The following is a 42,552-nucleotide window of genomic DNA, read 5'->3' on the forward strand; positions in this document are numbered from 1 at the left end:
GCGCTGCCCGGCCCGCCGGTGCCGCCACCGCGCGGGACCGACAACTCGCGGCGCAACCTCGTGCTCGTCGCCGTGGCCGCGCTGCTCGTGGTGGCCGGCGTGGTGACCGCGATCGTGCTGCGCGGCGGCGAGGAGCCCGGCGAGAGCGTGTCGGAGGGCGGCGTCGACCGGGAGACGACCCAGCCGGCGCAGCCCGACGAGCCCTCGACGGCGCCGCCGTCGAGCGCCGATGCCAACCCGATCCCGGCCAACGGCGACATCGACTTCAGCCAGGCCGGGCAGCTGGTGATCGACTACTACGGCGACGTCCAGAACAACGCCAAGCGGTTCGCGATGCTGTCCACCAACGCGCAGCAGCAGTTCGGCGGCCAGGAGGGCTTCAGCCAGTACTGGGGCCAGTTCACCGAGGTGAGCTCCCAGAACGCGAGCAACGTCACGAAGAACGCGGACGGCTCGGTGAACGTGCCCGTCGACGTCACCTACACCAAGGGCGACAGCCCGTCCACACAGAAGCAGCAGGTCCGGGTGACCCGGGTGAACGGCAAGCTCGTGATCGACTCCGCCGCCCGCTAGAGCGACCGCAGCACCCGGTCCCGGTGCCAGGACTGGGTTCCCCACGCCGACCGCAGCGCGCGCACCTTCGTGAGCCACAGCCCGAGGTCGTACTCGAGCGTGACGCCGACCGCGCCGTGCACCTGCAGCACCGAGCGCGCCGCTCGGTAGGCCGCGTCCGCGGCGGCGACCCGCGCGGCGGAGACGTCCCGCGGCGCCCCGGTGACCGCCGCGCCGTACAGCAGCGGACGGGCGAGCTCGAGCGCCACGTGCACGTTCGCCAGATGATGCTTGACCGCCTGAAACTCGCCGACCGCCCGGCCGAACTGCTTGCGCGCCACCACGTACGCGCACGCCCGCTCCAGCAGCCCGCGGCCGAGCCCGAGCAGCTGGGCCGCGCAGCACAGCACCCCGGCATCGAACGCGGCGGCCGCGGCAGTTGCCACGGCCGGTCCCTCGGCGACCAGGTCGGCGCCGTCCACCGCGCCGAGCCTGCGCGTGGCGTCCACAGAGGACGCGAGGCCGAAGTACGCGGCGTGGCACACCCGGTCGTCCTCGACCACGAACACCGGCGCCGCCACGTCCGCATCGAGCGCGTAGGAGACGTGCGGCGACATCGCCAGCGAGGCCACCAGCTCCCCGGCGGCGAGCCCCGGCAGCCAGCGCTCCGCCACGTCGCCGCCCAGCCCGGTCAACAGCGCCGGCACCGCGGCGAACGACTCGACCAACGGCCCGGGAACGGCGTGGCGGCCCAGTTCCTCGAACGTCACGACGAGCTCCGCCCGGCCGGCTCCCATCCCGTCGTGTCGCTCCGGCACCGCGAGGCCGGCCACGCCGATCTTCGCCAGCCGGCGGATCAGCTCCAGACCCCGCTCGTGCTCGCCGGCGCCCCACGCCCGGATCGCGCCCGGCACGTCGGCGTCGGCCAGCAGCCCGTCGACGCTGGCCGCGAGCTGGCGCTGCTCCTCGTTCGGCGTGAGCCTCACCGGTCACCCCGGGGCAGTCCGAGCAGCCGTTCGGCGACGAGGTCGCGCTGGATCTCGTTGGTGCCGGCGTAGATAGGGCCGCCGAGGGAGAACAGGTAGCCGTGCAGCCAGTCCGACTCCAGCTCGGCGTCCGGTCCGAGCAGCTCCAGCGCCGTCTCGTGCAGCGCGATGTCCAGCTCGGACCAGAAGATCTTGTTGACGCTCGACTCCGCGCCCAGGCTCCCGCCGTCGGCGAGCCGGCCGACTGTGCCCAGCGTGTAGAGCCGGTAGGCCTGCGCGCCCAGCCACGCGTCCACCACCCGGTCCCGCCGGCTGGGGTCCGGCCGCTCGCGCCACAGGTCGACGAGCCGGTCCGCCGCGGCACTGAACCGGCCGGGGCTGCGCAGGCTCAGCCCGCGCTCGTTGCTCGTCGTGCTCATCGCGACCCGCCAGCCGTCGCCCGGCTCGCCGATGACGTCGGCATCGGGCACGAACACCTCGTCGAGGAAGATCTCGGCGAACCCCGGCGTGCCGTCGAGCTGCGGGATCGGCCGCACGGCGACGCCCCGCGCGCGCAGGTCGAACATCAGGTAGGTCAGCCCGCGGTGCCGCTGGGCCGCCGGGTCGCTGCGGAACAGCCCGAACGCCCGGTCGGCGAACGCGGCCCGGGACGACCACGTCTTCTGTCCACTCAGGAGCCAACCGCCGTCCGCGCGGACCGCCCGGCTGCGCACCGAGGCGAGGTCCGAGCCCGCCTCCGGCTCCGACCACGCCTGCGCCCAGATGTCGTCGGCGCGCGTCATCCGCGGCAGGAGCCGCGTCCGCTGCTCGGCCGTGCCGACCGTGAGCAGCGTCGAGCCGAGCAGCGCGATGCCGTTCTGGCTGACCCGGCCGGGCGCGCCCGAGGCGTAGTACTCCTCCTCGAAGACCACCCAGTCCAGCAGCGAGGCGTCCCGGCCGCCGTACTCGCGCGGCCAGGTCACCGCGGTCAGCCCCGCCGTCGCGAGCCGGCGCTCCCACTCGCGGTGGCGCTCGAAGCCATCGGCGGTGTCCATCGGCGGCAACGGGTCGGGCACGTTCGCCGCGAGCCAGTCGCGCACCTCGGCACGGAAGGCGACGGTCTCCGCGGGCAGGTCAAGATCCACTGGCGTCTCTCATCGAGCGGGCGTCCAGGCCGCCGAGGGAGTCGGTCGAGGTCTCGGCGTTGTGCGCGTGCGCGAAGTGGTGCAGGCCGAACACCGAGTCCATGCCCGCCCGCAGGCCCATCTGGTCCTCCGCCTGGTTCACCGCGCGCTTGGTCAGCGCCAGCCCGAACCGCGGCATCCGCGCGATCCGGTCCGCCATCGCGAGCGTCTCCTCCCGCAGCGAGTCGCGGGGTACCACCCGGTTCACCATGCCGAGCTCGAGCGCGCGGCGCGCGTCGAACCGGTCGCCGGTGAACAGCATCTCCTTGGCCGCGCGCGGGCCGAGCACCCACGGGTGCGCGAAGTACTCCACGCCCGGGATTCCCATGCGCACCACGGGATCGGCGAAGAACGCGTCCTCCGCCGCGACGATCAGGTCGCACACCCACGCGAGCATCAGCCCGCCCGCGACGCAGGCGCCGTGCACCATCGCGATCGTCGGCTTGGGCAGCTCCCGCCACCGCCGGCACATGCCGAGGTAGACCTCCATCTCGCGCGCGTAGCGGCCGTCCCCGCCCGGCTTGCCGACGTGATCCCACCACAGCACGGCCTTGCGGTCGAACGACACGTCCACGTCCCGGTCCGGGGTGCCGATGTCGTGGCCGGCGGAGAAGTGCTTGCCCGCGCCGGCCAGCACGATCACCTTGACGGAGTCGTCGTCGACGGCGCGGGTGAACGCCGCGTCCAGGGCGTAGGTCATCGCCGAGTTCTGGGCGTTTCGGTACTCCGGGCGGTTCATCGTCACCGTGGCCACCGGCCCGTCGACCTCGTAGCGAACGACCTCGTCAGTCACGCGAACCCCTCCAAAGCAATTGCTTGGTAGGCTAACACCTCATGACGCTCACGGAGTTCCGCGCGACCGTGCGCGAATGGCTGGCCGACAACCTTTCCGGCGAGTTCGCGGGCCTGCGCGGGCTCGGCGGACCCGGCCGAGAGCACGAGGCGTTCGACGAGCGGCTCGCGTGGGACCGGCACCTGGCGGCGGCCGGCTGGACCTGCCCCGGCTGGCCGGTCGAGCACGGCGGGCAGGGCCTCGACCTGGACCACCGGGTGGCCTTCCACGAGGAGTACGCCGCCTCGGGGGCGCCGGCGCGGGTGAACCACTTCGGCGAGGAGCTGCTCGGTCCGACGCTGATCGCGCTGGGCACGCCCGAGCAGCAGGCACGGTTCCTGCCGAGGATCAAGGCGGTCGAGGAGCTGTGGTGCCAGGGCTACTCCGAGCCGGGCGCGGGCTCGGACCTGGCGTCGGTGTCGACCACGGCGACGCTCGACGACTCGGGAGACGCGGCCCAGTGGGTGCTGTCCGGGCAGAAGGTGTGGACCTCGCTCGCGCACGTGGCGCAGTGGTGCTTCGTGCTGGCCCGCACGGAGCCGGGCTCGCGGCGCCACGCCGGCCTGTCGTACCTGCTGGTGCCGATGGACCAGCCCGGCGTCGAAGTCCGTCCCATTGTGCAACTTACCGGTGGCTCGGAGTTCAACGAGGTTTTCTTCGACGGCGCCCGCACCGCGCGCGACCTCGTGGTCGGCGAGGTCGGCGGCGGCTGGGCGACGGCGATGCGGACGCTGGAGTTCGAGCGCGGCGCGGCGACGCTCGGCCAGCAGGTCGGCTTCCGCCGCGAGCTGGACGCGCTGGTCGAGCTGGCCCGGTCCACCGGGGCGCTCGAGGATCCGCTGCTGCGCGAGCGGCTGGCCCGGGCCCGACTGGGCCTGGAGGTGATGCGCGCGCACGCGCTGCGCACGATCGGCTCGGCTCGGGACGCCTCGGTCACCAAGCTCGTCTGGGCCACCTGGCACCGCTCGCTCGGCGAGCTGGCGATGGCCGTGCGGGGCGCGGCCGGCCTGGTGGCGCCCGGCGACTCCCTGGACGAGTGGCAGCGTTTGTACCTGTTCAGCCGGGCGGACACGATCTACGGCGGGTCCAACGAGATCCAGCGCAACATCATCGCCGAGCGCGTGCTCGGCCTGCCCCGGGAGGCGCGTCCGTGACTCCGTCCGCCCCGGCGGGCCGCGAGCTGCTGGCCGGCAAGGTCGCCGTGGTCACCGCGGCCGCCGGCACCGGCATCGGGTCCGCGGCGGCGCGGCGCTGCCTCGAGGAGGGCGCGCGGGTCGTGGTCAGCGACTGGCACGAGCGCCGGCTCGCCGAGACGGCCGCGGCGCTGACCGCGGACTTCGGCGACGCGGTGCACGCGATCGCGTGCGACGTCACCGACGAGGCCCAGGTGCAGGCCCTGGTCGCGGGCGCGGCCGAGCACTTCGGCCGGCTCGACGTGATGGTCAACAACGCCGGGCTCGGCGGCACCGCGTCGGTCCTGGAGATGACCGACGACGAGTGGGCTCGGGTGCTGGACGTGACGCTGAACGGGACGTTCCGGTGTACCCGGGCGGCGCTGCGCCGGCTGGTCGAGCAGGGTGGCGGCGGCGCGGTGGTCAACAACGCGTCGGTGGTCGGCTGGCGGGCGCAGGAGGGGCAGGCGCACTACGCCGCGGCGAAGGCGGGCGTGATGGCGCTGACCCGCTGCGCGGCCAAGGACGTCGCGGCGCACGGGATCCGGGTCAACGCGGTCGCACCGAGCCTCGCCGCGCACCCGTTCCTGGCCAAGGTCACGTCGGCGGAGCTGCTGTCCGAGCTCACCACGCGGGAGGCGTTCGGCCGGGCCGCGGAGCCGTGGGAGGTGGCGACCGTGATCGCGTTCCTGGCCAGCGACTACGCCTCGTACCTCACGGGTGAGGTGATCGCCGTGAGCAGCCAGCACCCGTGACGCGGGCTAGTCTCACGGCAAGACGCGCGCACGGAGGTTAGGTCTATGGCACTCATGCCCGTTACGGACTCGATGTTCCTCATCGCCGAGTCGCGCGAGCACCCGATGCATGTGGGCGGGCTGCAGCTGTTCGAGCTACCCGACGGCGCCGGGCCGGACTACGTGAGCGACTTCCACCGCGAGCTGCTGGAGCTGGCGGACGTGCGGCCGCTGTTCCGGCGCCGGCCGCGCTTCCCGGTCGGCACGGTCGGCCAGTTCGCCTGGGGCAACGACGACCAGCTCGACATCGAGTACCACGTGCGGCACTCCGGGCTGCCGCGGCCGGGCCGGGTGCGCGAGCTGCTGGAGCTGGTGTCGCGCCTGCACGGCTCGCTGCTCGACCGGCACCGGCCGATGTGGGAGTTCACGGTCATCGAGGGCCTGCAGGGCAACCGGTTCGCCACGTACAGCAAGATCCACCACGCGCTGCTCGACGGCGTGTCCGCGCTGCGGCTGTTGCAGACTTCGCTGTCACCCGACCCGGACGCCCGCGACGTGCGGCCCACCTGGTCCCCTCGGGTGCGGAGCAACGTGTTCGACAAGCCGCGCCGGCGCGAGGAGGTCGACCCGTTCACCGCGGCCGGTCGGCTGGTGAAGGACGTCGCGGGCCTGGGCGGCGCGGCGACGAGGGTTGTCAACGAGGCGTTCCGCGAGCAGGCGGCGACGCTGGCGTTCCAGGCGCCGAGGTCGATGTTCAACGTGCCGATCACCGGGGCGCGCCGGTTCGCCGCGCAGGGCTGGCCGCTGGAGCGCGTGAAGGCCGTGGGCCGGGCCGCGAGCGCGACGATGAACGACGTGATGCTGGCGATGTGCGCCGGCGCGCTGCGGCGATACATGTTGGACCTGGGTGCGCTGCCCGACCGGCCGCTGGTCGCCGCGGTGCCGATGTCGCTGCGAGCCCGCGCGGGCGGCGGGTCGGCGGAGACGTCGCTGGGCGGCAACGCGATCGGCCTGATCCTGTGCAACATGGCGACCGACGAGCCCGACCCGGCCACCCGCCTGGCGACGATCCACGACTCGATGCTGAAGGGCAAGGCGGTCTACCACGGCATGAGCCGCCTGCAGATCACCGCCCTGAGCGCGATTCCCCTGATCCCGCTGGCAATCGGCACGATCCCGGGCCTGACCACGATCACCCCGGCGGCGTTCAACGTGCTCATCTCGAACGTCCCGGGCCCGCGCGACCCGCTGTACTGGAACGGCGCCCGCATGCAGGGCGTGTACCCACTGTCCATCCCGTACGAGGGCCAGGCCCTGAACATCACGGTGACGAGCTACGCGGGCAGCCTGGAGTTCGGCCTGACCGGCTGCCGCCGCACGGTCCCCCACCTGCAGCGGTTGCTCGGCCTACTGGAGGAGTCCTTGCAGGAACTGGAAAAGGCAACCGCTTAGCCCGAGCCCAGCCCGGCGATGATCTCGGTCGCGTCCTTCATGATCGCCTCGATCAGGTCGGCGCACGTGGGTAGGTCGTCGATGGCGCCCACCACCTGGCCCGCGGCCAGGACGCCCGTGTCCGTGCGGCCCTCGACCAGGCCGGCTCGCAGCAGCATCGGGGTGTTCGCCGCCATGATCACCTGCGACCAGGTCAGTGCTCGGCCGCGGCGCATGGTCAGGCCCTCGCGGATCATCGTCGGCCAGGTCAGGCCCGTCAGGCGGCGGAAGCGGGACGCGTTGCGCAGCGCGCGCGCCAGGCCCCGGAGCCGGCCGGCCGACTCCAGCGACGCGACCAGGTCCGTGCGCAGCACCCGGTGTGGCACGCCGTCCACCCGCGTCGTCACCACCGTGCCGTCCAGGCCCTGCGCCAGGTACGCCGCCTTCACCGCGTCCGGCACCGTGCTCTCCGCCGTCAGCAGGAACCTCGTGCCCATCGCGACCCCCGCGGCCCCGTAGGCCAGGGCCGCCACCAGACCGCGTCCGTCGAAGAACCCGCCCGCCGCCACGACCGGGATGTCCACCGCGTCCACGACGGACGGCAGCAACAGCGTCGTCGCCACCGGGCCGGTGTGGCCGCCGCCCTCGCCGCCCTGCACGATCACCGCGTCCGCGCCCCAGCCGGCCACCTTCACCGCGTGCCGCACCGCACCCACCGACGGGATCACCACGACCCCGGCGTCCTTCAGGGTCGAGATCAACTCCGGCGACGGCGCCAGCGCGAACGACGCCACCCGCACGCCCTCGTCGATGATCACCCGCACCCGCGAAGCGGCGTCGTGCGCGTCCGCGCGCAGGTTCACCCCGAACGGCTCCGACGTCCGCGACCGCACCTCCCGCACGGCCGACCGCAGCTCGTCGACCGACATCGTGGCCGACGCCAGGATGCCCAGTCCGCCGGCCGCCGCCACCGCCGACACCAGCCGCGGCCCGGCCACCCAGCCCATCCCGGTCTGCACCACGGGATGCCGCACACCCACGAGCCGGGTGAGCGCGGTGTTCATGCCGGCACCTCGCGCTCCCGCGCCACCGAAGGATCCAAAGTGGACAGCAGGTCGAGTTCGGCCGGAGAAGGCGACCGCGTCGGCTCGACCCCGTCGACGCACAGCGGGAAGGCGGTCTGCTCCTCGACCTCGGCGACCGACACGCCGGGATGCACCGACACCAGCCGCATCGTCCGCAGCGGCCCGCCGAAGTCCAGCACCCCGAGGTTCGTCACCACCCGGTACACGTCGTGGTACGGCCCGCCCACCCGGTCGTACCCGACGCCCGACACGACGTCGACCGCCGGTACGAACACCCGCGGCGAGTGGCGCGGCACCCAGTAGCTCGTCCGGTGGTTGACCGTGTTCCCGGGCGCGCCGCGAAAACCGAGCAGCTGGCGGGTCGGCTGCTTGTGCGAGCCGATGCACGAGATGTTCTGGTTCCCGTACCGGTCCAGCTGGTTCGCGCCCATCACCACGTGCCGCCGGCCGTGCGCGACGACGTCGAACACCGCCCGGTACGGCAGCCACCCCTCGACCTCGCCGGCGGCGGAGAGCAGCGTCGCCTCGCCGTCGGACAGCAGCAGGTCCGGCTCGAACGTCAGCCGCGCCAGCCGCGCACCCAGCGACGGCACCAACCCCATGGGGCTGGCCAGGATCTCACCGGCGCCGCGGAACAGGTCGGCGCACGCGACCGCACAGACGTCCGCCCGCGTCGCGCTCATGTCCGCACCGCCGCCTGGTAGGCCGCCTCGTCGCCGGACAGGAACTGATCCACGAAGGACGACCAGTCCGCGCCGGCGTAGGTCCGCTGGAAGGGCTCGTCTCGCCCGTAGTCCGGCACGCAGCTCGTGAAGTGCGCACCGCCCGGCGTCTCGACGACCCCGTCGACCATCAACCGGTTGAGCAGCAACGACTGCGGCGGGCCGAGCGACCCGAGCTCCGCGGTGTCCACGATGGACTCGCACGACACGTAGCGGCACGCCGCGGCCAGGCAGAACAGGTCGTCGAAGTACGGGTCCGGGCCGAGGTACTGGGCGTTGCCGTGCCGGTCGGCGCGATTGAGGTGGACCAGCGCGACGTCCAGCGGCAGCGGCGGCATCGCGACCACCACCTCGTCCCCGTAGGGCGAGCGGACCGTGCGCAGCGAGGGGTCGTGGGTGAGCACGTCCGAGCCGAGCCCGGCCCGGATCGGCAGGAACGGCAGCCGGTGCGCGGCCGCGCGCAGTCCACACTGGAGCATGCCCTCGTCGAGCTCGCGCACCGCGACTGCCCCGTCCTCGCGGGCACGCCGGAAGTGCGGGTCGTACGCGATGGTGTCCAGCGACACGAACCCGAACACGACCTCGCGCACCTTGCCGGCCGCGCACAGCAGGCCGACGTCCGGCCCGCCGTAGGACACCACGGTCAGGTCCCGCAGTGGCGAGCGCAGGATCGCGCGCACCAGCGCCATCGGCTTGCGCCGCGACCCCCACCCGCCGATGCCGACGGTCATCCCGTCGGACAGCGTGGCGACCACCTCGTCGGCCGTCATCCGCTTGTCGGTCACGAACCACCTGCCAGGAAGCGGCGGCGCGCCTCGTCCGCGACGCCGGTCAGGTTCAGCTCGAACGTGAAGCCCTGCTCGAACCGGTAGCTGCGGTGCACGTCCTGCGGGTCGATCCCGTTGATGGCCGCCTTCGCCGCGCGGACCACCCGGGTGTCCTTCGCCGCGATCTGCCCGGCCACCTCCAGCGCCGCACCGTCCAGTTCGGACACCGGGACGACCCGGTACACCGAGCCGTGGTGGTGCAGGTCGGCCGCGGTGATCGTCGACGCGGTGTAGTACATCGCCCGCATCAGGTGTTGGGGCACCAGCCGCGCCAGGTGGGTGGCCGCGCCCAGCGCGCCGCGGTCCACCTCGGGCAGCCCGAACGTGGCGTCCTCAGCGGCGACCACCACGTCGGCGTTGCCCACGAGCCCGATGCCGCCGCCGAGGCAGAACCCGCGCACCGCGGCCACGACCGGCACCGCGCAGTCGTACACCGCCCCGAACGCCGCGTGGCAGCCCTGGTTCACGCCGACGAGCGCGCCGTGCCCGTCCGCCTGGAGCTCCTTGATGTCCACCCCGGCGCAGAAGCCGCGGCCGACCGCCCGCAGCACGACGACGTGGGTCGACGGGTCCCGCCCGGCAGCCGTCACCGCCTCCGCGAGGTCGAACCAGCCCCGCACCGGCAGCGCGTTGACCGGCGGAAAGTCCATCGTGACCACGGCGACGCCCGGTTCGGGCCGGTTCGTCGACACACCCATGGGACCGCCTAACCTAGCAATTGCTTGGTTACCCTAGCACCTCGCGATGATCGTGCCCGTGGACAGCGCGCCGCCGGCACACATCGCGATCAGCGCGGTCGCGGCGTCGCGGCGCTCCAGCTCGTGCAGCGCGGTCGTGACCAGCCGGGTCCCCGTGCCGCCGACCGGGTGGCCGAGCGCGATCGCGCCCCCGTTGACGTTGACCAGGTCCGGGTCCGGCTCGTGCACCGCCTGCCAGGACAGCACGACCGAGGCGAACGCCTCGTTGACCTCGAACAGGTCCAGGTCGCCGATCTTCATCCCGGTCTTCGCGAGCAGCGTGTCCGTCGCCTGCACCGGCCCGTCGAGATGGAAGTACGGCTCCGCGCCGATCAGACACTGCGCCACGATCCGGGCCCGCGGCGCCAGCTCGAGCGAGCGGGCCCGGTCCGCGGACATCAGCAGCACGGCCGACGCCCCGTCGGAGATCTGCGACGACGTCCCGGCCGTGTGCAACCCGCCCTCGACGACCGGGGACAGCCTGGCCAGCGCCTCGAGCGAGGTGTCCCGCAGGCCCTGGTCCCGCGTGACGCCCGCGACCGGCACGACCTCGCGGGCGAAATGCTCCCGCGCCCACGCGGCCCCGGCCAGGGCCTGCGACCGCGCGCCGAACCGGTCGAGGTCGACCCGGGAAAGTCCACGACGGACCGCGATCCGCTCGGCAGCGACGAACTGGTTGGGCAGGTCGATCGACCACGAGTCCGGCCGCGGCGAGCCGACGTCCACGCCGACGTTGGAGCGCAACGGGACCCGGCTCATCGCCTCGACCCCACACGCCACCCCGACGTCGATGGCGTCGGCCGCGATCAGCCCGGCCACCAGGTGCATCGCCTGCTGCGCCGACCCGCACTGGGAGTCCACGGTCAGACAGCCGGTCCGGTACGGCAGGCCGGCGTGCAGCCACGCGATCCGGGTGACGTTGTTCGACTGCTCCCCCGCCTGGGTGACGCAGCCGCCGACCACCTGCTCGACGAGAACAGGTTCTACTCCGGACCGGGCCAGCAGGGCGGCCTGCGCGGCACCCAGGAGCTCGGCCGCGTGCAGCCCGGCCAGCACGCCGCCGCGCTTGCCGATGGGAGTGCGGACAGCCTCGATGATCACCGGATCTGCCATGAACTCAAAATAGAACTCGTTTCTGGACCGAGCAAGGCGCGGGCGCCCGACCCTTCACTTCACGCCAACCCGTATGTTTGAATCGAGTAGAACGTGTTCCATATGATCGGAGAACGAGGTGGCCGCTCCCCGCATCCCCGACGGCTTCGACTTCACCGACCCCGACCTGTACGCCTCACGGATCCCCGTCGAGGAGTTCGCCGAGCTGCGCCGGACCGCGCCGGTGTGGTGGAACGCCCAGCCGCACAACCTCGCGGGGTTCGGTGACGACGGCTACTGGGTCGTCAGCCGGTACGCGGAGGTCAAGGAGGTGTCGCGGCACAGCGACGTCTACTCCAGCGCCGAGAACACCGCGATCATCCGGTTCAACCCGGACATGACCCGGGACAAGATCGAGGCGCAGCGGCTGATCATGCTGAACATCGACCCGCCGCACCACTCCAAGGTGCGCGGCATCGTCTCGCGCGGCTTCACCCCGAAGGCGATCGCCCGGCTGCGGGACAAGCTCGCCGAGCGCGCCGAGAAGATCGTCACCACGGCGAAGGCGCAGGGCGGCGGCGACTTCGTCACCCAGGTCGCCTGCGAGCTGCCGCTGCAGGCGATCGCCGAACTGCTCGGCATCCCGCAGGACGACCGGCACAAGGTGTTCGACTGGTCGAACCAGATGGTCGCCTACGACGACCCTGAGTACTCGGTCAACCCCGAGGCCGCGTCCGCGGAGCTGCTCGGCTACGCGTGGGCGATGGCCGAGAACCGCAAGAAGTGCCCGATGGACGACATCGTGACGACGCTGGTCAACGCCGACATCGAGGGCACCGCGCTGGGCTCGGACGAGTTCGGCTTCTTCGTGCTGCTGCTCGCCGTGGCGGGCAACGAGACCACCCGCAACGCGATCACCCACGGCATGCACGCGTTCCTCACCCACCCCGACCAGTGGGAGCTGCACAAGGCCGAGCGGCCGGCGACCGCGGCCGACGAGATCGTCCGCTACTCCACGCCGGTGATGTCGTTCCAGCGCACCGCCACGTGCGACACCGAGCTCGGCGGGGCGGCGATCAAGAAGGGCGACCGGGTCGGCATGTTCTACAGCTCGGCCAACTTCGACACCGACGCCTTCACCGACCCGCACCGGTTCGACGTGACCCGCGACCCCAACCCGCACCTGGGGTTCGGCGGCACCGGCGCGCACTACTGCGTGGGCGCCAACCTCGCCAAGGTGGAGATCGACCTGATCTTCAACGCGATCGCGGACCACATGCCGAACATCCACGCCGAGGCCGAGCCGCGCCGGCTGCGGTCGGGCTGGCTCAACGGCATCAAGGAGCTGCGCGTCGACTACACGTAGCGGCGGGCCTAGTCCGCCAGCTCGGCGGCCGCGCGCTCGCCGGCGTCGGAGATCTGGTTGAGGAACCCGACGAGCAGCTCGAGCTGCTCGACGTCGTAGCCCGCGCAGATCTCGTCCATCGCCGCGCGCATCCCGGTGTAGAGCCGGTACAGCTCGACGCCGCGGTCCGGCAGCGTCCGGACCACCACGGCTCGCCGGTCGTCCGGGTCGCGTTCGCGGGCGATCCAGCCGCTTCGCTCCAGCCGGTCGAGGATGCCGGTCATCGTCGCCGGGTGCATGCCGACCCGCTTGGCCAGGGCGCCCGGGCCGATCGGGCCGTACCGAGCGATCTGGTCGAGGCAGCTCAGGTCGACATGACGCAGCGACGCCCGGGCGCCGACCTGGTGGTTGAGCACGGTGAAGTGCCCGTTCACGTCGCGCAGGGCGTTCAGCACCTCGTTCGCGACGCGCCGCCGAGCGCGCTGATCCTCTGGTACGGTGTTCATATAATATGACTTTCGTATTATATGCGTGGGGAGTGCGTGACATGAAGCTAACCGTGTTCGGGGCGACCGGGGGAATCGGTGGGCACGCGGTGCGGCAGGCGCTCGACGCCGGGCACACGGTGACCGCGGTGGTGCGGGACCGTGCACGGCTCGACGTGCCGGACCAGTCGGGCCTGCACGTGGTCACGGTGGCCGGGCTGACCGAGGCCGGTCCGCTGGAGCCGGCGCTGCTCGGCAGCGACGCGGCGCTGTCCGGGGTGGGGCCGCACTCGCTGCGGGACGCGGGCGTGGCGACGGTCGCGACGCGGGCGATCCTCGGCGCGCTCGAGGCGACCGGGGTGCGGCGGTTCGCCGCGGTGAGCGCCGCGCCGGTCGGCCCGATCCCCGACGGCGAGCGGTTCGTGAGCCGGCGGATCGCGTATCCGCTCGTTCGCCGCGTGCTGCGCAAGGTCTACGACGACCTCGAGGCGATGGAGGCCGACATCCGGCGCAGCGGTACCGAGTGGACGGTCGTGCGCCCGCCTCGGCTGACGGACAAGCCGCTGACCGGCCGGTACCGGCTGGCGTTCGGCTCGAACGTGGCCAACGGCGGCTTCGTGTCCCGCGCGGACGTCGCCCACGCGATGCTCGCGCTGTTGGCGGATCCGCGGTCGGTCCGCCTACCGATCGGCATCGCACGCTGACCCTGGTCTGTTCTTCGTGTCCGTCTTGGACCGAATGAACGCGATCTCAGGGGACCGTGACGGCGGCCGGCCACAAGCACCTACGCATCGGCACCATCCGCCGGAACGCGACCAACACATTGAATCCCGGGGAGGCGGTCTAGTCGGCCTCACTCCTTTCGGAGGGTGGCCATCGCCCGCTCGGTCTCCCAGAACGCCCGCATCGAGGCGATCAGGCCGTCCGCGTTCACCTTGTAGACGAACACGCCCTCGGTGTCCACTCTGGACCCGCCGGGCAGGAACGCGGTGATCGTGCCGACGTTGGCCACCTCGTCACCGGCGGCGAACGAGTCGCGGACGTCGAACTCGAGGCGCTCGGCGTTCGCGATCGCCTTGTCCCAGAACTGTCGGATCGCCTCGTGGCCGCGGTGGCCGTCGCCGGCCGGGTCGAACATCGACACCCCGACCGGATCCTCGACGACGCCGTCCTCGGCGAACAGCGCGACCCACTCGTCCTTGGCGCCGCGGCGCACCGCGTCCATCGACCTGCGCGACGCCACCCGCGCCGGATGCGCCGGGTCGGACCCGTCCCATGTCACAGCTTCCCCATGATGTCGTCGGCGAACCGCCGCATGCCGTCCAACTTGGCCTCGAGTGGACCGTCGAGGCCGACGCCGTAGAACACCCACGGCACGACGATCGCATCGGTGACGCCGGCGTCGGCCTGCGCGCGGTAGCCGTCCAGGCCGAAGCGGTCGACGCAGACGGCCTGGATCTCGAACGGGCCGGTTCGGTCGTGCTCCGCGCGCAGCGTGCCGAGCCGGCCGATCACCTCGCGCAGCTCGTCGAACGTGATCATCGCGGACGTCCAGCCGTCGCCGGTGCGGGCGGCCCGGCGCAGGGCCGCGTCGGTGTGCCCGCCGACGTAGACCGGCACCGGCTCGCTCGGCGCGGGGCTCATCGCGAGCTTGTCGAACTCGTAGAACTCCCCGTGGTGGTCGACCATCCCGCCGCCGAGGATGAGCCGGATGACCTCGATCGCCTCGTCGGCGCGCGCCCCGCGGCGGTCGAAGTCGCCGCCGCACCACCGGGTCTCCTCCGGCGACCAGCCGAGCCCGACGCCGAGCCCGAACCGGTTGCCGGTGAGCACCGCGACCGAGCCGACCTGGCGGGCGAGCAGCACCGGGTTGCGCGGGTTCAGCTTGAGCACCTGGGTGTAGAACCGGATCCGGCTCGTCACCGCGCCCATCGACGCGGCGGCGACGAACGGGTCGACCCACGGGGTGTCGGCGTCCCAGAACCGGGAGCCGTCCGGGGTGTAGGGGTACTTCGCGGAGACCTGCTCGGAGAAGAACAGCGAGTCCGGCAGCGCGATCGAGGCGTACCCGCACTCCTCGGCCGTGCGCGCCAGCTCGCCGAGCTGGTCCAGCGGGCTCATCGCGACCCCGACGGTGAACTTCATGGCTTCTCCGATCCGACCACCCACATCGAGAAGTACTGCGACCCGCCGCCGTAGGCGTGGCCGAGCGCGCGCCGGGCACCGTCCACCTGGTGCTCGCCGGCCCGCCCCATCACCTGCATGGCCGCCTCGCCGAAGCGCAGCATCCCCGAGGCGCCGATGGGGTTGGACGACAGCACGCCACCGGACGGGTTGACCGGCAGCCGCCCGCCGAGCTCGGTCTCGCCGGCCTCGGTGAGCTTCCAGCCCTGGCCCTGTTCGGTGAAACCCAGGTTCTCCAACCACATCGGCTCGAACCAGGAGAACGGCACGTAGATCTCGGCGGCGTCGATCTCGGCGAGCGGGTCGGTGATGCCGGCGTCGCGCCACAGCGCCGCCGCCGCGTCCCGGCCGGCCCGCGGGTTGACCTGGTCGCGGCCGGCGAACGTGGTCGGCTCGGTGCGCATGGCGGTGGCGTGGATCCAGGCGACGTCCGCCCCGGCGCTGGACTCGTCGCCCAGGACGATCGCGCAGGCACCGTCGGACGACGGGCAGGTCTCGTCGTAGCGGATCGGATCCCACAGCATCGCGGACGCGCGGACGGTCTCCACCGTGAGGTCGGCCTGCCGCAGGTGCGCGTACGGGTTCTTCGCCCCGTTGCGCCGGTCCTTCACCGCGACGAGCGCGCCGATGTGGTCCGGCGCGTCGGCCCGGCGGATGTAGGAGCGGACGTGCGGCGCGAAGTAGCCGCCCGCGCCCGCGCCGACCGGCATGTGGAACGGCGGCGAGATCGACAGCGCCCACATGGCGTTCGACTCGGACTGCTTCTCGAAGGCCACCGCGAGGACCCGCCGGTGCACGCCGCCGTGCACCAGGCTCGCCGCGACGTTGGCGGTCGACCCGCCGACCGAGCCCGCGGTGTGCACGCGCAGCAACGGTTTCCCGGTCGCGCCGAGGGCGTCGGCGAGGTACAGCTCGGGCATCATGACGCCCTCGAACAGGTCCGGCGCCTTGCCGAGCACGACGGCGTCGATGTCCGTGTGCTCGAGGTTCGCGTCGGCGAGCGCGCGGTCGATCGCCTCACGGCACAGGCCGGCCATCGTCACGTCGGTGCGCTTGCTGCGGTGGTGGGTCTGGCCGACGCCGAGGACGGCGGCTCGCTGCCCTGCCATCAGTCGGCCTCCAGGACGCACACCAGGTTCTGCTGCAGGACGGGGCCGCTGGTCGCGTGGGCCAGGGCCCGCTCGCCGCCGCGCAGGCGGGTCGCGGCCTCGCCGATGCGGGCGAGACCGGCGGCGAACATCGGGTTGCCGGCGAGCGGGCCGCCGGACGGGTTGACCGTCACCTCGTCGCCGAGCCCGAGCGCCTGGCGCAGCAGGATCTCCTGGTGGCTGAACGGCGTGTGCAGCTCGGCGAGGGTCACGCCGTCCGCGCCGGCCGCCTTCGCGGCGGCCACTGTGGACGGTGACGACGTGAGGTCGCGGGCGCCGAGCTGGGACGACTCGACGCGATGCTCGATGCCCCTGATCCAGGCCGGCCGGTCGCAGAGGTCCCGGGCCCGGTCGCCGGCCGCGAGCACGACGACCGCCGCGCCGTCGGTGACCGGTGCGCAGTCGTGCCGGCGCAGCGGGTCGGCCAGGTAGGGCCGGGCCAGCAGCTCGTCGGCGCTCACCCGCTCGTGGATCTGGGCGCGCGGGTCGGCGGCACGGCTGCGCGCGGCGACCTCCGCCATCTCGCGCTCGGTCCACAGGCCCCGGTCGAGGCCCAGCCGCGCCTGCAGCCCGGCGATGCTCACCGCGTCCGGCCACAGTGGAGCGACCGTGTACGGGTCGAGCTGCAGGGCCAACACCCGGCGCAGCTGCCCGGCACTCGACTTGCCGAACCCGTACACCAGCGCGGTGTCGACCTCGCCGGTGCGGATCTTCACCCACGCCTCGTAGAGCGCCCAAGCCGCGTCGGCCTCCACATGGGACTCGTGGATCGGCGGGAAGGCCCCGATCGCGTCGACCGCGGCGATGAACGAGAACGCGCGGCCGGCGAGGTAGTCCGACGAACCGGAGCACCAGAAGCCGATGTCCTCCTTGGCCAGATCGGCCCGCTCGAGCGCCTCGCGGAGAATCGGCACGAGCATCTCGACGCCGTTGGTCGTGCCGTGCGTCGCCCGAAGGTTGGGCGCCTGGGCGAAGGAGACGATCGCGATGTCCCTCATAGGTGTCCCGCGAACGTCTCGTAGGGCGCGTCGGGTTCCCCGGTCGGCCGGAAGTGGTCGATGTTCTCCAGCGTCGTGCCCCACTCCTCGCGCGGCTTCCAGGCGGCCTCGACGCGCATGCCCATGCGGACCTCGTCGGCCGGGCAGCCCAGCACCAGGTGCAGGAACGCGATGTCGGCGCCGTCGAGCAGAATGTAGGCCGCCACGTACGGCGGCTGGATGCGCTGGCCGAGGAACGGCACGTTGACGATGCAGAACGTGGTCACGATGCCCCGGTCCGGCAGCTCGACCTCCTCCTCGGTGGGCACGCCGTCCGTCGGGCACGCGCCGCGCGGCGGCACGTAGACCTTGCGGCAGCGCGGACAGCGCTGCCCGAGCAGCCGGCCCTCGGCGAGCCCGCGCAGGTAGCGGCTCTCCTCCGGGGACGCCGAGTGCAGGTAGCGCAGCTCCACCGGCGTGGTCAGCATCGTGACCGGCTCGGCCTCGCGCGGCGTCGCCGGTTCGGTCTCCTCCGGCGGGACGAAGCACTCGATGTCGCGGATCCCGTTACCCGTCGACCCGTCCGACGCGTCCGACGCGTCCGCCCACCGCGCGCGCACCCGCATGCCGGTGGTGACCCGCTCGGCGTCGACCGCGTGCAGCAGCGGCGTGTCCGCACCGTCCAACGTGATCAGCGCCCAGGTGAACGGTCGCTGGAGCGGTTGTCCCGCAAGGGGTTTCGGCTGCGCGCACCAGGAGACGACGGTGCCGTCCGACCCGACCTCGACGAGCTCGGTGAGCGACTCGCCGGTGACCGGGTCGTACTCCGGCGGCGGGACGTGCACCCGTCCGTCCGCACCGCGCGCGCCGAGGATCCGCCGCTGCGCGAGCCCGGTGACGAACCGGCTCAGCACCGGCCCGAGCGATCGGGTGTAATCGAACCCGATCTCCAGCGGGGCGGACAGCGGTGCCTGATCGACCGTCACGCTCCGAGTGAAACACGTTCTAGCATTGCCGGCAAGGAGGTAGCGATGAAGCTCGGACTTCAGCTCGGTTACTGGGGAGCGGCCCCGCCGCCGCACGCCGCCGAGATGGTCCTGGCCGCCGACGAGGCGGGCTTCGACGCCGTGTTCGCCGCGGAGTCGTGGGGCTCGGACGTGTTCACCCCGCTCGCCTGGTGGGGCTCGCCGACGACCCGGGTCCGGCTCGGCACCGCGGTCGCGCAGCTGTCCGCGCGGGCGCCGACCGCGACCGCGATGGCCGCGCTGACCCTCGACCACCTCTCCGGCGGCCGCGCGATCCTCGGGCTCGGCGTGTCCGGCCCGCAGGTCGTCGAGGGCTGGTACGGGGCGCCGTTCGGCAAGCCGCTCGCCCGCACCCGCGAATACGTGTCGATCATCCGGCAGGTGCTCGCCCGTGAGGCACCGGTGACCGGCGACGGCCCGCACTACCCGCTGCCCTACACCGGCCCGGGCGCCGACGGACTCGGCAAGCCGCTGCGCCCGATCACCCACCCGCTGCGCGCCGACCTGCCGATCTGGCTCGGCGCGGAGGGTCCGCGCAACGTCGCGATGACCGCCGAGATCGCCGACGGCTGGCTCGCCGTGTACTTCTCCGACTCGCTCGCCGACCAGTACAACTCCTGGCTCGACGAGGGCTTCGCCCGGCCCGGCGCCCGCCGCTCGCGCGCCGACTTCGAGATCGCCGCGAACGTGTCCGTGGCGGTCACCGACGACCCGGCGGCCGAGTACGACAAGCACCGCCCGGTGATCGCGCTCTACGCCGGCGGCATGGGCGCGGAGACCAAGAACTTCCACGCCGACCTGTTCCGTCGGATGGGCTACGGCGAGGTCGTCGAGGAGGTGACCCGCAAGTTCCGCGAGGGCCGCAAGCTCGAGGCGGCGGCCGCAGTGCCCGACGAGCTCGTCGCGGAGACCGCGATGATCGGCACTGCCGAGCAGGTCCGGGCGCACGCGCGGCGGTGGGCCGACAACGGCGTCACCATGCTGATGGTCGGCTGCCAGGACGCGAGCCAGGTCCGCGCGGTGGCGGAGGTCCTTGCCGACAACTGAAACACGTTCTAGTGTGGTTCGGTGACCTCGACCGGACTGTGGAACATCGCCGCCGAGCGGCCGGACCACGTCGCCGTGGTCGACCCGGACGGCCGGGAGGTGAGCTACCGCGAGCTGGCCACCGCGGCCGACCGGTACGGCCGCGGCTTCCAGGCGCTGGGCCTGCGCCCCGGCGACGCGGTCGTCGTGATGCTGCCCAACGGGGTGGACCTCACGTCCGTCTACTTCGGAGCGTTTCAGACCGGGCTGTACGTGGTGATGGTGAACTGGCACCTGGTCGGCGCCGAGGTCGCGTACCTCATCTCCGACAGCGGCGCGAAAGCGTTCGTCGCGCACGAGCGGTTCGCGTCGGTCGCCGCCGACGCCGCGGAGCGGAGCGGAGTCGAGGCGCGCTTCGCGGTCGGCGACGTGCCTGGGTTCGCGCCGCTCACGTCGCTCGGCGAGGGCTCGTCCGGTCGCCCCGACCCGCGGACGGCCGGCTCGCCGATGCTCTACACGTCCGGCACGACCGGCCGGCCCAAGGGCGTCCGGCGGCCGCTGACCGGCGCGGACCCCGACGAGGTGCCGCCGCAGGCCACGTGGTTCTTCGGGATCTTCGGCCTGGAGCCGTTCGACGACCACGTGCACCTGTGCGGCTCGCCGATGTACCACACGGCGGTGCTCAACTTCGTGGCCAACTCCGTCCAGTTGGGACACACGGCGGTGCTGATGGACCGGTGGCGACCCGAGGAGATGCTCGTGCTGATCGAGCGGCACCGGGTGACGCACAGCCACATGGTGCCGACGCAGTTCCACCGGCTGCTGGAGCTGCCCGCCGCGGTCCGCGCGCGGTACGACGTGTCGTCGCTGCGGGTGATGATCCACGGGGCGGCGCCGTGCCCGCCGGAGGTCAAGCGGCGGATGCTGGACTGGTGGGGGCCGGTGGTCACCGAGTACTACGCGGCCACCGAGGGCGGCGGCACGGCGATCAGCGCCACGGAGTGGCTGGCGAAGCCGGGTTCGGTCGGGCTGCCGTGGCCGGGCTCGGTCGTCAAGGTGCTCGACGAGTCGGGCGCCGAGCTGCCGGCGGGTGAGCCGGGCCTGGTCTACATGCGGATGGGCGCGTCGAACTTCTCCTACCACAAGGACCCGGCGAAGACGTCCGCGTCGCGGGTCGGCGACCTGTTCACACTGGGCGACATCGGCTACCTGGACGAGGACGGCTACCTCTTCCTCCGCGACCGGAAGTCGGACCTGATCATCTCGGGCGGCGTGAACGTGTACCCGGCCGAGATCGAGAACGAGCTGGCGTGCCATCCGAAGGTGGCCGACGTGGCGGTGTTCGGCGTGCCGAACCCGGACTGGGGCGAGGAGATCAAGGCGGTCGTGCAGCCGGCTGCGGGCGTCACGCCGGACTCTTCCTTGACGGACGAGCTGCTCGCCTTCGCCGCCGACCGGCTGGCCAAGTTCAAGATTCCCCGCTCGGTCGACTACGTCGAGGAGCTGCCGAGGGACCCGAACGGCAAGCTGTACAAGCGAAAGCTGCGCGACCCGTACTGGGCCGGCCGCGAGCGCGCCATCTGAGCTACCGCGTGGTCAGGCCGTGGCCCAGGGCCAGTCGGGACTCGGCGTTCTGCTGTGCCACCACGGAGATCACGTGCAGCAGTGCCGGTTCCGCGAAGCCCGTGTCGCGCAACGCCTGCAGGTCGGCGGGCCCCATCTGCCACGGCCGGCGGCTGAGCTTGCGGGCGAAGGCGTCCAGCGTCGCGTCGCGCTCGTCGCGGGGCGTGTGCCCGGCCAGCTCGTCGGCCTGCCAGCGGTCGCAGCACTCCTCTGCCGCGGCCCTCGCCAACAGCCTGCGTTCCCGTATGGGCAGCGGCTCCGCGGAGTCGTACACATACTCGCGCCAGTGCTGCCACGCCTCGGTGAACGCGGGCAGGTCGGGCGGCCGGCGGTGCTCGACGGGAACCACGGGCCAGTCCGCGCGGTCCGGGCGCGGGACGGACTCCTGCTCGCGCCGCGGCTGGAAGGCCGGCAGGGGCGAGAGGTAGTCGAACTCGATGCCCGACGCGTCGGCGACCCGGGTCAGGTAGTTGAACATGGCCACCACCCCGGTCGCCGCCTGGATCGCCTTCCCGTCGAGCCCGTGCTCGGCGAAGAGGCCGCCGAACTCGTCGGTGACCGACCACGGCTGGGCGGTCAGCACGGCGGCGTACCGCGTCAAGGCGGCGCTGCGCCCGGACAGCTGCTCGTCGTCACCCGCGAGCAGAGCCTCGGGCAACGCGGCATCGCCGCTGGCGACACGCAGAAACTCTGCGTGAGCGGACGTTCAATAGAAGCACTGGTTGGTGCGGGAGGTGACGCTACTGATCAGCTCGCGATCCGCCCAGTCCAGCGTGGACCGGTGCAGCCCGCCGGAAACCACGAACGTGCGCCGCATCAGCTCCGCGTCCAGGCTGTGCGCCCGGATGATCCCGGCCGCGTCACCGTGCGGCGGCCGATAGACCTCCGGCGTGGGCCGGTTGGCCATCGCCTCGTAGACCTCGGCGAGCCGCCCGGTCGCGTCCTGCCGTGAGATCGTCCCCAGCCACGCCATACCGGCCACGCTAGTTGACCAAGCTAGAGCGAAACCAGAGCCAACCAGCGGTTGCGCCAACGCCACGAGCCACCGGTTGCAGCCGCGAACCCTGTGGACAACTGTCCGGCCGCGCGGGGGCCCCCGCTTTCCAGCTTATCGGCGAGCACTGACGGAAACAGAATGCGAAGGGTGGCCTGTGGAGAGTCAGCGGCCGCGAAAGTCGGGCTTTCGCTTCTCAGCGAAGGCCTTCGGCCCCTCCCGGGAGTCGTCCGAAGCGAAGACCTCCATACCAAGACGAGCGTCGATCTGGAAGGCGTCGTTCTCCGGCATGGCCTCCGTCTCACGCATGGTGCGCAGGATCGCCTGGACGGCCAGCGGGCCGTTCGCCGCGATCGTCTCCGCGATCGACATGGCCTCGGCCAGCGCGGAGCCGTCCGGGACTACGTGCCCGATCAGGCCCAGCGACAACGCCTCGGCCGCCGTGATGTGCCGGCCGGTCAACAGCAGGTCAGCCGCCATCGTGTACGGGATCTGCCGAGGCAGCCGCACCGCCGAGCCACCCAACGGAAACAACCCCCACCGCGCCTCGGAGACGCCGAACCGCGCCGAGGTCCCGGCGACCCGGATGTCCGTGGCCTGCAGGATCTCCGTCCCACCGGCGATCGCCGGGCCCTCGACGGCCGCGATCAGCGGCTTGGTCAGGCGCCGGCCCTTCAGCAGCGGCTCGATCACCGACAGGTCCCACGAGCCCGACGAGAAACTGTCGCCGGGATGCGTGGCCGTCATCGCCTTCAGGTCGGCGCCGGCACAGAACGCGCCGCCGGCACCGGTCAGCACGCACACCCGGATCGACGGGTCCGAGTCGACCCGGTCCCAGGCAGACCGCATGATCGCCATCATCTCGGCGGACAGCGCGTTGCGGGCGGCCGGCCGGTTCATCGTCACCACCAGGACGTGGCCGTCCTGCTCGACGAGGCAGTCAGGCATCGACACCTCTCAGACACTTCCACCAGGGGATTGTCAGGAACGATAACACGTTTTAGTTTGGTCCCTGTGGCCATCAATATCGCGGACCTCTTCGAGCATGCCGTCGACGCCTTCGCCGACAGGACCGCGATCGTCTGCGGAGACCGCGCGCTGACGTTCGCCGAACTGGAGGGAAGGGCCAACCAACTCGCCCACCACCTGGCCGGACAGGGCATCGGCCGAGGCGATCACATCGGGCTCTACTCGCGGAACTCTATCGAGTGCATCGAGACCATCCTGGCCGCGTACAAGCTGCGCGCGGTGTTCGTCAACGTGAACTACCGGTACGTCGAGAACGAGTTGCGATACCTGTTCGACAACGCCGACCTGGTCGCGCTCGTGCACGAGCGCCAGTTCAGCCCACGGGTCGACGCCGTCCTCCCGGACACGCCGAAGCTCCGCCACCGCCTCGTGGTCGAGGACGGCACGGACACGGAGACCACGAGCACCCGGTACGAGGAGGCGCTCGCGGGCCAGCCGACGGAACGCGACTTCGCGGAGCGGAGCCCGGACGACCTCTACATCCTGTTCACCGGCGGCACCACCGGCCAGCCCAAGGGCGTGATGTGGCGCCACGAGGACGTGTGGCGGGTGCTCGGCGGCGGCATCGACTTCTACACCGGCCAGCCGCTGCCCGACGAGTGGGCACAGTCGCAGAAGGGCCAGGAGTCCCCTGGCATGACCCGGCTCGCGTGCGCGCCGCTGATCCACGGCGCGGCGCAGTGGGCCGCACTGCCCGCGCTGTTCGCCGGCGACAAGGTGGTGCTGCTGCCCAAGTTCGAGCCGCACGACGTGTGGCGGGCCATCGAGCGGCATCGGGTCAACGTGGTCACGATCGTGGGCGACGCGATGGCTCGCCCGCTCATCGAGGCCTTCGGAGAAGGCAACTACGACGCGTCGTCGGTGGTCGCCTTCTCCAGCCACGCCGCGCTGTTCTCCGCGACGGTCAAGGAGCAGTGCCTCGAGATGCTGCCCAACGCGGTACTCACCGACGCGATCGGCGCCTCGGAGTCGGGGTTCACCGGGATCGGCATCATCGTGAAGGGCACCCCGCAGTCGCCCGGCGGGCCGCGGGTGAACAGCGGGCCGAACACGATCGTCATCGACGAGGACGACAAGCCGGTCGCGCGCGGGCAGACCGGGCGGATCGCGCGGGGTGGCCACGTGCCGCTCGGCTACTACAAGGACCCGGAGAAGACCGCGTCGATCTTCGTGGAGGTCGACGGGGCGCGCTACGTGGTGCCCGGCGACTACGCCCGGCTCGAGGACGACGGCACGATCACCCTGCTGGGCCGCGGAAACATGAGCATCAACACCGGCGGCGAGAAGGTGTTCCCCGAGGAGGTCGAGGAGGCGCTCAAGTCGCATCCGGACGTCTTCGACGCGCTGGTCGTCGGCGTCGCCGACGAACGGCTCGGCCAGCGGGTCGCCGCGCTCGTCCAGCTCCGTCCAGACAGGACGATCGACTTCGACGCACTGGACGGCCACATTCGTGCGCGGGTCGCCGGCTACAAGACGCCACGCAGCATCTGGCTGGTCGACGAGGTCGGCCGCCTGCCGAGCGCGAAGGCCGACTACCGGTGGGCCAAGGCGTACACCGCGGAGCATCCGCCGTCCTGGCAGGCGGCGGTGGGAGGAGCACATGCGAACGCCGGTTTGTGACACGTTCGGCATCGAGCACCCGATCTTCGGCTTCACCCCGTCCGAGCACGTGGCGGCCGCGATCAGCCGCGCGGGCGGGCTCGGCGTGCTCGGCTGCGTGCGGTTCAACGACCCGGCCGACCTCGACACCGCACTGTCCTGGATGGACGCGAACACCGACGGGAAGCCGTACGGCGTCGACATCGTGATGCCGGCGAAGATCCCCACCGAGGGCACGTCGACCGACCTGTCCGCGATGATCCCCCAGGGGCACAAGGACTTCGTCGAGCGCACGCTGCTCGGGCTCGGCGTCCCACCGCTGTCCGGCGACCCGGAGACCGATGCCGGCGTGCTCGGCTGGCTGCACTCGGTCGCCCGGTCGCATGTGGACGTCGCGCTGTCGCACCGGATCGCGCTGATCGCGAACGCGCTGGGCTCGCCGCCGGTGGACGTCATCGAGCGGGCGCACGAGCACGGCGTGCCGGTGGCGGCGCTCGCCGGGAAGGCCGAGCACGCGGCCCGGCACGTCGACAACGGCGTCGACCTCGTGGTGGCGCAGGGCTACGAGGCGGGCGGGCACACCGGCGAGATCGCGTCGATGGTGCTCGTCCCCGAGGTGGTCGACGCGGTCGGGGACCGGGTGCCGGTGCTCGCGGCCGGCGGGATCGGCAGTGGCCGGCAGGTGCTCGCGGCGCTCGCGCTCGGCGCCTCGGGCGCGTGGCTGGGCTCGTACTGGCTGACCACGGCCGAGTACCGGATGGGTGGCGAGCCGAACGAAGACCTGGACAACGGGCCGACCACGCTGCAGCGCGCGCTGCTGAAGGCCGGCTCCAGCGACACGGTGCGGTCGCGGATCTACACCGGCAAGCCCGCCCGGCTGCTACGCAACCGCTGGACCGAGGCGTGGGCCGCGGCGGACGCGCCCGACCCGCTGCCGATGCCGCTGCAGAACCTGCTGGTCGGCGAGGCGCACCGGCGGCTGATGCGGGCCGGCGACCCGGACGTGGTGGCGATGCCGGTCGGCCAGATCGTCGGCCGGATGAACGACGTCCGCCCGGTCGCCGAGGTGATGGCGGGGCTGTTGGCCGAGCTCGAGGAGGCACGGGCCAGACTCGGCCCGTGAGCATCAGGACGCTGTCGACCCGGGTCGTGTACGAGAACCCGTGGATGACGCTGCGCGAGGACGAGATCGAGTACGGCGACGGGTCGCGCGGGCTCTACGGAGTCGTGGACAAGCCGGACTTCGCCGTGGTCATCCCCGTGCAGGACGACGGCTTCCACCTGGTCGAGCAGTACCGCTACACGCTGGGCGGCCGGCGGTGGGAGTTCCCGCAGGGCTCGTTCCCCCAGGGCGTCACCGGCACTCCCGAGGAGCTGGCGGCGACCGAGCTGGCCGAGGAGACCGGTTTCACGGCCGCTCGGCTGGAGCGGCTCGGCTACCTCAACTGCGCGCAGGGGTTCACCGGCCAGGGGTACCACGTGTTCCTCGCTACCGACCTGACGCCGGGCGAGCCGAACCGGGAGGACACCGAGCAGGACATGCGTGCGCAGTGGTTCCCGCGCGGCGAGGTCGAGCGGATGATCCGCGAGGGCGTGATCACCGATGACTCGACACTCGCCGCCTACCTGTTGTTCACCATGCGAGAGGGTTTGTGAGTTCTTGTGCAGGCAAACGGAACCTCAGGGGAACGTGACGGTACGCAACCACGATCAACCGCGTGACCGCACTGTTCCTCAGGACGCAACCAACACTTTGAATTCCGGGGAGGCGGTACTGCCTATCCGCTCTTGCGGCGGAAGGTTCGTTTGTTTGCGGCGGGGCCGTGCGCGTCGTGGGCCTTGGACCGGGCGTCGGCGTGCTCCTCGCCCACGCGGTTCTTGGCCTGTTTGCGCTCCAGCGCCTCCCGGAACCGCGCTTTCACATCATCGGTCGACTCGGACTCGGGGGACTCGGCATCGGATGAACCGGCCGTCTCCGGATTGTCGGGCATGCGGGTCAGCGTCGCACGGACCGGGCTCCCCAGTCGAGCCGAATCGGGTCGCTTGATGGGGTCAACGGCTCGTACACGGTCTGCGGACCCTCCCGCCACCAGACCGGATCCGGTGTGCGCCAGCGCTGCGCGGTCAGCGACCGCTTCAGGACCTTGTACGTCGAGGTGCGCGGCAGCCGCGAGGTCAGCCGGACGAACCGCGGCACCTGCAGGGCAGCGATGTCGGGCTGGGCGAGGAGGAACTTCGCGAACTCGTCGGGGTCGAAGCTCGCCTCGCCGCGGAGCACGAGCGCGGCCATCACCTGGTCGCCGACGTTCGGGTCGGGCACCGCGTACACGGCCACCTCGGCGATGTCCGGGTGGCGCAGCAGGATCCGCTCGATCGGCGCCGCGCCGAGGTTCTCGCCGTTCACCCGCAGCCACTCGCACGTGCGGCCGACGAAGAAGCAGAAGCCGTCCTCGTCGCGGTAGGCGAGGTCGCCGCTCCAGAACATGCCCTCGCGCATCCGGTCCGCGTCGGCCGCCGGATCGTTGTAGTAGCCCGCGAACAGGCCCGGGCCACTGGTCCGGACCAGCTCGCCGATCGCCTCGTCCGGGTTGAGCAGCCGGCCGCCGTCGTCGAAGCGCGCCGGCGGGCACGGCTTGCCGCTGTCGGCGTCGAGCACCGCCACGTCGTCGCCGACCTTGCCGAGTGAGCCCTCGGGCGTGCCGGCCGGGCGTTCGAGGTTGATGCCGCCCTCGGTCGAGCCGTACGCGTCGATCACCTCGCAGCCGAAGCGCTCCGCGAAGGCGGCCACGTCCGGCGCGGCGGCCTCGTTGCCGAACATGATCCGCAGCGGGTTGTCCGCGTCGTCGTCGTGCCGCAGCGTGCTCAGGATGTAGGACAGCGGCTTGCCGACGTAGTCGGCGTAGGTGGCGTCGAACTTCCGTACGTCGTCGAGGAAGCCGGACGCGGAGAACCGGCGGCGCAGCGCGAGCCGGGCACCCGCGGCGAGACCGACCGCCCAGCCGGCCATGATCGCGTTCGAGTGGAACATCGGCATCGCCACGTACGCGGTGTCGGCCGGCCCGAGCCCGAAGCGCTCGGCGAGCATCCGGCCGGGCTGCGCGATCTTGCTGTGCGTGCACCGCACCGCCTTGGGCGCGCCGCTGGTGCCGGAGGTGAAGATCAGCATGAGCAGGTCGTGCGGCGAGACCGGTACCGGCTCGAGCGGGCTCTGCTGGTGACGGAAGGCGATCACGTGCCAGGCTGCGGAGTCGACGTCGAGGATCCGCGCGTCGATGTCCAAGCCCTGCAACAACTCCACGTACCGGCTGTCGGTCAGCACCACCTGGCAGTCGGCGAGCTCGATGTCGCGCACCAGCGCCTCGCCGCGGCGACCGGTGTTCAGCGCGACGAGCACCGCGCCGGCGAGCGCGGCACCGCCGAGCAGGAACGAGAACTCCGGCACGTTGTCGAGCAGCACGCCGACGTGGAACGGGCCGGGGCGGCGCAGCGAGCGCAGCAGCGCGGCCCGGTCGGCGCACTCCTGGACGTGCTCGGCCCAGCTCCACCGGGCGTCCTCGAAGACCAGCCCGGTGTTGGTGTCGTCGACCCGCGCCAGCAGCAGCTCGGTCACTGTGGGGAGCTGCTCCCCTGGCGCGGTCATGCGAACCTCCGTAACCGACTGTGTCCTACGCGGGTTCCGCGGCCAGGGCGGCGCCGATGCGACGCAGGTGAGTCGTGGCACCGCCGAGGCTGAACTCATTTCGTTTCGCGGCCACAAAATATCGATGCAGTGGGTAGTCCGCGTCAATACCCAAACCGCCATGAACGTGGACCGCGGCGTGTGCGACGCGGTGTCCGCCATCGGCCGCCCAGTACTTGGCGGTGGCGATCTCCGTGCTGGAGGCGAGGTTTTCAGAAAGTCGCCAGGCCGCCTGCCACAAGGTCAACCGGATCGCCTCGACATCGACGTAGCAGTCCGCGAGGCGTTGTCCCACCGCCTGAAAGGTCGCGATTGGACGATCGAATTGCACTCTGCGAGTTGCATATTCGGCGGTCATTCGCAGGGCTGCCTGGACAACGCCCAGCTGGTGGGCACAGAGCCCGACCGTCAGGCGCGCCGCGAGCCACTCGACGACGTGCCTGCCGGCGCCCGGCTCACCCAGTACGCGGTCCGCGCCGAGCTCGACGTGGTCCAGCTCGAGCACCGCCTCGGCGTCGCCGTCGACGACCTCCTGCCGGCGCACCGAGACCCCGAAATCCCTCGGGGTGACAAGGAACACAGTGGTGCCGTCGGCCGTGTCCGCTGGGACGAGAAAAAGGTCCGCGACCGGCCCGGCCGGCACCGCGACCTTCGTGCCGTGCAGCCGCCACCTTGCCGATTCAAGCGCAGATGCACGTGCACCGTTACGTTCGGCCACTGTGACCGGTGACGCCGGGTCATCGCCGACCTCCTCGGCGAGGGCGGCGGTCAGCACCAGCTCGCCCGCGGCCGCCGGCACGGCCCACGCCGCGCGCTGCTCGCCCGTGCCGAACTCGGCGATCGCCGCCGCGCCGGCCACGATCGACGGCAGGTACGGCACCGGCGCGACCGTGGCGCCGACCTCTACCAGCACGCCGCACTGGGCCAGCAGGCCGAGCCCGCCGCCCCCGACCGGCTCCGGGAGCGCGGCCGACAGCACGCCTGCCTTGGCCAGCTCACTCCACAGTGGACGGTCGAACCGGTCGCCGCCGGCCGCCACCTCGGCCAGCCGCGCCGGCGACGTGTGGTCGGTCAGGATCGTCCGAGCCAGCGCCGCGAGCTCGCGGTCGGCCTCGTCGTGCGAGAAGTCCATGGCAGCCCCTTAACTGTTACATGATTCGCTTCGCTCCGCCGCTACTCGCCGTCTTCCTCTCGCTCATGAGCGCTTCGCGACGGGCAGGCCGAGGCCGACCGCCGCCACGATGTCTCGCTGCACCTCGTTGGTGCCGCCGCCGAAGGTGAGGATCAGCGCCGCGCGGTGCATCCGCTCCACCCGCCCGCGCAGCAGCGCCCCGGGCGAGCCGGCCCGCACGTAGGCCTGCGGCCCGAGTACCTCCATCAGCAGCCGGTACGCCTCGGTGGCGAACTCGGTGCCGAACACCTTCGTCGCCGACGCGTCCGCCGGGCTCAGCCCGCGCTCGACCCCCCAGGCGATCTTCCAGTTGACCAGCTTGAGGAACTCGACCTTGGCGTGCACCCGGGCGAGGTGCACCTGCACCCACTCCTGGTCGATCACCCGCCGGCCGTCCGGCAGCTTGGTCGCCTGCGCCCACTCGCGCACCTCGGCGAGCGCCTGGCGGATCGGCGCGGCGGAGGTCAGCGCGACCCGCTCGTGGTTGAGCTGGTTGGTGATCAGCGGCCAGCCCTGGTTCTCCTCGCCGACGAGGTTCGCCACGGGCACCCGCACGTCGGAGTAGTAGGTCGCGCTCGTCGTCGGGCCGGACATGGTGTGCACGGGCGTCCAGGAGAAGCCCGGCGCGTCGGTCGGCACGACGATGATCGACAGGCCCTTGTGCTTGCGCGCGTCGGGGTCGGTGCGGCACGCGAGCCACACGTAGTCGGCGTAGGAGATCAGGCTGGTCCACATCTTCTGGCCGTTGATCACATAGTCGTCTCCGTCGCGGACGGCCCGGGTGCGCAGCGACGCGAGGTCGGTGCCGGCCTCCGGCTCGGAGTAGCCGATCGAGAAGTGGAGCTCGCCGGCGGCGATCCGCGGCAGGTAGAACCGCTTCTGGTTTTCCGTGCCGAACTTCATGATCGTCGGGCCGACCGTGTTGATCGTCAGGAACGGCACCGGGGCGCCGGCGACGGACGCCTCGTCGGTGAAGATCAACTGGTCGAGCATCGACCCGGCCCGCCCGCCGTACTCGCGCGGCCAGCCGAGCGCGAGCCAGCCGTCCGTGCCCATCTGGCGCACGACCTCCTTGTAGACCTCGCCCGAGCCGTAGTCGCCACCGGCCGTCAGCGCCTCGCGCCGGTCTGGGGTCATCAGGTCGGCGAAGTACCTCCGCAGCTCCAGCCGCAGCCGCTCCTGCTCGGGCGTGTAGGCGATGCGCATCCACCCTCCTGGTGACTAGAACACGTTCTAAGAATGTACTAGAGTCCCCGGAAAACGAGGAGGTCTGCGGATGAGGGCCGCCGTACTGAACCAGGTCGGGGACACGAAGCTCGAACTGCGCGACGACGTACGCACCACCGACGTCGGGCCCAAGGAGGTCCGCATCCGCGTCCGGGCCACCGGCGTGTGCCACAGCGACCTGTCCGCGATGGACGGCACGCTGCCCGCGCTCGCGCCGGGGATCATCGGCCACGAGGGCGCCGGCGAGGTCCTCGAGGTCGGCGAGCGGGTCGACACGCTGGCCGTCGGCGACCACGTGGCGTTGACGTTCGTGCCGCCGTGCGGGACCTGCGTGAACTGCCGCGGCGGCCGGCCGCACCTGTGCGCGATCCACACGATCGCGGCGTTCATGAACCCGCGCTTCCTCATCGGCGACACCCCCGTCTTCGGCTACGCGGGCACCGGGACGTTCGCCGAGGAGCTCGTCGTGCCGGCCGACGGTGCGGTGAAGATCGACGCGGACGTGCCGTTCGAGGTCGGCGCGCTCGTCGCCTGCGGGGTGATGACCGGGGTCGGCGCGGTGGTCAACACCGCTCGCGTCGCGCCCGGCTCGACGGTGCTGATCATCGGCTGCGGCGGCGTGGGCATCTCGGCGATCCAGGGCGCCCGGCTGGCCGGCGCGGCCCAGATCGTCGCGGTCGACCCGGTCGTGGACAAGCACGAGACGGCCAAGCACTTCGGTGCCACGCACGCGATCACGCCCGACCAGCTGGCGGAGACGCACGGGGCGCTCACCGAGAGCCAGGGCTGGGACTACGCGTTCGACGTGGTCGGTCTGCCCGGCACGATCCGCTCCGCGTGGGACAACGCCCGGCGCGGCGGCACGGTCGTGGTGGTCGGGGCGGGCCGGGGCGACGCGATGGTGCAGTTCTCCGCGCAGGAGCTGTTCCTGCACGACAAGCGGCTGCTCGGCTCCTTCTACGGCGGCGCGGACGTGCAGCGGGACTACCCACGGCTGCTGTCGCTGTGGCGGGCCGGCCGGCTCGACCTCGACGGCATGATCAGCCGGCGGATCACGCTGGACGAGATCAACGACGGGCTGCAGGCGCTGCGCGGCGGCGGCAGCCTCATCCGGCAGATCGTCACGTTCGGCTGAGGCGCATGGACCCGCTCCGCCTCGACGGCAAGGTCGCGATCGTCACCGGCGCCGGTGCCGGGCTCGGCCGTGCGGAGGCGCTCGCGCTGGCCCGGGCCGGCGCGGACGTGGTGGTCAACGACATGCCCGCCGGCGCGGGCGGGGACACGGTCGACGAGATCGTGGGACTCGGCGGCAAGGCGGTGCTCGTCGAGGGCGACGTGAGCGAGTCCGCCACCGCGCGCGAGCTGGTGGCGGCGGCCGAGCGGCTCGGCGGGCTGCACGTGGTGGTGAACAACGCGGGCGTGCTGCGCGACCGGATGCTGTTCTCGATGTCCGACGAGGAGTGGGACACGGTCGTGCGGGTACACCTGCGCGGCCACTTCCTGCTCTCCCGGGACGCGGCCGCGTACTGGCGGGCGCTGGCGAAGGCCGGCGGGGACGACGGAGCCGGCACGACGTACGGGCGGGTGGTGAACACGTCTTCGGAGGCGTTCCTGCTCGGCCCGCCGGGGCAGCCGAACTACGCCGCGGCGAAGGCCGGCATCGTGGCGCTCACTCTGTCCACGGCCCGTGGCCTCGAGCGCTACGGCGTGCGGGCCAACGCGATCTGCCCACGCGCCCGCACCGCGATGACCGCCGACGTGTTCGGCGAGGCGCCGGCCGGTGCGGACCCGCTGTCGCCCGAGCACGTCACCCCGCTGGTCACCTACCTCGCCGCCCCGGCCGCGGCCGGGGTCAACGGTCAGGTGTTCGTGGTCCACGGCGGAATGGTCGCGCTGCTCGCGCCGCCCACGGTCGAGCGGCGGTTCGACCGTCCTTCGTGGACACTTCAGGAGCTGGACGACGTGGTCGGCGGATACGTGATGTCGCGCAAGGAGGAACGATGACGCTGAGTCTGCTCGCACATCGCGACGAGGTTGGCCTGACCAACGGGCAGCTGCTCGTCGACGGCAAGTGGCGCGCCGCCGCGGACGGCGCCACGTGGACCCACCGGCACCCGGCCACCGGCGAGTCGATCGGCGAGTTCCCGGTCGCCACCGAGTCCGATGTGGACGACGCGGTTCGGGCCGCCCGGCGCGCCTTCGACGAAGGAAGCTGGCCGAACTCCCGTGCCACCACCCGCATCCAACTGCTGCACCGGTACGCGAACCTGCTGCGAGAGCACGCCGAGGAGCTGCGCGGCCGCCAGGCGCTGGACAACGGCGTGCCACTGTCGTTCAGCGCGAACATCTACGCCACCGGCGTCGAGGCCGCGGCCGACGTGTTCGACCACCACGCCGGCTGGGTGGACAAGGTCGGCGGCCAGACGCTGCCGCCTTACCAGGGCGGCGACCACCTGGCGATGACGTTCCGCGAGCCGATCGGCGTGGTGGCGGCGATCCTGCCGTGGAACGCGCCGTTACTGCTCTTCGCGCAGAAGCTCGCGCCGGCCCTCGCGGCCGGTTGCACGGTCGTGCTCAAGCCGTCGGAGTTCGCGTCGTTCACCGTGCTGCGGATGGTCGAGCTGCTCACTGAGGCCGGGCTGCCGGACGGCGTGGTCAACGTGGTGACCGGGCCGGGCTCGCCGACCGGCGAGGCGCTGATCACCCACCCGCTGGTCGACAAGGTCAGCTTCACCGGCAGCCGCGCGGTCGGCAAGCGGATCGTCGAGGCGTCGGCGGGCACGCTCAAGCGGGTGTCGCTGGAGCTGGGCGGGAAGAGTCCGACGCTGGTGTTCCCGGACGCGCCGGACGTCGGCATGGCCGCGATGACGACGATGGGCACCGTCACCATGGGACTGTCCGGCCAGGCCTGCGTGGCGCACACCCGCGCGCTCGTGCACCAGGACGTCTACGACCAGTTCCTCGCCGCCGCCGAGATGATGGCCGGCGCGGTCAGCTACGGCGACCCGTTCGAGCCGGCGACGATGTCCAGTCCGCTGATCAACACCCGGCAGCTGGACCGGGTGCTCGGATTCATCGAGCGCGGCCAGGAGGCCGGCGCGCGGCTGGTCTGCGGCGGCGAGCGGGCCGGCGGCGACCTGGCGGCCGGCAACTTCGTCCGGCCGACGATCTTCGCCGACGTCGACAACGGCATGGAGATCGCCCGCGAGGAGATCTTCGGTCCGGTGCTCGCCGTGGTGCCGTTCACCGAGGAGGACGAGGCCGTCCGGCTGGCCAACGACACCGACTACGGTCTCGGCGCCGGACTGTACACAGCGGACGGTCGGCGAGCGTTCCGGCTGGCCCGTCGGCTGCGCGCGGGCACGGTCGGGATCAACGGGTTCCAGATCGAGCCACACTTGCCCTTCGGCGGGTTCAAGCAGTCGGGGCTGGGCCGCGAGGGCGGGCAGAGCGCGTTCGAGGCGTACACCGAGCTGAAGACGGTCCTGATGCCGCTCACCGACGAGATGATGTGATGGGCAGGTTGTCGGGGAAGGTGGCACTGATCACCGGGGCCGCCAACGGACAGGGCGCGGCCGCCGCTCGGCGGTTCGTCGCCGAGGACGCGCGGGTCGTGCTCGCCGACGTCGACGACGACGCGGGCAAGGCCCTGGCCGACGAGCTGGACGCGCGGTACGTCCACCTCGACGTGTCCGAAGAGGACGACTGGGCCGCGGCGATGGCCGCCCACGGCCCGGTCACCGTGCTGGTGAACAACGCGGGCGTGCTGCACTTCGCCCCGCTGCACGAGACGAAGCTCGCCGACTACGAGCGCGTCATCCGAATCAACCAGATCGGCACGTTCCTCGGCATGCGCGCGGTCGTGCCCGGGATGGTCGAGGCGGGCGGCGGGTCGATCATCAACGTGTCCTCGGTGGAGGGACTGGCCGCGGCGCCGCTGCTGACCGCGTACACGGCGAGCAAGTTCGCGATCCGCGGGATGACGAAGGTCGCCGCACTGGAGCTGGCGGGAAGGAACGTGCGGGTCAACTCGGTGCATCCGGGCGTGGTCGACACCGGGCTGCTGCCCACCGCGCTCGGCGGGCAGCCGGTGGACCTGTCGTACGTGGCCAAGCGGGTGCCGATGCGCCGGGTCGGCCGGGCGGCGGAGATCGCCGAGCTGGTGGTGTTCCTGGCGAGCGACGAGAGCTCCTACTGCACGGGCTCGGAGTTCGTCGCGGACGGCGGCGTGACGGCGGCGCACTCGCTGTCGAGCTTCGGGTAACCGTGCCGGGCTTGGGTCGTTGTGTACGCAGGGCGAGAGACGTCGGGTGATGCTTCATGAGCGAGCTTGCGAGCGAATCGTGACACAGGGCGACCGCGAGCGGCATTACCGAGCCTGCGAGGGAATGTCGTGAGCACCGGTGCTGGATCGGCGCCCGTGCGCGGGCTCGCCCAGGTCGGTCGGATGGCCACACTCGGCTGGGACGTGCTGCGCTACACCCCGCGCCGGCCGTTCCAGTGGCGCGAGCTGGTCCAGCAGTGCTGGTTCTTCGCGAGCGTGACGATCCTGCCGACCGCGCTCGTGTCCATCCCGTTCGGCGCGGTCATCGCGCTGCAGCTCGGCTCGCTGACCCAGCAGATCGGCGCGCAGTCGTTCACCGGCGCGGCAAGCGCGCTGGCGATCGTCCAACAGGCCAGCCCGCTGATCACCGCGCTGCTGGTCGCCGGCGCCGGCGGGTCGGCGATGTGCGCGGACATCGGCTCGCGGACGATCCGCGAGGAGATCGACGCGCTCGAGGTGCTCGGCGTGTCCCCGGTGCAACGGCTCATCGTGCCGCGGGTGCTCGCCGTGATCGTGGTGGCCGTGCTGCTGAACGGGCTGGTCAGCGTGGTCGGCGTGGCTGGCGGCTACTACTTCAACGTCGTGCTGCAGGGCGGCACCCCGGGTGCCTACCTGGCCTCGTTCAACGCGCTGGCGCAGCTGCCGGACCTGTGGGTGAGCGAGATCAAGGCGGTGATCTACGGGTTCGTCGCGGGCATCGTCGCCGCGTATCGCGGGCTGAACCCCGGTCGCGGGCCGAAGGGCGTCGGCGACGCGGTCAACCAGACCGTGGTGATCACCTTCCTGTTGCTGTTCCTCATCAACGTGGTCATCACCGGGATCTACCTGCAGATCGTCCCGCCGAAGGGCATGTAGTGACTACTACGGACACCGACGTCCCACCGCGCGGCACGGCCGCCGCGCGGGCGAGCGCGGTGGCCGCCAAGCCGGGCAACACGCTCGCCACGCTCGGCGAGCAGCTGGCGTTCTACGTCCGCGTGGTCGCGTCGATACCGCGCACGCTCGTGCACTATCCCAAGGAGACACTGCGGCTGCTGTCCGACGTGTTCTTCGGCTCCGGCGCGCTCGCGGTCATCGGCGGCACGCTCGGCGTGATGATCGGGATGACCGTGTTCACCGGCCTGATCGTCGGGCTGCAGGGCTACTCCGCGCTCAACCAGCTCGGCACGTCGGCGCTGACCGGGTTCATCGCCGCGTACTTCGACACCCGCGAGGTGGCGCCGCTCGCCGCCGGCCTCGCGCTTTCGGCCACCGTCGGCTGTGGGTTCACCGCGCAGCTGGGCGCCATGCGGATCTCCGAGGAGATCGACGCGCTCGAGGTGATGGCCGTGCCCAGCCTGCCGTACCTGGTGACCACCCGGGTGCTGGCCGCCGTGGCCGCGGTGATCCCGCTGTACCTGGTCGGGCTGCTGTGTTCGTACGCGGCCTCGCGGCAGATCACGGTCTGGTTCTACGGCCAGTCGGCCGGCACCTACGACCACTACTTCCACCTGTTCCTCCCACCGGAGGACGTGCTGTGGTCGTTCCTCAAGGTGATCGTGTTCAGCATCGTCGTGATCATGGTGCACTGCTACTACGGCTACACCGCGACCGGCGGACCGGCCGGCGTCGGCGTGGCCGTCGGTCGCGCGGTGCGGGCCGCGATCGTGCTGCAGATGCTGCTGGACTTCTTCCTCAGCCTGGCGATCTGGGGCGCCACTACGACCGTGCGGATCGCCGGATGAGCGCGCGGCTGCGGTACCAGCTCTACGGGCTGGTGTTCCTCGTGATCGCCGCGTTGCTGGTGGCGCTGTCGGTCGCCTTCTACCGCAAGACGTTCGTCGACGTCGTGCCGGTGCGGCTGGAGACCGACCACGTCGGCAACCAGCTGCGCGTGGGCGCGGACGTGAAGCTGCGCGGGCTGATCGTGGGCGAGGTCCGCGGTGTGCGGCCCGAGGGCGATGCGGCGGTGCTGGACCTCGCGCTCGACCCGGACCATGTCGAGCGCGTGCCGGCGAACGTGTCCGCCCGGCTGCTGCCGAAGACCCTGTTCGGCGAGCGCTACGTGGCGCTGCAGGCCCCGAAGCGCCCGGCCGGGCCGATCGCGGCGGACGCGGTGATCGGGCAGGACCGCACCTCGACCGCGGTCGAGATCGAGCAGGTGCTGGACAACCTGATGCCGGTGCTGCAGGCGGTGCAGCCGGAGAAGCTCGCGAGCACGCTGAACGCGATGTCCACCGCGCTCGCCGGCCGCGGCGAGCAGTTCGGCGACACGCTCGTCGACCTCGGCGCGTACCTGGAGCGGCTGGAGCCGTCGCTGCCGGACGTCCGGGCCGACATCCGCCGGCTCGCCGAGGTGGCCGACCTCTACGCCGACGCCGGCCCGGACCTCGTCACCGCGCTGTCGGACCTCACCACGACGACGCGGACGGTCGTGGCTCAGCGGTCCACACTGGACGCGCTGTACGCCGAGCTGACCACCGCGGCGGTCGATCTGCGCAACTTCCTCGCGGTCAACAAGAACAACCTCATCGGCCTGGCCGCCACCTCACGGTCCACACTGGACGTGCTGGCGAAGTACGCGCCGGAGTACCCCTGCCTGCTCGATCAGCTGGTCGACTCGATCCCGTCCGCGGACGCCGCGTTCGGCAAGGGCTCGGCGCACCCGAACGTCACCCGGGTGACCATCGAGATCACGTCGAGCCGCGGCAAGTACCTGCCCGGCGTGGACACCCCGCGCTACGAGGACAAGCGCGGGCCGCGCTGCTACCCGGTCGCGCACCCGCCGGCCCGCTTCCCGCAGTACCCGCCCGGCGGCCCGATCCAGGACGGTTCGTCGAAGCCGCCGCCGCCGAACAACGAGACACCCGAGGACTTCCAGCCGACCGCCCCACAACAGGCCACCGCGCCGGCGCTGCCGAACTCGCCGGCCGAGCGGGACCTGCTCGCCGTGCTGCTCGCCCCGGGCTTGGGCGTGCCGCCGAGCCAGGTGCCGGCGTGGAGCTCGCTGCTGGTCGGCCCGCTGTACCGCGGGGCGGAGGTGACTGTCCGATGAGGAACTTCGTGGCTCCGCTGTTGAAGATGCTGGTGTTCGCCTCGGTCACCGTGACGCTGACCGCGCTGCTGGGCCTCACGATCGCCAACACCACGCTCGGCGAGACGTCCGGCTACGCGGCCCGCTTCACCGACGCCACCGGCCTGAACGTCGGCGACGACATCCGCATGTCGGGCGTGCGCATCGGCGAGGTGAGCGAGATCTCGGTGTACGACAACAAGTACGCGGACGTCCGCTTCGACGTCGAGGAGTCCCGCCGGCTGCCCCGGTCGGTGACCGCGACCATCAAGTACCGCAACCTGATCGGCCAGCGGTACGTCTCGCTCGGCCTCGGCGGTGGCTACGGAACTGGCGGCGACCCGAACGCGATCCTGCGCCCCGGCGACGTGATCCCGCCCGCGCGCACCCGACCCGCGCTCAACCTCACCGTGCTGTTCAACGGGTTCAAGCCGCTGTTCGAGGCGCTGGACCCAAAACAGGTCAACAAGCTCGCCGGCGAGCTGATCCAGGTGCTGCAGGGCGAGGGCGGCACGATCGACAGCGTCCTCGCGCACACCGCGTCGCTGTCGAACGCCATCGCCGGCAAGGACCAGGTGATCGGCCAGGTGATCGACAACCTGAACACCGTGCTGACCACGGTGAACGACCGCACCGCCGAGGTGTCCGGGCTGATCGACCAGCTGCAGCTGCTGGCCACCGGCCTCGCCGAGCAGCGCGAGCCGATCGGCGACGCGATCGGCGCGCTGGGCGAGCTGACCGAGACCACCGCCGGCCTGCTCGGCGAGGTGCGGCCGGCGCTCAAGGGCGACATCGCCGCGCTCGGCCGGCTCTCCTCGACCCTGGCCGACCACGGCGACACGGTCGACAAGTTCCTCGCCGGGCTGCCGCACAAGATCCGCACGATCAACCGGGTGTCCAGCTACGGCGGCTGGTTCAACTACTACCTGTGCAGCGCGTCCGGCCGGATCGGCGTGTCCGACCTCGGGATCGTCGTGGACATCCCCGCGCTGCCGCTGGCCGGCACGCCGATGGTGGACAGGTGCGGGCCGTGAAGCCCCATCTCAAGAAGACACTGCGCGAGCGGGACCAGGCCAGCGTCGGCGCGGTGACGCTGGTGCTGATCGCGCTGGCGCTGCTGGTCGCGTTCAACGCCGACGACCTGCCGATCATCGGCGGCGGCGGCACCACCTACACCGCGGAGTTCAGCGAGTCGGCCGGGCTGCGGCCGGGCAACGAGGTTCGGCTGGCCGGTGTGAAGGTCGGTGACGTGCGCGGCGTGGAGCTGGCGCGCAACAAGGTCGTCGTCGACTTCCGGGTGGACGAGGTCAGTCTTGGCGACCAGAGCACGGTGTCCATCGAGATCAAGACGCTGCTCGGCGACAAGTACCTCGCGCTGACCTCGGCCGGCCGCTCGCCGCAGCGTCCCAACGAGACGATCCCGCTCGACCGCACCCGCACCCCGTTCGACATCGTGCCGGCGATCGGCAAGCTCTCCGACACGGTCACCGAGATCGACACCGACCAGCTGGCCGAGAGCTTCGCGGTCATCTCCGACACGTTCGCGAACAGCCCGAAGCACCTGCGCACCACCCTCACCGGCCTGACCCGGCTGTCGCAGACACTGTCCACACGCGACGAGCAGCTCAAGACCCTGCTGTCCAACGCCGCGGACGTGTCGAAGACGGTGGCCGATCGGGACACGCAGCTGCAGAAGCTGTTCGCCGACGCGAGCCTGCTGCTCGGCGAGCTGAGCGCGCGCCGCGAGGCGGTGTCCACGCTGCTGTCCGGCACCACCGCGCTCGCCGGTGAGCTGTCCGGGCTGGTCGAGGACAACCAGCGGCAGCTGAAGCCGGCGCTGGACGACCTCGACCGCGTCACCACGATCCTGCGGCGCAACCAGGACAACCTCGGTGCGAGCCTGCAGTCCCTCGCGCCGTACGTGCGGATGTTCAACAACGTGATCGGCAACGGCCGCTGGTTCGAGGGCTACATCTGCGGGCTGCTGCCACCGCCGACCAAGGTGGGCGTGCTCGACATCAACCCGGAGGGCTGCTCGACTCCCCTCGCCTACCAGGGGGGTGGCCGGTGACGTACCGGACGAAGGCCGGCCGCGACGCCGCGACGTTCGCGACCCTCGCCTGCGTGCTGGGCCTGCTCGTCGCCGGCGCGCTGTGGTGGGTCGGCACCACCAGCCCCGGCACGCGCCTCACCGCGCACTTCGACCGGGCCGTCGGCGTGTACCCGGGCTCCGAGGTGAAGGTGCTCGGGATCGGCGTCGGCCGCATCACCGAGGTCGAGCCGCGCGGCGACCGGGTGCGGGTGGCCATGACCGTCGACGAGGGCATCGAGATCCCGGCGGACGCGAGCGCGGTCGTGGTCGCGCCGTCGCTGGTCAGCGACCGGTACGTGCAGCTCACCCCGGCCTACGACGGCGGTCCGCTGATGCGCGACGGGACGACGATTCCCTTGGCGCGCACGGACACCCCGGTCGAGATCGACGACCTCACGCGGAGCGTGAACGAGCTCGCGACCGCGCTGGGCCCGAACGGCGCGAACGCCGACGGCGCCCTGTCGGACGTGCTCGACACGGCGGCGGCGAACCTGTCCGGCAACGGCGAGCTGTTCGGCGAGACGATCCGCTCGCTGTCCGACGCGACGGCCGCGCTCGCCGACTCGCGGGGCGACCTGTTCGCCACGGTCGACAACCTGTCCCGGTTCACGAAGGCGCTCGCCGACAGCGACGCGCAGGTCCGGGCGTTCAACGACCGGCTGGCCGGCGTAGCCGGCTACCTGGCCGACGACCGCGACGAGCTGGGCACCGCGCTGTCGTCGCTCGGCACCTCGCTCGGCCGGGTCAAGGGGTTCATCGGGCAGCACAAGGACAAGATCAGCTCCAATGTGGACAACCTGACCGGCGTCACGCAGGCGCTGGTCGACCAGCGGGCGGCGGTGGCGGAGATCCTTGATGTGGCGCCGCTCGCGATGTCGAACTTCCTGTCCACCTACGACGCCGCGTCCGCGTCGTTCGCGATCCGCGGCAACCTCAACGAGCTGACCTACCCGCCGGTGCTGATGCTGTGCCGCACGATCGAGGCCGGCACGCCCAAGCAGCTGCCGAAGACGCTGACCGATCTGTGCAAGCAGCTCGCCCCGTACCTCGACGGGACGCTGAACCTGCCGTCGGCCGCGGAGGCGCTGGCCGCGCTGCAGCAGGGCAAGCTGCCGCCGCTGCCGGTTCCGTTGGTCGGCCTGGCCGGCCCGTTCCGCGGCGGTGCGCGATGAGAAGGCTCGGCGTCCTGCTGTCGATCTTGCTGCTGACCGGCTGCGGTTCGGGCGGCTTCTCCGGGGTGTACCAGCTGCCGCTGCCCGGCGGTGCGGACCTCGGCGAGCACCCGTACCGGGTGGTGGCGCACTTCGGCGACGTGCTGGACCTGGTGCCGCAGGCGGGTGTAAAGGTCAACGACGTCGCCGTGGGCCGGGTCGAGCGGATCGAGCTGGCCCGGGACAACCGGACGGCCGTGGTCACGATGCTGGTCAACGGCGACGTGCGACTGCCGGCGAACGCGGGGGCGGAGCTGCGGCAGTCCTCGCTGCTGGGCGAGAAGTTCGTCGAGCTGTCCTCTGGTAAGGCTCCTGCCGGCGAGCTGCGGGACGGCGCGGTCATCCCGCTCGCGCGGACGGGCCGCAACCCGGAGATCGAGGAGGTGCTGGGCGCGCTGTCGCTGCTGCTCAACGGCGGCGGGGTCGGCCAGCTGCGGACGATCGTGACCGAGGTGAACGCCGCGCTGTCCGGCAACGAGCCGGAGATCCGGGCCGCACTGTCCAATATCGACACAGTGGTCGGCACGCTCGACGCGGAGAAGGGCAACATCGTCCGGGCCATCGACGCGCTCGACCGGCTGTCGTCGAACCTGGCGAAACAGACCGACGACATCGCGCTCGCGCTCGATGAGCTCGGGCCCGGCCTGAAGGTGGTGAACGAGCAGCGCAACTCGCTGGTCACGATGCTGGGCGCGCTCGAGCGACTGTCGACGGTCGCGGTCGACACGGTGAACCGCAGCCGGGACGACATCGTCGCGGACCTCCAGCTGCTGCGCCCGATCCTGAACAAGCTGGCCGACGCGGGCGCCGACCTGCCGAACTCGCTGCAGTTCCTGGTGACCTACCCGTTCACCGACTACTTCCTCAACGCGGTCAAGGGCGACTACGTCAACGTGGACGTGAAGTTCGACCTGGACCTGTCCATTCTGTTGGAGAACCTGCGGAACGCGAGCACGCCGCTGGTGCCGCTGCCGGGCTCGTCGGCGCCGTCGCCGGCCGCGCCGCCGCTGCCGTTGCCGGTGCTGCCG

The 42,552-nt window shown here is 71.7% G+C and carries 42 protein-coding genes and 1 pseudogene; 22 read left to right on the forward strand and 21 right to left on the reverse strand.

Features of this window, described 5'->3' with window-relative positions; genetic code table 11:
* Window positions 1–573: pseudogene (locus ACRDSK_RS08575) on the forward strand (hypothetical protein); the annotation flags it as partial.
* Here the strand turns inward: ACRDSK_RS08575 and ACRDSK_RS08580 are convergent.
* From ACRDSK_RS08580 to ACRDSK_RS08590, 3 genes are read right to left on the reverse strand one after another with little or no spacing between them, the layout of a single operon-like run.
* Window positions 570–1,538 (reverse strand): acyl-CoA dehydrogenase family protein, encoded by a 969-nt coding sequence (locus ACRDSK_RS08580; RefSeq protein WP_431439437.1) that lies wholly within the window; start codon window positions 1,536–1,538, stop codon window positions 570–572. The pseudogene ACRDSK_RS08575 and the gene ACRDSK_RS08580 overlap by 4 nt on opposite strands.
* Window positions 1,535–2,662, reverse strand: coding sequence for an acyl-CoA dehydrogenase family protein (locus ACRDSK_RS08585; RefSeq protein WP_431439438.1), 1,128 nt, complete (start codon window positions 2,660–2,662; stop codon window positions 1,535–1,537). The genes ACRDSK_RS08580 and ACRDSK_RS08585 overlap by 4 nt, the downstream gene beginning before the upstream one ends.
* A complete protein-coding gene (locus ACRDSK_RS08590; RefSeq protein WP_431439439.1) occupies window positions 2,652–3,494 on the reverse strand; it encodes an enoyl-CoA hydratase in 843 nt (280 codons plus the stop codon). Before ACRDSK_RS08590 ends, ACRDSK_RS08585 begins: the two co-directional genes overlap by 11 nt.
* 41 nt (window positions 3,495–3,535) lie before the next feature.
* Between ACRDSK_RS08590 and ACRDSK_RS08595 the strand changes: the two genes are divergently transcribed.
* From ACRDSK_RS08595 to ACRDSK_RS08605, 3 genes are read left to right on the forward strand one after another with little or no spacing between them, the layout of a single operon-like run.
* Window positions 3,536–4,687 carry an acyl-CoA dehydrogenase family protein gene (locus tag ACRDSK_RS08595; protein ID WP_431439441.1) on the forward strand — a complete coding sequence of 384 codons (1,152 nt, stop codon included), beginning with the start codon at window positions 3,536–3,538 and terminating at the stop codon, window positions 4,685–4,687.
* Window positions 4,684–5,460 carry an SDR family oxidoreductase gene (locus tag ACRDSK_RS08600; protein ID WP_431439442.1) on the forward strand — a complete coding sequence of 259 codons (777 nt, stop codon included), beginning with the start codon at window positions 4,684–4,686 and terminating at the stop codon, window positions 5,458–5,460. The genes ACRDSK_RS08595 and ACRDSK_RS08600 overlap by 4 nt, the downstream gene beginning before the upstream one ends.
* A gap of 45 nt (window positions 5,461–5,505) precedes the next feature.
* Complete coding sequence (locus tag ACRDSK_RS08605; protein ID WP_431439444.1) at window positions 5,506–6,891, forward strand: WS/DGAT/MGAT family O-acyltransferase; 1,386 nt, start codon at window positions 5,506–5,508, stop codon at window positions 6,889–6,891.
* On the opposite strand, the gene ACRDSK_RS08610 is transcribed toward ACRDSK_RS08605, so the two are convergent.
* The 5 genes from ACRDSK_RS08610 to ACRDSK_RS08630 are packed head-to-tail and all read right to left on the reverse strand — an operon-like array spanning window position 6,888 to window position 11,354.
* Complete coding sequence (locus ACRDSK_RS08610; RefSeq protein WP_431439445.1) at window positions 6,888–7,934, reverse strand: NAD(P)H-dependent flavin oxidoreductase; 1,047 nt, start codon at window positions 7,932–7,934, stop codon at window positions 6,888–6,890. The genes ACRDSK_RS08605 and ACRDSK_RS08610 overlap by 4 nt on opposite strands.
* Entirely contained in the window at window positions 7,931–8,638 is a 708-nt protein-coding gene (locus ACRDSK_RS08615) for a CoA-transferase subunit beta (RefSeq protein ID WP_431439446.1), read from the reverse strand. The genes ACRDSK_RS08610 and ACRDSK_RS08615 overlap by 4 nt, the downstream gene beginning before the upstream one ends.
* Entirely contained in the window at window positions 8,635–9,462 is an 828-nt protein-coding gene (locus ACRDSK_RS08620; protein ID WP_431439448.1) for a CoA transferase subunit A, read from the reverse strand. Before ACRDSK_RS08620 ends, ACRDSK_RS08615 begins: the two co-directional genes overlap by 4 nt.
* Window positions 9,459–10,202: an enoyl-CoA hydratase family protein gene (locus ACRDSK_RS08625; protein WP_431439449.1), complete on the reverse strand. Its 744-nt coding sequence runs from the start codon at window positions 10,200–10,202 to the stop codon at window positions 9,459–9,461. Before ACRDSK_RS08625 ends, ACRDSK_RS08620 begins: the two co-directional genes overlap by 4 nt.
* Before the next feature lie 33 nt (window positions 10,203–10,235).
* Window positions 10,236–11,354 (reverse strand): steroid 3-ketoacyl-CoA thiolase, encoded by a 1,119-nt coding sequence (locus ACRDSK_RS08630; protein WP_431439450.1) that lies wholly within the window; start codon window positions 11,352–11,354, stop codon window positions 10,236–10,238.
* A gap of 118 nt (window positions 11,355–11,472) precedes the next feature.
* Between ACRDSK_RS08630 and ACRDSK_RS08635 the strand changes: the two genes are divergently transcribed.
* Window positions 11,473–12,699 carry a cytochrome P450 gene (locus ACRDSK_RS08635; RefSeq protein ID WP_431439451.1) on the forward strand — a complete coding sequence of 409 codons (1,227 nt, stop codon included), beginning with the start codon at window positions 11,473–11,475 and terminating at the stop codon, window positions 12,697–12,699.
* 8 nt (window positions 12,700–12,707) lie between these two features.
* Here the strand turns inward: ACRDSK_RS08635 and ACRDSK_RS08640 are convergent, their stop codons facing one another.
* A complete protein-coding gene (locus ACRDSK_RS08640) occupies window positions 12,708–13,184 on the reverse strand; it encodes a MarR family winged helix-turn-helix transcriptional regulator (RefSeq protein ID WP_431439453.1) in 477 nt (158 codons plus the stop codon).
* Window positions 13,185–13,225: 41 nt separating this feature from the next.
* Between ACRDSK_RS08640 and ACRDSK_RS08645 the strand changes: the two genes are divergently transcribed.
* Entirely contained in the window at window positions 13,226–13,867 is a 642-nt protein-coding gene (locus ACRDSK_RS08645) for an NAD(P)-dependent oxidoreductase (protein WP_431439454.1), read from the forward strand.
* A gap of 149 nt (window positions 13,868–14,016) precedes the next feature.
* Here ACRDSK_RS08645 and ACRDSK_RS08650 read toward each other — a convergent pair whose 3' ends face one another.
* From ACRDSK_RS08650 to ACRDSK_RS08670, 5 genes are read right to left on the reverse strand one after another with little or no spacing between them, the layout of a single operon-like run.
* Complete coding sequence (locus ACRDSK_RS08650; RefSeq protein WP_431439456.1) at window positions 14,017–14,445, reverse strand: nuclear transport factor 2 family protein; 429 nt, start codon at window positions 14,443–14,445, stop codon at window positions 14,017–14,019.
* Entirely contained in the window at window positions 14,442–15,308 is an 867-nt protein-coding gene (locus ACRDSK_RS08655) for a TIGR03619 family F420-dependent LLM class oxidoreductase (RefSeq protein ID WP_431439457.1), read from the reverse strand. Before ACRDSK_RS08655 ends, ACRDSK_RS08650 begins: the two co-directional genes overlap by 4 nt.
* Complete coding sequence (locus tag ACRDSK_RS08660; RefSeq protein WP_431439459.1) at window positions 15,305–16,456, reverse strand: thiolase domain-containing protein; 1,152 nt, start codon at window positions 16,454–16,456, stop codon at window positions 15,305–15,307. Before ACRDSK_RS08660 ends, ACRDSK_RS08655 begins: the two co-directional genes overlap by 4 nt.
* Window positions 16,456–17,493, reverse strand: a complete 1,038-nt coding sequence (locus tag ACRDSK_RS08665) for a thiolase domain-containing protein (protein ID WP_431439460.1) — start codon at window positions 17,491–17,493, stop codon at window positions 16,456–16,458. The genes ACRDSK_RS08660 and ACRDSK_RS08665 overlap by 1 nt, the downstream gene beginning before the upstream one ends.
* A complete protein-coding gene (locus ACRDSK_RS08670) occupies window positions 17,490–18,458 on the reverse strand; it encodes a Zn-ribbon domain-containing OB-fold protein (RefSeq protein ID WP_431439461.1) in 969 nt (322 codons plus the stop codon). Before ACRDSK_RS08670 ends, ACRDSK_RS08665 begins: the two co-directional genes overlap by 4 nt.
* Before the next feature lie 45 nt (window positions 18,459–18,503).
* Between ACRDSK_RS08670 and ACRDSK_RS08675 the strand changes: the two genes are divergently transcribed.
* Window positions 18,504–19,544, forward strand: coding sequence for an LLM class F420-dependent oxidoreductase (locus tag ACRDSK_RS08675; RefSeq protein ID WP_431439462.1), 1,041 nt, complete (start codon window positions 18,504–18,506; stop codon window positions 19,542–19,544).
* A 21-nt stretch (window positions 19,545–19,565) separates the two neighbouring features.
* Entirely contained in the window at window positions 19,566–21,107 is a 1,542-nt protein-coding gene (locus ACRDSK_RS08680) for an acyl-CoA synthetase (RefSeq protein WP_431439463.1), read from the forward strand.
* 1 nt (window position 21,108) lies between these two features.
* Here ACRDSK_RS08680 and ACRDSK_RS08685 read toward each other — a convergent pair whose 3' ends face one another.
* The 3 genes from ACRDSK_RS08685 to ACRDSK_RS08695 form a co-directional block, all read right to left on the reverse strand.
* Entirely contained in the window at window positions 21,109–21,804 is a 696-nt protein-coding gene (locus ACRDSK_RS08685; RefSeq protein ID WP_431439465.1) for a hypothetical protein, read from the reverse strand.
* A gap of 48 nt (window positions 21,805–21,852) precedes the next feature.
* Window positions 21,853–22,119, reverse strand: coding sequence for a hypothetical protein (locus ACRDSK_RS08690; RefSeq protein WP_431439466.1), 267 nt, complete (start codon window positions 22,117–22,119; stop codon window positions 21,853–21,855).
* 186 nt (window positions 22,120–22,305) lie between these two features.
* Window positions 22,306–23,088, reverse strand: coding sequence for a crotonase/enoyl-CoA hydratase family protein (locus ACRDSK_RS08695; RefSeq protein WP_431439467.1), 783 nt, complete (start codon window positions 23,086–23,088; stop codon window positions 22,306–22,308).
* A 66-nt stretch (window positions 23,089–23,154) separates the two neighbouring features.
* Between ACRDSK_RS08695 and ACRDSK_RS08700 the strand changes: the two genes are divergently transcribed.
* The 3 genes from ACRDSK_RS08700 to ACRDSK_RS08710 are packed head-to-tail and all read left to right on the forward strand — an operon-like array spanning window position 23,155 to window position 26,424.
* A complete protein-coding gene (locus ACRDSK_RS08700) occupies window positions 23,155–24,789 on the forward strand; it encodes an acyl-CoA synthetase (RefSeq protein ID WP_431439468.1) in 1,635 nt (544 codons plus the stop codon).
* The gene (locus ACRDSK_RS08705; RefSeq protein WP_431439469.1) at window positions 24,770–25,891 is read left to right on the forward strand and encodes an NAD(P)H-dependent flavin oxidoreductase; all 1,122 of its coding nucleotides are present in this window, start codon (window positions 24,770–24,772) and stop codon (window positions 25,889–25,891) included. Before ACRDSK_RS08700 ends, ACRDSK_RS08705 begins: the two co-directional genes overlap by 20 nt.
* Window positions 25,888–26,424, forward strand: coding sequence for an NUDIX domain-containing protein (locus ACRDSK_RS08710; protein ID WP_431439471.1), 537 nt, complete (start codon window positions 25,888–25,890; stop codon window positions 26,422–26,424). Before ACRDSK_RS08705 ends, ACRDSK_RS08710 begins: the two co-directional genes overlap by 4 nt.
* Before the next feature lie 122 nt (window positions 26,425–26,546).
* Here ACRDSK_RS08710 and ACRDSK_RS08715 read toward each other — a convergent pair whose 3' ends face one another.
* The 4 genes from ACRDSK_RS08715 to ACRDSK_RS08730 all read right to left on the reverse strand — a co-directional run bounded on the left by ACRDSK_RS08715 (window position 26,547) and on the right by ACRDSK_RS08730 (window position 30,824).
* Window positions 26,547–26,759: a DUF5302 domain-containing protein gene (locus ACRDSK_RS08715; RefSeq protein ID WP_431439472.1), complete on the reverse strand. Its 213-nt coding sequence runs from the start codon at window positions 26,757–26,759 to the stop codon at window positions 26,547–26,549.
* Window positions 26,760–26,764: 5 nt separating this feature from the next.
* The gene (locus tag ACRDSK_RS08720; protein WP_431439473.1) at window positions 26,765–28,408 is read right to left on the reverse strand and encodes a long-chain-fatty-acid--CoA ligase; all 1,644 of its coding nucleotides are present in this window, start codon (window positions 28,406–28,408) and stop codon (window positions 26,765–26,767) included.
* A gap of 25 nt (window positions 28,409–28,433) precedes the next feature.
* Window positions 28,434–29,579, reverse strand: coding sequence for an acyl-CoA dehydrogenase family protein (locus ACRDSK_RS08725; RefSeq protein WP_431439474.1), 1,146 nt, complete (start codon window positions 29,577–29,579; stop codon window positions 28,434–28,436).
* 63 nt (window positions 29,580–29,642) lie between these two features.
* Window positions 29,643–30,824 (reverse strand): acyl-CoA dehydrogenase family protein, encoded by a 1,182-nt coding sequence (locus ACRDSK_RS08730; protein ID WP_431439475.1) that lies wholly within the window; start codon window positions 30,822–30,824, stop codon window positions 29,643–29,645.
* Between the two features lie 70 nt (window positions 30,825–30,894).
* Between ACRDSK_RS08730 and ACRDSK_RS08735 the strand changes: the two genes are divergently transcribed.
* From ACRDSK_RS08735 to ACRDSK_RS08785, 11 genes are all read left to right on the forward strand, one after another.
* Window positions 30,895–31,980: a Zn-dependent alcohol dehydrogenase gene (locus tag ACRDSK_RS08735; protein WP_431439476.1), complete on the forward strand. Its 1,086-nt coding sequence runs from the start codon at window positions 30,895–30,897 to the stop codon at window positions 31,978–31,980.
* A 5-nt stretch (window positions 31,981–31,985) separates the two neighbouring features.
* The gene (locus ACRDSK_RS08740) at window positions 31,986–32,849 is read left to right on the forward strand and encodes a 3-oxoacyl-ACP reductase (protein WP_431439477.1); all 864 of its coding nucleotides are present in this window, start codon (window positions 31,986–31,988) and stop codon (window positions 32,847–32,849) included.
* The gene (locus ACRDSK_RS08745; protein ID WP_431439478.1) at window positions 32,846–34,360 is read left to right on the forward strand and encodes an aldehyde dehydrogenase family protein; all 1,515 of its coding nucleotides are present in this window, start codon (window positions 32,846–32,848) and stop codon (window positions 34,358–34,360) included. The genes ACRDSK_RS08740 and ACRDSK_RS08745 overlap by 4 nt, the downstream gene beginning before the upstream one ends.
* Window positions 34,360–35,109, forward strand: coding sequence for a glucose 1-dehydrogenase (locus ACRDSK_RS08750; protein WP_431439479.1), 750 nt, complete (start codon window positions 34,360–34,362; stop codon window positions 35,107–35,109). Before ACRDSK_RS08745 ends, ACRDSK_RS08750 begins: the two co-directional genes overlap by 1 nt.
* 183 nt (window positions 35,110–35,292) lie before the next feature.
* Window positions 35,293–36,024 carry an MlaE family ABC transporter permease gene (locus ACRDSK_RS08755; RefSeq protein WP_431439485.1) on the forward strand — a complete coding sequence of 244 codons (732 nt, stop codon included), beginning with the start codon at window positions 35,293–35,295 and terminating at the stop codon, window positions 36,022–36,024.
* Window positions 36,025–36,083: 59 nt separating this feature from the next.
* Entirely contained in the window at window positions 36,084–36,893 is an 810-nt protein-coding gene (locus ACRDSK_RS08760; RefSeq protein WP_431439486.1) for an MlaE family ABC transporter permease, read from the forward strand.
* A complete protein-coding gene (locus tag ACRDSK_RS08765; protein ID WP_431439480.1) occupies window positions 36,890–38,203 on the forward strand; it encodes an MCE family protein in 1,314 nt (437 codons plus the stop codon). The genes ACRDSK_RS08760 and ACRDSK_RS08765 overlap by 4 nt, the downstream gene beginning before the upstream one ends.
* Complete coding sequence (locus ACRDSK_RS08770; RefSeq protein WP_431439481.1) at window positions 38,200–39,255, forward strand: MCE family protein; 1,056 nt, start codon at window positions 38,200–38,202, stop codon at window positions 39,253–39,255. Before ACRDSK_RS08765 ends, ACRDSK_RS08770 begins: the two co-directional genes overlap by 4 nt.
* Window positions 39,243–40,292: an MCE family protein gene (locus ACRDSK_RS08775; RefSeq protein ID WP_431439482.1), complete on the forward strand. Its 1,050-nt coding sequence runs from the start codon at window positions 39,243–39,245 to the stop codon at window positions 40,290–40,292. The genes ACRDSK_RS08770 and ACRDSK_RS08775 overlap by 13 nt, the downstream gene beginning before the upstream one ends.
* Window positions 40,289–41,485, forward strand: coding sequence for an MCE family protein (locus ACRDSK_RS08780; RefSeq protein ID WP_431439483.1), 1,197 nt, complete (start codon window positions 40,289–40,291; stop codon window positions 41,483–41,485). The genes ACRDSK_RS08775 and ACRDSK_RS08780 overlap by 4 nt, the downstream gene beginning before the upstream one ends.
* On the forward strand, window positions 41,482–42,552 hold a 1,071-nt coding region (locus tag ACRDSK_RS08785), incomplete at its 3' end, for an MCE family protein (RefSeq protein ID WP_431439484.1). The genes ACRDSK_RS08780 and ACRDSK_RS08785, both read left to right, overlap by 4 nt.

The sequence above is a fragment of the Actinophytocola sp. genome, from assembly GCF_050699915.1.
Taxonomy (GTDB): domain Bacteria; phylum Actinomycetota; class Actinomycetes; order Mycobacteriales; family Pseudonocardiaceae; genus Actinophytocola.

Bases quoted from the DNA above. Each gene is read 5' to 3' on its own strand.
- ACRDSK_RS08615 (WP_431439446.1), bottom strand. From the start codon at position 8,638: ATGAGCGCGACGCGGGCGGACGTCTGTGCGGTCGCGTGCGCCGACCTG.
- ACRDSK_RS08690 (WP_431439466.1), bottom strand. From the start codon at position 22,119: ATGGCGTGGCTGGGGACGATCTCACGGCAGGACGCGACCGGGCGGCTC.
- ACRDSK_RS08665 (WP_431439460.1), bottom strand. From the start codon at position 17,493: ATGAGGGACATCGCGATCGTCTCCTTCGCCCAGGCGCCCAACCTTCGG.
- ACRDSK_RS08625 (WP_431439449.1), bottom strand. From the start codon at position 10,202: ATGGGTGTGTCGACGAACCGGCCCGAACCGGGCGTCGCCGTGGTCACG.
- ACRDSK_RS08645 (WP_431439454.1), top strand. From the start codon at position 13,226: ATGAAGCTAACCGTGTTCGGGGCGACCGGGGGAATCGGTGGGCACGCG.
- ACRDSK_RS08740 (WP_431439477.1), top strand. From the start codon at position 31,986: ATGGACCCGCTCCGCCTCGACGGCAAGGTCGCGATCGTCACCGGCGCC.
- ACRDSK_RS08735 (WP_431439476.1), top strand. From the start codon at position 30,895: ATGAGGGCCGCCGTACTGAACCAGGTCGGGGACACGAAGCTCGAACTG.
- ACRDSK_RS08725 (WP_431439474.1), bottom strand. From the start codon at position 29,579: ATGGACTTCTCGCACGACGAGGCCGACCGCGAGCTCGCGGCGCTGGCT.
- ACRDSK_RS08610 (WP_431439445.1), bottom strand. From the start codon at position 7,934: ATGAACACCGCGCTCACCCGGCTCGTGGGTGTGCGGCATCCCGTGGTG.
- ACRDSK_RS08595 (WP_431439441.1), top strand. From the start codon at position 3,536: ATGACGCTCACGGAGTTCCGCGCGACCGTGCGCGAATGGCTGGCCGAC.
- ACRDSK_RS08770 (WP_431439481.1), top strand. From the start codon at position 38,200: ATGAGGAACTTCGTGGCTCCGCTGTTGAAGATGCTGGTGTTCGCCTCG.
- ACRDSK_RS08705 (WP_431439469.1), top strand. From the start codon at position 24,770: ATGCGAACGCCGGTTTGTGACACGTTCGGCATCGAGCACCCGATCTTC.
- ACRDSK_RS08730 (WP_431439475.1), bottom strand. From the start codon at position 30,824: ATGCGCATCGCCTACACGCCCGAGCAGGAGCGGCTGCGGCTGGAGCTG.
- ACRDSK_RS08655 (WP_431439457.1), bottom strand. From the start codon at position 15,308: ATGAAGTTCACCGTCGGGGTCGCGATGAGCCCGCTGGACCAGCTCGGC.
- ACRDSK_RS08755 (WP_431439485.1), top strand. From the start codon at position 35,293: ATGGCCACACTCGGCTGGGACGTGCTGCGCTACACCCCGCGCCGGCCG.
- ACRDSK_RS08660 (WP_431439459.1), bottom strand. From the start codon at position 16,456: ATGGCAGGGCAGCGAGCCGCCGTCCTCGGCGTCGGCCAGACCCACCAC.
- ACRDSK_RS08695 (WP_431439467.1), bottom strand. From the start codon at position 23,088: ATGCCTGACTGCCTCGTCGAGCAGGACGGCCACGTCCTGGTGGTGACG.
- ACRDSK_RS08675 (WP_431439462.1), top strand. From the start codon at position 18,504: ATGAAGCTCGGACTTCAGCTCGGTTACTGGGGAGCGGCCCCGCCGCCG.
- ACRDSK_RS08640 (WP_431439453.1), bottom strand. From the start codon at position 13,184: ATGAACACCGTACCAGAGGATCAGCGCGCTCGGCGGCGCGTCGCGAAC.
- ACRDSK_RS08720 (WP_431439473.1), bottom strand. From the start codon at position 28,408: ATGACCGCGCCAGGGGAGCAGCTCCCCACAGTGACCGAGCTGCTGCTG.
- ACRDSK_RS08750 (WP_431439479.1), top strand. From the start codon at position 34,360: ATGGGCAGGTTGTCGGGGAAGGTGGCACTGATCACCGGGGCCGCCAAC.
- ACRDSK_RS08715 (WP_431439472.1), bottom strand. From the start codon at position 26,759: ATGCCCGACAATCCGGAGACGGCCGGTTCATCCGATGCCGAGTCCCCC.
- ACRDSK_RS08745 (WP_431439478.1), top strand. From the start codon at position 32,846: ATGACGCTGAGTCTGCTCGCACATCGCGACGAGGTTGGCCTGACCAAC.
- ACRDSK_RS08765 (WP_431439480.1), top strand. From the start codon at position 36,890: ATGAGCGCGCGGCTGCGGTACCAGCTCTACGGGCTGGTGTTCCTCGTG.
- ACRDSK_RS08630 (WP_431439450.1), bottom strand. From the start codon at position 11,354: ATGGCAGATCCGGTGATCATCGAGGCTGTCCGCACTCCCATCGGCAAG.
- ACRDSK_RS08605 (WP_431439444.1), top strand. From the start codon at position 5,506: ATGGCACTCATGCCCGTTACGGACTCGATGTTCCTCATCGCCGAGTCG.